The organism is Gelidibacter gilvus (assembly GCF_004115975.1).
Taxonomy (GTDB): Bacteria; Bacteroidota; Bacteroidia; order Flavobacteriales; family Flavobacteriaceae; genus Gelidibacter; species Gelidibacter gilvus.
Genome location: NZ_SDDZ01000001.1, coordinates 922,743 through 980,413, shown reverse-complemented (window position 1 = coordinate 980,413; position 57,671 = coordinate 922,743). Strand labels below are relative to the sequence as shown.

Here is a 57,671-nt window from a genome sequence, read left to right as displayed (position 1 = left end):
AGATCTTTCGGAATTTCGTCATAAATCTCCAACATGGTCGGATTCACGATTCCCATATTCATTCCATGCTGAATGGCATGATACAAAAATGCGGAGTTGATGGCTTCACGAACAACTGTATTCCCCCTGAAGGAAAACGAAACGTTGCTCACACCACCCGAAACATTAGCATACGGAAGATTCTCACGAATCCATTTGGTGGCATTGAAAAAGTCCAAAGCATTTAGTCGGTGCTCGTCCATTCCGGTAGCAACCGGAAAAATGTTCGGATCAAAAATAATATCCTGAGGAGGAAATTTGACCTTGTCCACTAAAATATCGTAAGAACGTTTACAAATTTGAATACGTCTCTCAAAAGTATCTGCCTGGCCGTCTTCATCAAAAGCCATGACAATGACTGCTGCGCCATAGCGTTTTACCAATTTGGCTTGATGAATAAACGTTTCTTCCCCTTCTTTTAAACTGATGGAATTAACGACCGATTTTCCCTGCACTACCTTTAAGCCTGCCTCAATGATTTCCCATTTGGAACTGTCAATCATGATGGGCAATCTTGAAATATCAGGTTCAGACGCAATCAGGTTTAAAAACTTGGTCATCGCATAAACGCCGTCCAACATCCCTTCATCCATGTTGACGTCTATAATTTGTGCGCCTCCTTCAACTTGATCTCGTGCCACATCTAAGGCTTCACTGTAGTTTTCGTCTTTTATCAGACGCAGAAATTTGCGCGAACCGGTAACATTTGTGCGTTCGCCTACGTTAATGAAATTGCTTTCTGGGGTGACGATTAATGGCTCGAGTCCTGCAAGTGTTAAGTATTTGCGTTTTTTGCTCATTTTCATTCTATTCATTTTAACCCTTCCGTCTTCATCCCGTTTTCTCGGGATGAATCCACCTTCCCTTGAAAAAAGGGAAGGAATCATGCTGCTATTCTTAATCAGGCTTCTATTCCTATTTGGCGGGGTTTATATTTTTTTGCGGTTTCTGCTATTTTTTTAATATGTTCTGGTGTGGAACCACAACAGCCTCCTATTATATTGACCAAACCATCTTTAAGATACTCTTCAATAAATGCGTTCATTTGCTCAGCAGTCTGTTCATATTCTCCAAAAGCATTTGGTAACCCTGCATTGGGATGTGCCGAGGTATAAAATTCAGTCTCGTTGGATAAACGCTGTAAATAAGGTTGTAATTGATCGGCGCCAAGCGCGCAATTAAATCCGACACTGAGCAAAGGAATATGGGAAATGGACAATAAAAAAGCTTCCACTGTCTGTCCAGAAAGTGTTCTTCCTGAAGCATCTGTTATGGTGCCAGAAACCATGATGGGAATATCGAGAGCTCGTTCTTCCTTGACCTCATCAATGGCGAATAAGGCGGCTTTTGCATTTAAGGTGTCAAATATCGTTTCTACCAAAAGGATATCTACGCCACCATCTATCAGAGCTTCCACTTGCTGTTTATAAGCAATACGCAATTGATCAAAGGTAATGGCACGAAATTCTGGCCGATTGACATCTGGTGATAAACTTGTGGTTTTATTGGTAGGCCCAATGCTTCCTGCTACAAATCGAGGTTTGTCAGGATTGGCTTTGGTAAACTCGTCGGCAACTCTTTTGGCTATTTTGGCAGATTCGAAATTCAGTTCGTAAACCAAATCTTCCATATTATAATCGGCCATAGCGATCGTAGTGCCTGAAAAGGTGTTCGTCTCTACGATATCTGCTCCCGCCTCAAAATATTTACGATGCACATCAGCAATAGCCTGTGGCTGCGTTAATGAAAGTAAGTCATTATTGCCTTTAAGTGAGCTTGGGTAATCTTTGAAACGTTCGCCACGAAAATCTTCTTCTGAGAAATTATAGCGTTGCAACATGGTCCCCATGGCACCATCGAGAATAAGAATACGGTCTTGTAAAATTTGATTTAAGTCTGACATTGTTTAAAAAAAATAAAGAATGTCATCAGGAAAGTGAGGAGAAAAAACACTTTGGTTATCTGTCTAAATCCTGAAACAAATTCAGAATAAAGTAGAATTTAGCACCTTCTTAAATTGAGATTCCTGACTTCGCAGGAATTCTTAAGGGTTGCTAAGGCTTCATCGGGTCTAATCCCTCTGCCTTTCGTGATAACAAATTAATAATAGTATGAACGAATAGCGAATTTAAACTATAAAAAAAGGACCACCAACTTTTTATTCAAATAAATCTGAAGATAAATACCGATCGCCAATATCACAAATGATGGCGACGATGATTCCTTTATCCAATTTTTCGGCAATTTTTAAGGCAGCAGCAACTGAACCACCGCTACTCATTCCTGCAAAGATACCTTCTTCTTTAGCCAATCTTTGAGTTGTTGTTCTTGCATCTTCCTCGCTCACCTCAATCACCTCATCTACTTTAGAACGATCAAATATTCGGGGAAGATAAGCTTCTGGCCATTTGCGAATGCCAGGGATTTTAGCACCATCTTTAGGTTGCGCCCCAACAATAGTGATATTTTTATTCTGCTCTTTTAAAAAGGTAGAAACGCCCATAATAGTTCCGGTTGTTCCCATAGCGGAAACAAAATGGGTCACTTCACCATCTGTATCACGCCAAATTTCAGGACCGGTGGTTTTGTAATGGGCTTTCCAATTATCGTCATTGCCAAATTGGTTCAACATAAAATAGCCTTTATCTTTTTCGAGTTTTTCAGCCACATCCCGGGCACCTTCAATCCCATCATCAGCTGGAGTCAGAATTAATTCTGCGCCATATGCACGCATGGTTTTGATGCGCTCTTCGGTAGAGTTCTCAGGCATAACCAAGACCATTTCCACTCCTAGTAACCGTGCTATAAAGGCTAAGGCAATACCTGTGTTTCCGCTTGTGGCTTCCACCAAAGTATCTCCCTTTTTAACATCGCCACGTCTTAAAGCTTCCGAAATCATATTAAAAGCGGCACGATCCTTCACACTGCCACCAGGATTTGTGCCTTCCAATTTCAAAAATAGTCGCACGCCATCTTTTGAAATAATATTTTTTACCTCAACGAGTGGTGTATTTCCAATGTGATCGATTATCGATTGACTTTTAATCATTTTTTACGTGTGCTAATTTTTATTTCAGTTTGATAAGTCACTAACGAATTTTCGGGAACCGATTGGGTAATCCAGACATTCGCTCCAATAGTACTGTTTGCTCCAATGACGATATCGCCTCCTAAAACAGTTGCGTTGGCATAGATGGTGACATTATCTTCAATTGTAGGATGGCGTTTTGTTTCCGATAGACTCTTTTTTATTTGAAGTCCTCCTAATGTGACACCTTGGTAGATTTTGACGTTATTTTTAATGATGGCCGTTTCACCGATAACAATTCCTGTACCGTGATCGATAAAAAAGGAATCCCCGATAGTTGCTCCCGGATGTATATCCACGCCGGTTAAACCATGGACGTGCTCACTCATCATTCTTGAAATAACAAAATAGTTTAGTTTGTAGAGGGCATGACTTAATCTATAAATAGCAATGGCATGAAAACCCGGATAGGCCAAATACACTTCAGTTAAACTCTTGGCCGCAGGATCATTTTGTTCTATGGCATGAGCATCCAAATCAAGTTTCTCACGGATAGATGCTAATTGATTTACAAATTGCACCCATGTTTCTTCACCATCTTCCAATTTCAATTTTGTCGTAATCTTAAGAAAAGTGTCTTTTACAAATTGACAGTTATGAGTTCGATATTCTTCATCAAAAAGCATATAAAACAAAGCCTTTGTGAACGTTTCCACAGGGTCCTTTAAACAAATATTATAATCCTGAAACTGATTTAAGTGATTCGAAATTTTCCTCATAAATTCAATATTACGCATTATATTTTCGTGCAATATCAAAATTAAACAATTCTTGGCGGGCTTTTTATTTTTAATTGAAATATCCCGAATTCAGTTTCGGAATAATAAAGTCACACAATTTCTAAAGCTTGTTTTAAATCCGCAATAATATCATCAACATGTTCCAAACCCACTGAAATACGTACTAAACCATCCGCAATGCCAACTCCCAAGCGTTCTATTTCATTCAATTTACTATGGGTCGTACTTGCAGGATGCGTTGCAATGGATCGTGTATCACCTAAATTAGCGGATAACGATAGCATTTTTAACTGGTTCAAAAAGTGTTTGCCAGCTTCTATCCCTCCCTTTACCTCAAAAGCAACGACGTTTCCGCCATGTTTCATTTGTTTTTTAGCCAATTCATACTGTGGATGGGATTTCAAAAACGGATATTTCACCAAAGCAACTTTGTCATGCGCTTCTAAAAATTCTGCAACCTTTAGTGCATTTTCACAATGCCTATCTACTCTAACACCCAGCGTTTCCAGACTCTTTGAAAGAATCCAAGCATTAAATGGCGACAATGCCGGCCCGGTATTTCTTGAAAACAAATAGATTTCCCGAATTAAATCGGCTCTTCCTACGGTCACCCCACCAAGCACACGACCTTGGCCATCAATCAATTTTGTAGCGGAATGGATCACCAGATCTGCACCAAATTTTATGGGATTTTGCAAATAGGGTGTTGCAAAACAATTATCAATTATATAGATCAAATTGTGCTTTTTGGCAATATGTCCCAACAATTCCAAATCCAGGATATCTACTGCCGGATTCGTGGGACTTTCCAAATACAAGATCTTGGTGTTGGGCTGAATTAGACTTTCAATCTTTTCCACCTCATCAATTTTGAAGTAACTGGTTTCTATGTTCCACTTCGGAAGAAACTTGGTGAATAAGGTATGTGTCGAACCAAAGATGCTCCGCGCTGAGACAATATGATCTCCTGCGTTTAATAACGCCGCAAAGGTTGAAAAAACCGCTGCCATTCCTGTGGCAAAGGCATATCCACTTTCGGCACCTTCCAGTTTGCACATTTTATCTATAAATTCCGACGTGTTCGGATTGGTGAATCGGCTGTAAATATTGCGTTGTTTTTCCTCAGCAAAGGATGCTCGCATATCTTCAGCATCTTCAAAAATGAAGCTCGACGTTAAATGCAATGGGGTGGAATGTTCCAAAAATTCTGAACGTTCCATTTGGGTTCTGATAGCGTCGGTTTCAAATTTGTTTTTGCTCATATTATGTTTATTTAGCCACGAATTCACGAATGTTTTGCGTAACGAGCGGAATTAAAGACCTGTCAGGTTTTGAAAACCTGTGAGGTCTGGGAATAGTTTGTTTCTAATTAATATGTTTAGATAATCGTAAAATATCGCCAAAAACACCTCTTGCCGTTACCTCTGCTCCTGCTCCCGCACCTTGAATGACAATGGGCTGCTCGCCGTAAGATTCTGTGAAAATTTCAAAAATGGCATCAGAACCTTTGATATGGCCTAAAGTACTATCCAATGGAATGGAGACCAATTTGACATCCAAATTCCCTTTGTCTTTGGATAGATCACCCGACAAATCGCCTACATAACGCAGCACATGACCTTCTTTTTGTTGGTCTTTTATGGCTTGGAATTTGTCGTCTAAAACTTCCAATTGTTTTAAAAATTCAGAGGTTGGAATCTCTCTATAAGCTTCTGGAATTAAGTTCTCAACAGAAATATCATTAAACTCATTGTGCAAATCGAGCTCTCTCGCCAAAATCAACAGTTTTCTTGCCACATCATTTCCTGAAAAATCCTCACGAGGATCTGGTTCCGTAAAACCTTTATCAATGGTTTCCTGAATAATTTCACTAAAAGGTCGATCCTGAACGGAGAAATTATTGAACAAATAACTCAAAGTTCCTGAGAACACCCCTCTAATTCTTGTGATATTTTCACCAGATTCATGCAACAATTTAATGGTATCAATCAAGGGTAAACCAGCACCAACTGTGGTTTCGTACAAATAATTCTTTTTATTGTTCTCTAAATTATCTCTGAGTTTTGTATAGAACTCATGAGAAATAGTGTTTGCTATTTTATTGGAAGACACCAGATCAAATCCTGCCTCTACCAATGGGATATAATTTTTATAAAACTCAGAGCTTGCCGTATTATCCACAGCAATTAAATTCTCCAAGTGATGGGTTTTCGCGAAGTCGATAATGTCTTGAACACCATATCTTTTTGAGATGTTTTGCAAATCATCTCTCCAATTATCAGTGGCTCCTTTCTTATTGAGCAAGACGTGTTTGGAATTGGCAATGGCAAAAATATTCAAACTGATCCCTCGTCGTTTTTCAATATCGTTCTTTGATTTTAGAATTTGATCGATCAAGGCGCCACCCACGCCACCGTGTCCAAAAATAGCTATATTGATTTTTTTCGAAATTCCAAAAACTTCACCATGAATCACATTAACCGCTTTATGCAGTTGATTTTTTCTGACCACCAAACTCACGTTCTTGCCCGTAACCGTGTTATTGAAAAGCAAAGGTGTAATCTGGTTTTTAATTAAGGCATTAAAGGGTTTATGAAACGAGCCCAATTCAATGCCGATAATTGAAATCACCGAAACATCATCAATCACTGAAATTTTACTCACATCTTGTGAATAAAAATCATTTTCGAACTCCCGCTCCAATGCGATAACCGCTTGTGTCGCCTTTTCGGCGTCAATCACTAAGCCAATGCCACGCTCTGAAGACCCTTGCGAAATGATACTCACACTGATATTATATTGGCTCAAAGCTTTAAAAATTCGGGCATCAACTCCAACTTTTCCTAACAATCCGCGGCCTTCAAAGTTGATCAAGGCCACATTGTCCAATACCGATAAAGAAGTAACTTCCTTAGAATTTGCTCTTGCTGAAATTAACGTGCCTTCATCATCTGGATTAAACGTGTTTAAAATCCGGAGTTTAATGTTTTTTTCCAATAATGGAATAATAGTTTTGGCGTGCAAAACCGTAGTACCAAAATTGGCGAGTTCATTAGCTTCTGCAAAGGACAGTTCTCGTATTTTTTGGGCATCTTCAACCAACTCAGGATTTGCCGTATAAATTCCGTTGACGTGGGTATAATTTTGAAGCTCTTCGGCATCTAAATAATTAGCTAACAAGGACGCAGAATAGTTACTACCGTTTCGACCCAATAAGGTGGTTTCGTTTTTGGAGTTGGAGCCAATAAACCCCGTCACTACATTAACGGTTGAGCTATTAAACTGTTTAAAATGCGCTAAAACATTTTCACGAGATAGTTTTTGAAGGGGTTGCGCATTAAGGAAATCGCCATCTGTTTTAATGAGTTGTGTTGCATTTGTAGCATTTGCATTGACGCCTTCTTCTTTCAACAAAGCGGTAATCAATTTGGCTGAAATGATTTCCCCAGAAGCCAAAACCTCTGCTTTTATTTTATCGCTATAATCACCTAAAAGCTTGACGCCTTGAAATATGTTTTCCAATGCGGAAAACTCTTCAGTGAAATTGACATTTGCCGAAGGTTCTGATTGATAGGTTTTGAAGGCCTCAAAATCTGCATAATATTCTTCCCGTCTCGATGCTTTGGTCAACATGTTTTCTAATTCATCGGTTGCCTTGCCTCTTGCGGAAACAACCACCGCGATTTTCTCATGGTCTTCTACTTTTTTCTTAATGATAGCAATGGTGCGTTCTAGACCTTCACCATTAGCCAATGATTTCCCACCAAATTTTAATATTTTCATTTTCTTATGTGCTGTATGGGGTCTAAAAATGGGTTCTATGATTTTTTCCAATTGTTCAAATTCTATTAAAAAGGCATCGTGGCCATGGTCTGAATTGATTTCACTGTAGGTCACATTTGGATGGATCAATGCCAATTGTTTTTGAGTTTCACGATTTTCTTCAGCCGTGAAAAACAAATCGGAATCTACACCAACAATGGTAATGTTCGAATTGATGGCATTTAGAATATCGGCATTATCACCATTGTTTTTGGTCACGTCAATTGTTTTCAACAACTGATTCATCAATTTATAAGCGGATAGTTGGAATCTTTCCTGTAATTTATTGCCATGGTGCAATAGCCAACTCTCGACATTAAAGATTTCCAAGTCGTCGTTTTTACTGCGTTGGAAACGCTCTTTAAAAGATTTAGGTGTTCGGTAGCACAACATGGCGTGCATTCTGGCATCATGCACAGGATTACTGGAATTGACCAAAAATTGTTCTTGGATCTGACAGTTTGCGATGAGCCAATCGGTGGACTTCCAATCGGTTGCCACCGGAATTAAATGCTCTGCCAATTCTGGAGCTAAAAACGCCATTTCCCAAGCAATTCCACCTCCTAAGGAACCACCAATCAAGGCAAAAAGCTTGGTGATCTTTAATGCTTTCAATCCTTCTAAAAACAATCTGGCAATATCTCTTGCCACAAAATCTTTGTAATTTTCGATTACAAAACCATCATAGCCATTTCCTGGAATATTGAAAGACAAAATAGTATAGACATTGGTGTCGATTACTTTATCAGCTCCAATCAAATCTAACCACCAACCACCTTCTCCAGCAACATTACTATTGCCAGTTAATGCGTGATTAACCAGTACAATTGGTGCGCTCCCTAAAGCTTGACCAAAAAGTTGGTAAGACAATTTTAAAGAAATTGCCTTACCGCTTTCTAAATCAAAACCCTGAATTTGAATGAATTTTAATTGTGACATTTATTGAATTTCATATTGTTTTTCCACACTCACATGTACAGGAGTGATGTTGGTTAAATTATCTTTTACTGGACATCGTTCTTGAACTAGTCTTAGCCATTCCGCTAATGTTTCAATAGAAGCATCAGTTTCGGGTACCAGTTTTAAATCTATTTTCTTAAAACCTGCTCTTTCATCACCAGGAAGTCCAAACAATTTGTTGGCGTTGATATTCCCAGTCACCTCGATGTTTAACTTGGTAATTGTAAATCCCAATTCTTTAGCCACTAAATGCCCAACCACGTTTAAACATCCGGCTAAACCAGCTAAAATATATTCCACAGGATTGGCATTTTCATCCGTTCCGCCCAAACCTTCAGGCTCGTCAACTACTAACTTAAACTGCCTCGTTTTGGCAATAAACTTTGCTGCAGAAGCACTTTCGCCCTGCACACTAAATATTAAATCGCTCATGATTATAGTCTGTATTAGTTAGATGAATTTTGTAGAATGGTCTCGCTTACAATTTTAAACGCCTGTTTTAAATCGGCTTTCAAATCATCGATATGCTCCAAACCAACGGATAAACGGATTAAATCCTTGGTTGTTCCAGTAGTTTCTTGAGCTTCATCAGATAATTGCTGATGCGTGGTGCTTGCAGGGTGGATGATCAGCGATTTAGTGTCGCCAATATTCGCTAACAACGAAAACAATTTGGTTTTATCTGCAATTGTTTTTGCCGACTCATAACCTCCAACAACCCCAAAAGTAACCAAACCACTCTTTCCTTCAGGCAGGTATTGATCGGCTAATTTTTTATAAGGACTGCTGTCCAAACCTGGATAATTAACCCAAGTGACTTCTTTTTGTTCTTGCAACCATTTAGCCAATTCCAAGGCATTTTTACTGTGTTGTTTGATTCTTAATTCCAATGTTTCCAAACCTTGAATGATTTGAAAGGCATTAAACGGACTTAAAGACGAGCCATAATCGCGAAGTCCTTCAATACGCACTTTTGCTATGAACGATGCGTTTTTTAGAACATCGGTATAAACTAAACCATGATATCCAGGAGATGGCTCGGTAAACTCAGGAAATTTCCCGTTGGCCCAGTCAAAATTTCCTGCATCAACAATGGCGCCACCAATTGCTGTTCCATTACCGTTAACATATTTTGTCAAGGAATGGATCACAATATCCGCCCCATGTTCAATAGGTTTTACCAAATATGAAGTTGCTACAGTGTTATCTACAATAAGAGGAACTTTGTTCGCTTTTGCCTGCTGCGAAATGGCTTTGATATCTAAAACATCCAATTTCGGGTTTCCTAAAGATTCAATAAAGAAAACTCGTGTATTCTCTTTTGTAGCCTTGGTAAAGTTTTCAGCATCTGATGGATCTACAAACGTGGTGGTGATGCCATGTCTTGGCAAAGTCACATTCAACAAATTATAAGTCCCACCGTACAAACTGCTTGAGGCCACAATATGGTCTCCCGCTCTTAAAAGCGTAAGCAACGATGTGGCGATAGCTGCCATGCCTGATGCCGTAACCACTGCTGCGATTCCGCCATCAAGTGCTGCTAAACGCTGTTCTAAAATGTCATTGGTTGGATTGTTGATCCGTGTGTAAATGTTTCCAGGTTCTGCCAGTGCAAATAGGTTTGCAGCATGATCAGAATCTTTAAAAACAAAAGCTGTAGATTGGTAAATTGGTACGGCTCTGGTACCTCCATTGGATTGAACGTCGTGTCCTGCGTGCAACGCTTGGGTTGCAAATTTTTGTGTACTCATTTTTCTAATTTTTTTGAGTTAATAAATGAATTAAAACAAAAGCCAATTGCGTCATCACTGACGAACCTAATAGAAAAATGTTAAAAAGAAAATTATAATTACAGATGAGTAATTATGTTTAGTTATCTATCCAATTACCTGATAAATGAATCAGCAATTAAGTAGAATTTAGCACCTTCTCCATTTCTAAAGGGTTGCTAAGGCTTCACCGGGTCTAATCCCTCTGCCTTTCTTGATAACACTTCAATAAGTTATTTGAACTTTGTGAACACAAATATTGCAACACAAATGTTACAATTCCAAATAATTAGTGGATTTTCTTTTATATAACCTAAATGTTTTGCTGAAAGAACAGACACTGATCCCATATAAACATTGATGGTTAGTACGTCTAAATAAATTCAAAAGATTTTTAAACGTTAATTTTAGATGAAAAAAAATTAAAACGATTTGCCATCCGTTTAATTTTTTTACTTTTGTCACTTAATAATTGAGAGGACAGATTTGACTGATTGCAACCTCTTCTGAATCGGAAGTTCCGAGGATGAGTCCCGCAAGAATTGCAGGATAAAAATGCTAAAGGCAGTGCAAACTACCTTCGACGCAACACGTCAAATCTTCCGTAATCCTATAATAAACAAAAGGTTATGGCGTATTTATTTACTTCAGAGAGCGTTTCTGAAGGACATCCAGATAAAGTAGCAGATCAAATCAGTGATGCTCTAATAGATAATTTTTTAGCATTTGACAAGGACTCCAAAGTAGCTTGTGAAACCTTGGTCACCACCGGACAGGTCGTCCTTGCTGGCGAGGTGAAGTCACAAACCTATTTGGACGTTCAAAAAATTGCTCGAGATACCATCAATAAAATTGGGTACACTAAAAGTGCTTATATGTTTGACGGCAATTCTTGTGGTGTATTTTCTGCAATTCATGAACAATCTGAAGACATCAATAGAGGTGTTGATAGAGCAACCAAAGAAGAGCAAGGTGCAGGAGATCAAGGGATGATGTTTGGTTATGCCACCAGCGAAACAGAAAACTTTATGCCATTGGCGCTCGATCTTTCACACCGACTGATGATTGAATTGGCAGCATTGCGCAGAGAAAACAAAGACATCACTTATTTAAGACCGGATTCAAAAAGTCAAGTTACTATTGAATATAGCGATGACAACGTTCCTCAACGTATTGATGCTATTGTGGTTTCTACCCAGCATGACGATTTTGTAAAACCAAAATCAGATTCGCAAGCCGATATTGACGCTGCCGAAACTGAAATGTTGGAGAAAATCAGAACAGATATTATCAACATCTTAATTCCGAGAGTTATTGCTGGACTTCCTGAACAAATTCAGGTGTTGTTTAATGATGACATTACCTATCATATCAATCCTACAGGTAAGTTTGTGATTGGTGGACCCCATGGCGATACCGGACTTACAGGCCGAAAAATTATTGTGGACACTTATGGTGGTAAAGGCGCACATGGCGGTGGTGCATTTAGTGGAAAAGACCCTAGTAAGGTGGATAGAAGTGCTGCATATGCCACACGTCATATTGCCAAGAATTTAGTTGCTGCAGGTATTTGTGACGAAATATTAGTGCAGGTGAGTTATGCTATTGGCGTCGTAAAACCTACTTCCATTTATGTGAACACATATGGCACTTGTCCGTTTAACTTGACCGATGGCGAGATTGCAGATAAGATTTTTGAGATTTTTGACATGCGTCCGGCAGCCATTGAGGATCGTTTAAAACTTCGTCAACCAATGTATAGTGAAACCGCAGCTTATGGCCATATGGGACGGGTTAATGAAACGGTTACCAAAACATTTGAACAATTCAACGGTAAAAAAATAACGCTTGATGTGGAGCTGTTTACTTGGGAAAAACTGGATTATGTGGATAAGGTGAAAAAGGCGTTTGAAATAAATTAGAAATAAGACCGCTTCGCTTTTAGAATCAATAATCAAAACTTTATAAAACATAAAAAACCTTCAACATTACTGCTGAAGGTTTTTTTATTTTATGAATATTGGTGAATTAATCCAAGCCGCCTTTACGTTCTGGAGAACGATGGGTTGGCCATTCCAATTGCTTACCTGTACGCTCACTTACCGGTAATATAATTTTCTCGCTTGAGGTTTTAACATCATCCTCACTTGCCATATAGGCTAAAATTGCGGTCAAGATAGCATTGCTTCTCACATCATCAAAAACAATTTTATCATAGGTATCAAGGTTAGTGTGCCATGTATAATTCCAGTATGACCAGTTTAAGGCACTCAAGTTAAACGACGGCGCGCCAACAGCAATAAAAGATGCGTTATCAGAACCTCCACCAGCTGGAGAACCAGGGAAATCAGTTTTAATATGTTTGGTAATATCTTTAGGAGCCGCTGCCAACCAACGCGTCAAATAATCATAAGCATGCAAATATCCTGCACCCGATAAGTTAACAACACGTCCGGTACCGTTATCTTGATTGAATACCGCCTGGATGTTCTTCATCATTTCTGGATGGTCTTCAACAAAGGCACGAGATCCGTTAAGACCTTGCTCTTCACTGCCCCAATGGCCTACCAAAATAGTACGCTTTGGGTTAGGATAGAATTTCTTCAATAAACGCATAGCTTCCATCATCACCAAAGTTCCAGTTCCGTTGTCCGTTGCTCCTGTACCACCATCCCAAGAATCAAAATGTGCTGAAAGGATCACATATTCGTCTGGTTTTTCGCTACCTTTTATTTGAGCAACCGTATTAAATGTTGGTGCAATACCTAAATCTTTAGACTCTGCAACAATTTTTAGTTTTGGTTTATTTCCAGATTCAACTAAACGATACAGCATGCCATAATCTTCCAATTGAATATCAACGGTTGGAATTTTTTTTGTTCTGGAAGCAAATATTTTATTGGCACCAAAACCTTTTGACCAATATGAAGAGACAATACCTGCGGCACCGGCACTTTCCAATGCCTCATGAATGTTACGCGCGGTGTATCCAGTACGTCGCATATTGGCATAAAACTCTTTTGTTAAAGAATCACGATCTTTTTTCATTTTTTCAAATGATTCTGGCGTGGCAAATTCTTCCCAGTTATAGTCTGGTCTTCCAGTAATTTGGTATTCAGAAATCATGACAAACTTGCCTTTCACATTCTTTAACCAATTTTTAAAGTCCAGAGAATCCTTCACCGTTGGAAGGTTAATCACTTCGGCAGTCACCCCTTTTGGACCTGTACTTGCGCTCCAAGATAATTGCGTGCCTGCTAAAGATTGAACACGTGGCGAAATCATGTCAATATGGGTTATGCCGCGCTCCCACGCCTTCCATTCACCATACTGCTGATTTTCTGCTGGAATCCCCCATTTTGCATAAGTATCCACCGCCCAATCATGTGCTTGTTTCATTTGTGGAGTACCCACCAATCGTGGTCCAATGACATCCATTAAATGGTGCCCCAAAATTTCCAGTTGGGAATTCTCATTGGCTTCCTTAATGATGTTTTCAATGACTGCATTTTTCTCTTGTGCAGTGGCTATTAGCATTGAGCACGATAGGAATGCTCCTAATAAAATTTTCTTCATGTTTAGTTTGTTTTAAAATATAAATTTAAGTTTATGAAAATACGACTAATAATTAAGATTCTAAATCTTAAAAGGACAACTTCTTTGTAAATTTCACTTTTAAACCGTCCTTTTATAATCACTCTAAAGTGAGTAAATAACTCTAAAGGTTACATAAAGCGGTTGGATAAAATACTCCGTAGCACTTACTGAAATATTGCTGGTATTACTCTGACTTTGCGATTTGGTGTTCAGCAAGTTGGTGGCCTTTACAGCATATTCCAATTTGGCATCCTTATCTTTTCTGTAAGATAAAGAGGCGTTCCAAAATTCGTAGTCGTTGATGGTCCCATCGGCGTTACTAAAGTTGTTATACGAAAAATCTGTTTTGAAAGTGAAGGTTTTTAAAATCAACGCATCCACTTCAATAGACGGCGTACTGGTATAGAATTTACTTCGTGTGGAGCCTTGATCGTTGTCCTGAATCCCATAACGATAATTCAACTGCACATTAGGTGCTTCCCTAAAATTTGTTCTTAATTCTGCACCATAAGAGTGCGAGTAGTTTTCGTTAACGGAACGGTTACTTTGGATAAATTGATTGAATTTTGAATAGTTGAAATTTCCGTTTACAGAAGCTTGCAACTTTCCGAAACGTCTTTGAAAGCGTCCGTTTGCACTAATGGTCTCATCAGCAAAACTCGAGTTAAATGGCGAATTGGTACGGATCACACTTTCAAAATTGGTCAAGTTTCTAATTTGATCTATTCGTTTGCTATAATTTATACTTCCAAAAACATTGGTATAATTGAACATATTAAAGCTGAAATACCGAAGATTCACATTATGTGAAAGTGCATTATCCAAGCCTTCATTTCCGGAGAAAATAGAGTTGTAATTATTGAGCACAATCCCTTTTGCCAAATTGGTCACATCTGTAAATTGTGTGTTCATATTATAGGTCAAAGAAATATTCTCACTCTTTTTTAGTTGGATGCGCATATCAAAATCGGGTAGAAGTTTGAAGAAATTCTTCTTGTATTCTTCTCCAAACTGTACGTTTTTTGAACTGTACGCATGCGCAGAAAGTCCAGGAGTAATTGTGAAAATACCAGTTTTGAATTGGTAGTGCGCTCCAACATACATATCGCTAAAATTATAATCGGTGTTATTGGTATCCAAACCGTCGTTAAATGTTGGCGTTGGATCAAAAACAGAATCATCATCCAAATATTGAAAGATTTCAGAATCGAAATTCTGTTTACTCAAAATTGTTCCTAATGTGAAATTGATATTGCTCCTTGCGGTCAGAATGTTCCAATAATCCAATTTCGCATCCAATTGATTGGACTTGACACGTTTTTCCTGAGCCACGTTATAATCCAATTGGTTTGGATCCAAGCCTAAATTATTTGCGGTAGTTTCATAATTGGCTTTTTCCTCGATGATGGCATTATAAAACGGATCTTCATCCTGCAATAAATGCTGTGCTTCAAAGGCGAAAATATTCTTTTCATCCAGCGTGTAATAATAGCTCAAATTTTGATTGACGCTAAACGGCTTCGTGTTCTCATACTGATCGATATTCCCGATGACAGAGGATAAGAATTTTTGATCTTGAGATTCTTTTGACAAGCGACCTAAAACCTCATAATCCAATTGATTACTGGCATTGGGCTTGTACTTTGAACTGAGTTTTAGCATTCCCAAATCGCTCCGCTGTCTGGTATTACTTTGTGTATCCTCGTCTGGAATTCCCAAATCGGAATTGGTATATTGTACAGAGTTGTTTTCTTGAAGCTCTATCCTGCTGCTTGATAAAATCGCAAATCCGCTCAAATCCAATTTTTTATTAGGTGAATAACTAAAATTCGCGGCACCAAACTTCGTATTGATATCTTTTGCCCTATTGTTCTGAAGCGATAAAAAGCCCAAATTGTTACTTCCTAAATTGATGGACGTTCCACTTTGACTACTTGGTGCTCTAAATCCGCCGGAAAAATTGAAATAATCACGACGTGTAAAAGCAACTTCACCAATATTATTTAAATCGCCAATAAGGTTCACACTGTATTTTGGACTATAATAAAACAATTTTGGTTGTGCCAAATACAGGGCATTATCTTCTGAAACGCCACCACCTGCAGTAATATCTCCAAACCAGAAATTTGTTTTACCCTCCTTTAGCTTAATGTTGATGGCAATATTATCCATATTGTTGGTGACACCACTCAATTGGCCCACCTCAGCATAGTTTTTCAACACTTGCACTTTGTCCACCGCACTTGCAGGAATGTTCTTTGTAGCCAATTTGGAATCGCCATCAAAAAAATCTTTTCCGTCCACCATCACTTTGCCTACTACTTTCCCTTCTATTTCAATTTGACCATCGGCATTAACCTCAACACCCGGAAGGTTTTTCAAAACATCCCCCAACTTACGCTCAGTCCCTTTGTTAAAGGAATCGGCATTATACGTCAGGGTATCTCCTTTTATGGTGACGGGCATTTCATAGATAAGTTGAATCTCATCTAATGTGTTATCCTCTTGCAAGGTGAAGTTTTTGGTAAGATCAGCTTCTTTTATGGCCAAAACTTCATCAAAAGTTTTCATTCCAATATAACTCACCTGAATTGTATAGGTTGTGTTTTTAGTAAGTGCCAACTTATAACGGCCTTGATCATTGGTAATTCCGAAAGATTCTAAAGCTTTGGTTTCTTGATTGATGGCAATAACGTTGGCCAATTCCAACGGATTTCCAATACTATCCTTAACGACGCCTTCTACTTTGATTTGAGCAAAAGAATGCCCTACTACTAAAAGTAGCATAAGTGTAATGAATTTTTTCATTGTAATGTATGTGATTGATTAGTTTAGGTTTAGATAATGTTGCTTTAGCGACGGGAGCCGCCACCGCCTCTGCCACCGTACATTTCTTGCATTTCCTTCATTTTGTCTTTTACGATGTCATCGTATTCTTTTTTGGTAACTACTTTACCTCTTGAAGGGGCTTTTATTTCGGTCTTATCTGTTGGATTGATTTCAATTTTCGAACACAGAATAGTAGTGTTTCCAGAGTTGACTTCCAAAATCAAGCCCGGAAGTCCCCAATACTCGCCTGGACCTTGATTGACTGGAATTTGTGGTGTGTACCAAGCAGTAACAAGAATTTCTTTTGGCACTTCAATTTCATCCATAAGATTGGTTGATTTTGCAGTATCCTTAGATTTTTCACTATCCTTTTGCTCGTCATCTCTATTACGTCGTCTCATATTTGCAAAATCCAAGTCGTCGCCTTTTTTAACAGCAGTAGCTTTAAAACAGAGGTATTGCCCAATCTGCTTCGATTCAGTTCCCATTTTCCATTCCAGTTTCGGTATGGAATCCTTGACCAAAAACTGCTTCCCGAAGAATTCCTGGTCTTGAACTAATTGTTGGTCTTTGACGTTTTTATATTGGGCACCAGCAGTAAAACTGCCCATCATACCCCCCATTCTACCACCGCCACCAGCACCCGGTGCAGCCAATTTCTCTTCTTCTTTATAAATAGATTCGGTTCTATTAAAGCTTAAGACAAAGGTTTTTTCCAGCATACTTTTCATACGTTCCGCCATCATTTTCCTCTGCTGTTCGCTCATTTGCTGACCAGCAAAATTGCTCATATCCATAGATGTTTTGGATTGGTAATAGGCTTTGCCTTGAAAGTCCTGTGCCATTAATGCTCCAGAAATCAAGAAGATAAAGCTGCCAATAATTTTAATTGAGAGTGATTTCATTTTATACGTTTTGTTAATATGATGTGGTTCGAGAAATACATCATTGCAGTTGGACTACATAAACTCCAAATAGTTAAATCAACAAACGTTAAATTTTTCCCAAAACTATCCGCCTGAACTAAAAATTATGGCCCTCCGCATTTACTCCTAGAATTCATTTGATCCATCATTTCTTTGTTTTATTTAGTAGGACAATGACGATTTCTTTAACACCAGAAGTATGGATGTGTTTATTTCCAAACTCAGAAAGAAGTTGAGCGCCGACGATACTATTCAAATATTAAATGTTCGAGGCTTTGGCTATAAGTTAATTTGCTAATTGTGGTTTGATTTTTGTAAATTGAACATCAGTATTTAATTCACTCATAGTTATTGATATGGCAACTTTAGAAAAAAAGAAAGAACTTGCAGATTGGCTGATGGCATTAGAAAATGAAGATATTTTAAATAAAATCGTGGATTTAAAGAACAAATCAACATTAGATTTAGAAAATAAATTCAAAAACGGACTCGAAATAGAAAATTTCAGATCTGAAATTAAAGAACGAATCAAAAATTACAGTTCAAGAAAATGATCGTTTTTCAAAGGAACGTCATTGAAGAATTTGATGACCTCGTTTTCTCATTATATACTCAAGATTATTTTTATTCTTTAATGGCAGCAGAAGTTTATGTAGATAAAATCATCGATTTTATAAAAACAAAGATTGTCACATTTCCTTCAAAAAAGTCTCCTAAAATGCTACAAACCTATGGTTCGAGATATATATTTTATAAGGCGAACAAGAGAACTACTTGGTTTATATTTTTCGAAAATTACAATCAGAATTATTTAATCACGAAAATCATAAATAACCATATTGGTGATTCTAAATATCTAAATGAAGATATATAATTTACACCACACTAACATCCATTAATGAAACGTTTTCTCTACGGCATTTTCATCACCTCCTCCCTAGTCTTCTCTCAAGAAAGAATCACCACCGAGATCAAAGGCACAATCCCCTTCAATGCGGATCAAATCTCCCATATCGATAATTTCGGTGCACTTTTTTATACCGTTGGCAACACCTTCTATAAAAAAGAACCCAACCAGAATTACAATTACAGCAATGTACAATTGGGATCCATAAGCTCAGCAAATGCATTCAATCCTCTAAAAATAATTTTATTTTATAAAAACTTCAATACGGTGATCATTTTAGACAATCGACTTTCTGAAATCTACAAAATCGATTTTAATAATATCCAACCCTATAAAAACTTGACACATATTTCTACCGGATCGGATAATACCATTTGGATCTTCAATCAGGATACGCAACAATTAGAGCTTTTCGACTATAAAACCAACAAAACTAGAGCCACAACAATGCCTGTAGAGTCCAAAGTGTTGGATCTTAAAAGCAATTACAACTACAGTTGGCTGCTCACCGAAAAATTCTTGTACACCTATAACTATTTTGGAAGTACCATATCTAAAATAAAAAATGATGGTTTTAGTCATATCGCGGAGTATAATGGCAATTTAATTATCCAAAGAGATCAGCGCCTCTATTTTTTGGCAAAAGACACCCCCCAACTCATCCCCATCCATCTCCCTGCATTGTTAATAAAACAGTTTTTAGTAACCAATGAAAGCTTGTATATTTACACCGATGAAACGCTTCATCAGTTCCAACTAAAAATCAGATAAATATGCATGTTGCAATCGCCGGAAATATTGGTGCTGGGAAAACCACGCTCACAAAATTATTAGCCAAACATTACAGATGGGAGCCTCAATTGGAGGATGTTGTTGACAATCCGTATTTGGACGACTTCTATAATCAAATGGAACGCTGGAGTTTCAACTTGCAAGTTTACTTCTTGAACAGTCGTTTCCGCCAGGTTTTGCAGATCCGCGAAAGTGGAAGGGACATTATTCAGGACAGGACCATCTATGAAGATTCCCATATTTTTGCACCCAACTTACATGCGATGGGACTGATGACCAATAGGGATTTTGAAAACTACCGAGCATTATTTGAATTGATGGAGTCTTTTGTTCAAGGACCAGACTTATTAATTTACCTACGCAGCTCTATTCCTAACTTGGTCAAGCAAATCCACAGTCGTGGAAGAGAATACGAAAACTCCATCAGTATTGATTATTTAAGCCGATTGAACGAGCGCTATGAAGCTTGGATTCACGGGTATAACAAAGGAAAACTTCTGATTATTGACGTTGATAACTTAGATTTTGTTTCAAATCCTGAAGATCTTGGAAGCATTATTACAACAATTGATGCGGAAATTCATGGATTATTTTAAGTCCTTATCATTTTTCTAACATTTTTTTGCGATTAAAAGTGTACTTTTCCACCCCTGAAATTTCTTAAAATAAATTTCGGGAGCTCCACAGAGCGGGAGATAGACTATTGATATTTATTTATGGCCTCACCACTTTACAATTCCAAATATTACCACCGTGATCTTTCATGGTTGCGCTTTAACCATCGGGTTTTGCAAGAAGTTGCAGACAAGAGGAATCCACTCTATGAACGTATTAAATTCATGGCAATTTTTTCTTCCAATTTGGATGAATTCTTCAGGGTCAGGGTTTCTGATATCAGACAAGTGAAGGATTTAGACAAAGCCCTTCGTAAGAAATTGGTTGTCAAACCCAATCGGGTGCTTGCAGAAATTAAAGTCCAGGTCGATTTACTCCAGGAAGAATTAGGACAGATTTTTCAGAACGAAATCATTCCTGATTTAAAGCAAGAGGGGATCCATCTGATAAAATATTCAGATTTTACAGCAGTCCAAAAGAAAGTCGCCGAAGATTATTTCGAGTCCACCTTAAAGTCTAAAATTGATTTTGGGAGTTCGATCTTTTCGACTAAAGACTCCGTTTTTGTAGAGAATGAAAGCTCATATATTACAGCATCCATCTCAAAGGACAAGTTTCAAGTGGTTCAAATACCGAAAGACGAACCTCGTTTTTTTGTATTTCCTAACCATTCAAAAGGCAAAACATCAAAATCATCATCAGATAACGGAAAACATTATATCACCTTTATTGATGACATCATTAAATACAACCTTTACAGAACGCAACCAGAACTCGACTTATCTTATTATGCCATAAAGATTTCCCGCGATGCCGAACTCTATATTGAAGATGAGTTTTCAGGCAACCTCATGGAAAAAATCAAGGAATCCCTTCCACAACGCGAAACAGGCCAGGCCACACGGGTCTTGATTGACAGACGCATGCCTGAAGATTTTCAAAAGGTTCTAAAAAAAGCGTTGGACATCACCAATATTGACGTGGTTTTAGGAGGTAGCTATCATAATTTTAAAGATTTTTTTAGCTTCCCAAATCCTACAGATAAAAACCTATATTTTGAAGAATTCCCACCACTTGATCACCCGGTAACTTCAAAATTTAAATCCATGTTTGAAGCCATTGACACCAAAGATCAATTGATGCATTATCCGTATCAATCTTTTGAACCGGTTATCAAACTATTGGAAGAGGCCGCCGATGATCCGAAAGTCACGACCATAAAAATGACACTTTACCGTGTTGCGGAAGAGTCCCGATTGAATGATGCCATTGCCAGAGCTGCCAAAAACGGAAAAAAAGTTATAATTTTCATTGAAGTCAAGGCACGTTTTGATGAGGAAAATAATTTGAAATGGGGTGAAATTCTTAAAGAACATGGTGCCCAAGTGCTTTACAGTTATCCTGGAATTAAAGTCCATTCCAAAATCATCTATATTGAACGCCAAGTTGGAGACGAGGTTAAGCATTACTGTTATGTTGGAACGGGGAATTTCAATGAAAACACCGCCACGCTATACACCGACTTTGGTTTAATGACCAACAATAAAAAAATTACTGAAGACCTCAATAAATTATTCTTGGTTCTTGAAGGCATTTTTATCGTCCCAAAAGCTAAAAAACTATTGATTTCTCCATTTACCATGCGTAATAAGTTTGTGAGTTTGGTAGAAAAAGAAATTCATCTGGCACAAGCGGGCAAAGAAGCCTATATGATCTTAAAGATGAATAGTCTTGAAGATAAAAAAATGATCAAATTGCTTTATGAAGCCAGCAACAAAGGTGTCAAAATTAAATTGTTGGTCAGAGGCATGTGCTGCTTGGTACCCGGAATTAAAGGCCAAAGCAAAAACATAAAAGTCACCAGTATTTTAGATCGGTTTTTAGAACATGGCCGCATCTATATTTTTGGAAATGGCGGCGATGAGAAAATGTATATTGGTTCTGCCGATTGGATGACACGAAATCTAACCCATCGTATTGAGGTAGTCACACCTGTTCTGGATCCTGATAACTTTAAGATTATTAGAGATGTTATTGATATTGAAATGGCAGATAATGTGAAAGCTCGAATTATTGATGCGGATCAAAAAAACGAATACGCCAAAGTGGGCAAAAAGCCAGAAATACGATCGCAATTTGAAATTTATGAGTATTTCAAGAGGCTCGAACGCAGGTGACGCTGATCTTAGCTGATTTAAGAGGATTTTGTTTGTCTGCTAATAGGTTTTGAAACATGCGATTATCAATTTAAGCGTCATCGAAACATAGTCCATATTGGAATCAGTGAGGATCATAAATAATCAGCGTTATCAGTGTTCTATCAAGTAATAATCTACTTTTAGGTCTTTCCAAATATCAAGATCCCGCTAAAAAGCGGGATTAGCTCAACTATCTAATTTGAATAGGATGCTTCGCATCTTTTCAAATCAGAGTTTCACTAACAAACCCATTTTCACGTGCATGTTCCATCGCTTGCTTGCTGCTATCCACCAAAAGCACTGGTGTGGTTTTATAATTTTCATATAAACCTTTTACCCGCAACATTTTCTTTTTGTGCTTGACACTTCGCAAGTAGATGGCTAAAATTCGGTCTGGATGTAGTTCTGCAATTTCTAAATAGATATCGGCATCATGTTCGCCACTATCGCCAATCAAAATGAGTTTTAACTCTGGATAGGTCTTTAAAATATTTAGGATTTCGTGTTGTTTTTGAGGCTTCTCCTGGGTTTTCTTTCGATTGAGAAATTTGCCAAACTCTCGAAGTAAAATGGGTCCCTTTGGAAAATTATTCTTTTTCAGAAAAAATTCGAGGTAACGATACATATTCCAAGGACTATGGCTCACATAGAAAATAGGATTTGCTTCTTCGCCAGTTTTTCCCCTGTGCAGAAGATGATAAAATTCAGCAGCACCTTCCAACGGCGATCGTTTTGAAGCGCGTTTGAGAAACGTGTTGTAAATAACACGCCATTTTAACGTCGATACTAAACCTGTATGAAGAATGGTGTCATCAATATCACTCGCCACACCAAAAGAAACTGCTTTGGTAGCAGAACCTTGATCTATACATGGAATCAACATTTCTCCAGGAAACCGGTTTTCCAATTGAATGATGCGTTTGTTTGTAAAATCCTTAAAAGCCACTTCAAAAGAAAGCCAACCTTCTTCGTTTGCCAAGGCGTCCAGTCCATCAACTTTTACATCCAAAAGAAAGTAGCCCTCATCATCGGTTACCGTTTCAAAGATCTGTCCGTTTGGCAATTTCAACAATAAGGTAGCATTTATCACCTCATCGGTTTCAAAGCGCTTATAAGCATTGATCAATAGTTTTATGGGATGCTTCCCTTCCAAGTCGATAGATTCATCTTCAAGCGCGCGACCTCTCACATACAAATGGGAAGCAGTACCATAACTTTGAAAAACGATGACCTGCAAAGGGTCTTTTTTGAATAATCTCATATTAAAAATGCCAAGTTTCTGGCCAGAGCCATAGTATTATTAATCCTCCAAGAATAGCGGCGCCAAAAAAAAGTGCCATCCATTTTGTCAATTGCTTTGTGCCCAATATAGCGCAAAGTACAATCTTGAACAAAAAATTTGACAGCGAAGCAACCACAATCAAACGCCAGCCAAAATTGGTGTCCAGCCCACTACCAATACTTTGCGAGAGCGACAAGGTAATGGCATCCTTATTTGCCAATCCACCAACAAAAGCAGCTACATACAAGCCTTCATCACCTAGCTCCTGTTCTGTAAAAGCAACCGCCAAAAGAATAATGGCATATATGCCCCCAAACATCAAAGCACTTTTTATCTGGGCTGGATTTTCAGGTTTTGGCATGTCGTCAGAAGTATTCTCTTTATTGGTGAGATAAAAAAGAACGATGGACAAGCCAATCATAAGTAAAAATAGAGCGACAATGGGCAATACCACTTTAGATAACAGACTAGGGATAACCGCACCTATTTCTATCATTACCCGGATCAAGGACACGGTTGCCGCTGCAAAAATGACAAATGCCGAAGCTTTATCAATGTTTTTACTTTTCTTGGTAAATCTAGCATAACTGACGGTTGTAGCAGTGCTGCTGATAATTCCTCCTAAGATGCCGTTGGATAAAATTCCATATTTCTTCCCGATGAACTTATAAATAAAATAGCCAATGACACTGATCCCCACAATCAATGTGACCATAAGCCAAATATTCCGAAGATTTAATACATCAAAAGGACCAAAAGTTTTATCCGGCAAAATTGGTAAAATGATCAAACTGATTCCCGCTAAAATCATAATAGCTGAGATGTCATTGTCTTCCAAATCGCCTATAAACTTATGAAGATGGTCTTTAACATACAGTAGAATTGCAATGGCAGCACCCATAATCACGCCCACCACCCGATCTCCAACCACCAAATAGGCGCCAATGGCAAACATTAATAGGGCAGCCATTTCCGTAGTTTGGCCCAAGGTTGGATTGTCCTGTGTTTTAAGTTTCATCAGATTGGCTGTAATGAGCATAGCAGCCATTGCCAGACCAATAAGTGGCAATATATATGGATTGTCATATAACCGTGTTAAAAAGCCAGCCACCACTCCCAATATAGAGATGAGCGTAAAAGTCCTAACCCCAGCAATTTGATCTTTATTATGTTTCTCACGTTGCATCCCGACCAATAGGCCAAGACCAAAAGCAATTCCTAAGGTGGTGAGATCTTCATAATTCATAAGGACTAAGTTAATAAAAAAAGAAAAGGCTACATCATGGAGATATAGCCTTTCTTAAGAATTTTATTACAAAATTTATTTTTTATGTTCAGCTTGCAATTTCGCAACAGCTGCTTTTACTTCTCCTAAAGTACCTTCCAACACACTCTCTTCTTTCATCACGTTACCGTTGTCCGTAAACGTCGTTGTGACGATTGCTTTAGCATTCTCAGTATCTACAGATACCATTTCTATTTCTATCGCATCTGTAACGCCATTGGTAGTTTCAATAAACTGTGTACTGGTAACAGTGGCTGCTATAGTATGACCTCCTAAAATTGGTGCAATTACCAATCCAATCAAACAGGTCAACTTAATTAAAATGTTCATAGATGGTCCTGACGTGTCTTTAAATGGATCTCCAACAGTATCTCCAGTAACGGCGGCTTTATGCGCCTCAGAGCCTTTAAAGGTCATTTCTCCGTTGATCAAGACACCAGCTTCAAATGACTTTTTAGCATTATCCCAAGCGCCACCTGCGTTGTTTTGGAATATAGCCCAAAGCACACCACTCACGGTGACACCAGCCATATATCCACCTAACATTTCAGCGATTGCTAAGTTATTCATTCCGAAAATCATCGGAACAAAAGCAATAAGCAATGGAAAACCAATAGTCAACAATCCAGGAAGGATCATTTCTCTTAAGGATGCCTCGGTTGAAATAGCCACACATTTATCATATTCTGGTTTTGCTGTCCCTTCCATAATTCCAGGAATTTCCCTAAACTGACGACGAACTTCCTCAACCATCTGCATTGCCGCTTTCCCAACAGCGTTCATCGCCAAGGCCGAAAACACTACTGGCACCATTCCACCAACAAATAACATGGCTAAAACAGGCGCTTTAAAAATATTGATTCCGTCAATTCCTGTAAAGGTGACATACGCTGCAAATAAGGCCAAAGACGTCAATGCTGCTGAAGCAATAGCAAAACCTTTTCCTGTTGCTGCTGTTGTATTTCCAACCGCGTCCAAGATATCAGTACGCTCTCTTACAATAGGATCTTGTTCACTCATTTCGGCAATACCACCTGCGTTATCAGCAATAGGTCCAAAGGCATCAATAGCCAACTGCATTCCTGTAGTAGCCATCATCGCTGAAGCCGCCAAAGCCACGCCGTAGAATCCTGCAAAAGCATAAGAAGCCCAAATAGCACCCGCAAATAATAATACTGAAGGAAATGTAGAAATCATTCCTGTTGCCAAACCTGCAATAATGTTGGTTCCTGCACCAGTACTTGATTGTTGTACAATTTTCAGGACTGGTTTTTTACCCAACCCGGTATAGAATTCTGTAATTGATGAAATCATGGCACCTACAAACAATCCAACCAGTGTAGCGTAGAAGACACGCATTGAGGAAATATCTTGAAGACCTTCACCAAAGAAACTCATTTTCATGGTTTCTGGCAACATCCAAATCACTAAAACATAACAAGAGATCGCAACTAACGCAATAGACACCCAGTTACCAAGGTTTAAAGCACCCATCACTTGAGTTTCTTTGGCATCATTATTTGTGATTTTCACTAACATGGTTCCTATTACTGAAATGATAATACCAACACCAGCAATGGACATTGGCAATAAGATTGGTCCGATACCTCCAAAAGCATCTGTAATGGCACCTCCCATATCTTTAATCACATAGTTTCCTAAAACCATAGCCGCTAAAACGGTTGCGACATAAGATCCAAATAAATCGGCACCCATACCAGCCACATCACCTACGTTATCACCAACGTTATCGGCAATAGTTGCAGGGTTACGTGGATCGTCTTCAGGAATACCAGCTTCAACTTTACCAACCAAATCAGCACCCACATCGGCTGCCTTTGTGTAAATTCCACCACCAACACGTGCAAACAACGCGATACATTCCGCACCTAGCGAAAATCCTGCTAAAGTTTCCAATACGATAATCATGTCAAAATTACCTTGACTTTCTAATTTACCATTGACCATTATCATTTCAGAAGACCATTCGGCACCCATAAAGTACCAAAAGAAGAAGATGAAAAATGACGTCAAGCCCAAAACTGCTAATCCAGCCACTCCAAGCCCCATAACAGTACCTCCACCGAAAGAAACCTTAAGTGCATTTGGCAAACTTGTACGTGCTGCTTGTGTAGTTCTTACGTTGGTTTTGGTAGCGATTTTCATCCCAATATTTCCAGCGTAAGCTGAAAACACTGCTCCAAAAATAAAAGCAACAACAATTAACCAATGGGTTGTTGGCACTACAAAAGAAACAATGGCGAGCAAAATACTCACCACGACAACGAAAATAGATAATAAACGATATTCTGCATTTAAGAACGCAAGCGACCCTTCATAGATATAATCTGAAATTTCTTTCATTCTACCATCTCCAGCGTCTTGTTTCAATACCCACGACTTCTTGATCAGCATGTAAATTAACCCTAAGGCTGCCATTGCAATTGGCATATAAATCATCAGTGATTCCATATTATAATATTAGATTGGTTTGTTTTTAACGGTTGCTAATGTAATAAAATCAAAGAGAAATAAAAAACCCCTTATAAGATATAAGAGGTTCATAATTTTTATATAAAGAGAAATGTCCTAAATAGTGAAGTTCCCATTGGTTTTATGCACACTTGATTCATAGCGATCAACACATTTGTTGACGATATCATAAGCTTTTTCTGCAGTTCCCCAACCACCAACATCAACTTTTTTCTTTTCCAAATCTTTGTAAACTTGAAAGAAATGTTCGATCTCTTTAACTTGATGCGGATTTACATCTGACAAATCGTTAAGTGTATTCCAAATTGGATCTGAAACCGGTACACAGATAATCTTTTCGTCATTCCCCATTTCATCCGCCATATGGAAAACACCAATAGGCTTTACTTCCATAACACACATTGGAAATGTTGGTTCAGTTCCTAAAACCAAAACGTCCAACGGATCGCCGTCCAATGCCAAAGTTTCTGGAATAAAACCATAGTCGGCTGGGTACATCATGGATGAAAACAATAAACGGTCAAAACGTATTTTCTTTAATTCAAAATCATATTCGAATTTGTTACGGCTTCCTTTTGGTATTTCAATCAATACATCAAATGTTTTTTTTCCTTTCGCAGTCATGGTGTTTATTTTATTTTAATAGCCTTTTTGTTAGTGGCTTATGTTAATTGTTATTCGGTTTTTTAGGCGTGCAAAGATACGGAACTCTACGTAATCTCCAACTTTATACAACGCTTAATTCTATGGGGAATTTTGAAATTTCTACAAGACATTTAAAAAGACCTGATTTATTTGTGGTTTCTAGGGAGAATAAACTTTTATCTAAAAGAAAGCAATTGGACTATTTTTTAAAATATGATAGGAAGAAAGCATTACTTTGGCGTCGGCAGAATTAATTTCGGACCTTACCGATTAAAATCAGACCCCCACAATCTATAAACCAAATAATCGAAATGAAAAGAGCCTTTTTGTTACTACTAATTTCCTTTTTAAGCCTTCATGGTTATTCTCAAATTTCCTATGAAAAAGGCTATTACATCAATAATCTCAACCAAAAGATATACTGCTTTATTAAGAATATGGATTGGAAAAACAATCCAAATAATTTTGAATTCAAACTAACTCCCGATGGCGCTTCTGAAATCGCTAACATCAATACTGTTAAAGAATTTGGTATTGATAATACCTCAAAATATGTACGACACACGGTTAAAATGGATCGATCCCCTGAAGCCGCCAATCAATTGACCCATGACAAGGCGCCCGTGTTTAATGAAGAACTACAATTTTTAAAAGTGCTCATAGAAGGCAAAGCATCGCTCTACTTGTATGAAGCGGGCAATTTGAAACGCTATTTTTACAACATAGATGACCTTGACGTTGAGCCTTTGGTTTTTAAAAGTTTCTTGACAGCTGATAATAAAGTAGGACAGAACAATGAGTTTAAACAACAATTATGGAATAATCTAAAATGCCCTTCCTTTAAAATGAATAGGATGGAGTCATTAGAATACAACAATAGGAGCTTAATCAAGCTATTTTTAGACTACAATGAATGTATCGATGCCGATTTTGTCAGTTATCAAAACCAGACAAAAGCCAATATATACCATATAACATTAAGACCTCGTTTCAACAATTCATCCTTACTGATTGAAAATCCAGTCTCTAGGGCTAAAGACACCGATTTTGGATCCAATTCAGGATTTGGGTTTGGGATAGAGTTGGAATACATTTTACCCTTCAATAAAAACAAATGGTCGATTTCGATCGAACCAACCTACCAGCGTTTTGAAGATAAAGGAAGGTCTAAATTGGATAAGGTGTTTAACGAAGAACTTTTCGTCAGTGTAGATTACAGTTCAATAGAACTGCCAATCAGTTTAAGGCACTATTTTTTCTTGAATAATGATTCGAAAATTTTCGCGAATATTTCTTATAGTTTTAATGTAAAATCAGACGTGTCAATCGAATTTGAACGTGGAGATGGTATAAAATTAACCCCGTTAAACGGGAAGAGCGGAAACAACTATGCCTTTGGAATAGGATATAAATTAAAGGACAGGTATAGCCTTGAAATTAGATATCTCACCTCAAAAGAAATATTAGAAAATTATATGGCATGGGACTCGAAACTTCAAACGACCTCGTTTATTTTAGGCTATAGGATTTTATAAAAAGTTTTAAAGGGTGCCAAATCGCTATATTGCCATTGACATCAATATTTTGTGAACTAAGTTGAAGCGTACTAAGGTTTAACATCTATTAATGGACAAGGGATCAATTCTAAGAGTAAAAAGTTAGATAAAAGATAACACGATAGGTTAATTTATTTGCTACATTAGACAGTTGACAACACGGTTTTAAATAATACAACAAACTCCAAATCTCATGACAAAAACAACAATTTTTTTAATACTACTAATGCTAACTGTTATAAGCACAAGCTGTAGCTCAAAGGATGATGACTGTACAAAAACCATAGAAATGCCTCATTACGCTCTTGAGAAAAACACACTTAACCGTTATTATGTTAATGAAGAAGTGCCATGTGACTTCGTTGCGCCTGAAGATACCGGACCTCCTGAATTAAAAAACTTCACGTATGAGGTGTTATATTTCACGTTTACTACGGATACCGAAAATAAGACGTCACGTCTGAAATTTGAGATTAAACTCAATAACCCCAATAATTATGCTGTAGAAGGCGTAGCGTATTTAACTATACGACCAGGTGGAGACAACATGGAATTTATTGGTAATTATTCTAATTTGGCTTCAGTGCCATGTCATAACATTGCGGCCAATTCCAGTTGTACTTTAACTTATGACCAAGAATATCCTTTTAATCCAGATGTTGGAGCCCCAGAGTCTATGGAGGTAGTTTCCGTTACGTATTATATAGCAAATTAACTAAGACAGATAGTTTTGGTGATGAATTAAAAATTAAACCCAAAACTTCCTGTAATCCCAAAATCACGAGCTTCAGGGGTATCGAGATAGTTGCCTCTAAAGTTAAAGTCGATTCGGAAAACCTTGAAGATATTCCCTACCCCGACGCTATATTCATAATAGATTTTGTCTGTAGGGGCCAGATAGGTTAATCCCGAGGCATTCAAATCTCTGTTGGCTTGCGAAACTTCTCCCCATACGCCTCTAATTCCTACGATTTCACGGAGATTTAACTTTCGCAAGAACGGAATTCTTGAGAAAAATCGACCGTTGAAATTATGTTCTAAATGTAAGGAAGTGTAAGTATCAGTAACAAACTCATAGTAGTCCAATTGCGAAAAGGAATTGTAAATAGAAAAATAAGATTGGTTACCAGGCACAACATTTAAAAGTCCCAAAGGCACTTCGCCAAACGTTTTACCAGCTTCAAATGTAGTCGTTAACCTTCCGTAGGCACCGATATGCCATGGTTGAATATAAGAAAACTGCAATTTGGTATAGTCAAAATCACTGTTCAAAATCGACTTATCACCTCGTGTAACCTGTGCAAACAAACTTGGAAACCCATCATTTGAGATTCGACGCTCCACACCAAACCCAGTCATTTTACGTCCTGGAAAGTAAGAGACAGAAAAAGAATTTTCATACTGATGAATCTCGGATTCTGTTGTAGTTCGCGTTTCGTCAGTGTAAAAATCCAAGCTGAATGTATCGGATGCCGACACTAAGGTTTTGTAGGTGCCGCTCAGTCTGAATTCAAGGTTTCTTACAGGCTCTAGTTCGATGGCTACAGTAGTTAGATTGACGTTGGTCAACTTATCATTGGTGCTTGTCCCAAACAATGCAGATGAGGCCAAACTCCGTCCTAAAATATCTGTGGATGAGGTTAAGTTAACACCTATTTGTTCGACATCGCGCCTGTGTCCAACGGAAATGATGAATCGGTTTCTCTTGTCCATCAGCCATTTTCCAGAAAGACCATATTTGAATTTATCATCTTTAAATCCGTAAGCCATAAAACCTTCCAGACGCCACAGATCGTTAGGACCAAAATAGGTTCTCCCGCCAGTTCTTAGGCGAATGCCCTCAACATCATTGAAGCCAAACGTGGAAAAAATGGGACCATAATCAAAATTGATATCCGTAAACTCAACATATCCTGAGCCCAGAATACTTCCTATATCGTATAACCGTTTAAACTTTTTCACGGTTTTTAGCGTGTCCAGCATTTTATAGACGCCCTTTTCATCCTGACTCAAGGCTTCCATTCGATTCTGTTCCCAAAAAGTATCATCCCGATTATAGACATCTTCGTTATAGCTATACACTTCTTTGCTGTAAAACTTCTCGTCTTTAGGAATATCAAAGGCATAATTATCGTAAAGCGTGGTCCGCTTTCCATAAATACCTCGCGATTTTTCCTTTTTATTAAAGGCAAAATCCGACATGAAGTAATCGCGCTTGATCAAGAATACAGAATCATTAAGGACTTCAAATTCTTGTTCTATATAAATTTCCTTCACCCAATTAATATTCGCGCTTTTTGAGGCCTGCATATTAATTTCCTTAATGGCGAAGGTGGTATCATTAACCCAAAAATCGCCCTTAAAAGTCAGTTCATTTTTTCGTCTTGGATAATAGATGATGTTATAACACCATTTTCCCTCAATGAACGTACTATCAGAAAGCACATAATTATAGGTGTTGATGCCCGTTTTTGACAACGGACTCACAAAGCTTTTATCAAAAAATTTGAGATAGTTATCGTAAATATCGAAATCAGAATAAAGATCATCCACAAAATCAATTATGATCTGGTTATTGCTAAATCCTGAGTTTTTATTCCCTTTTAACTCCGCTTTTTCCTTATTTTTCAAATTATCTCCATACACTTTGCTCCGTGCTTCGTTGATAAATATGGGCAGGTAGGTCTTTCCGGTCACTCTACTGGTATCCACTTGGTCAAAGACAAACTCCATCCCCCTAAACAACTTGCTTTTGATCAACGCGCTGTCAATGGTATTGATATCAAACTCTACTTTTTCGTATTTGTCATACTCATACTGCTTAAATTGGCGCAATCCGTTTTGGCGTTTGCGTTCCCAAATTTTCTTTAAGATGGCAATGGCAGGGTTTTCACTCTCTTTTTTGGATTGTCTTCCGGTAACAATAAAAACTTCATCCAATTGACCAGCATCTTCCTTTAAGATGAATTTCAAATCGTAATTGACTTTCTTTGTCAGCGGAATTTCTAAGGTTTCATACCCTATAAAGGAGATGATGAGCGTATCGTAAGTGCTGCCAGATTCTAAGTAGAAACGACCGTCTTCATTGGTAATGGTACCCTCTGTGGACCCTTTAAAAAGCACATTGGCGTAGGCAACGGAAACATTGTTCTCATCAAACACATAACCACTGACTTTGGTTTGGGAGAAGGCGGAACACATTCCGAAGAAAAAAAGTAGGATTCGAAGATTTAGGTTCATAAGACAAAAAACTTCATCAACACTAGTGTCAATGAAGTTATGATAACGCCATCCCGATAGCTATCGGGCAGCGATTTATTTATACATTACTTTTTTAACGGCTTTTACCACCTCATCACTATTAGGCAACCATTCTTTAAAAAGGTTTGGTGAATATGGTGCAGGGGTATCAGCTGTATTGATCTTTACAACAGGAGCATCCAAATAATCAAAAGCTTCTGATTGGACAATATAGGTTATTTCTGTAGAGATGTTCCCGAAAGGCCAAGCCTCTTCCAAAACCACTAATCTGTTCGTTTTCTTTACTGACTTTAAAATGGTTTCCTTATCCAAAGGACGCACCGTTCTTAAATCGATGATTTCACATGAAATCCCTTCTTTTTCCAATTCCTCAGCAGCTTTGAAAGCTTCTTTAATAATTTTTCCAAAAGAAACAATCGTTACATCGGTACCTTCACGCTTCACTTCTGCAACACCTAATGGAATGGTATATTCACCTTCTGGAACTTCCCCTTTGTCGCCATACATTTGCTCACTTTCCATAAAAATAACTGGATCGTTATCACGAATAGCCGATTTCAAAAGTCCTTTTGCATCATAAGGATTAGATGGCACGACTACTTTCAATCCTGGAGTATTTGCAAACCAGTTTTCAAAAGCCTGGGAGTGTGTTGCTCCCAACTGACCAGCAGACGCCGTTGGTCCTCTAAAAACAATAGGACATGGAAACTGTCCACCGGACATTTGTCTGATTTTGGCAGCGTTGTTTATAATTTGATCAATCCCAACCAAACAGAAGTTAAAGGTCATATATTCAACAATTGGGCGGCAACCAGTCATTGTGGAACCAATAGCTATCCCGGCAAAACCAAGTTCTGCAATTGGCGTATCAATAACACGTTTGGCACCAAACTCGTCCAACATCCCTTTTGATGCTTTATAAGCACCATTATATTCTGCAACTTCCTCACCCATCAAATAAACGGTCTCATCACGACGCATTTCTTCGCTCATGGCTTCACAGATAGCTTCTCTAAATTGAATAGTCTTCATTCACATCTTCGCTTCACTCTAGCTTGAACAGTACATTTTGCGCCGTCGCCCCAAAGGGAAGAACTTTTTTAGTTAATGTTTTAAATCGAGTAGCAAAAGTAACAATTATTGATAATAAAATAACAACATTTTTAAGTGAATAAATAGGAACCCCTTAAAGATCTTTATATTTATGAAAATCACAGATTTAACTACCGGTAAATTCACCCAGTTTCCACGGTATAGGCGTTAAAAATTTTTAATGGTTTCTTACGAACACAGCGTGTATAATGAAAACACATTATTTTAAGAGCCTGTTTTAACAGTACGTTTAATCTGAATTAGTTCCAGACCCCTTTCCTACCCAAAATAAATCGATATAAAAATCAGAGTTAATCTAAAAAGTTTAGCTTTTCAAGTGCTCATCCTTAAGTAGTCAAAAGAAATCTTCCAAAATTTTCTCGCATTTAGAAGGAAATCAATAAAAAATGTATTTTAATAAAATTTATTATGCACGCATAGTAAAAATGTCATCTAAAATAATTAACTTCGTATCCTATTCAAATTGAAAGCAGTTTTTAGTGGCAGTTTCCAGCATTCTTCCACATAACTATTAATGTATAAAATTACAAAACATGAAAATACTTGTATGTATTAGCCACGTACCTGATACGACTTCAAAGATTAATTTCACTGATGGAGACACCAAACTTGACACTAATGGTGTGCAATTTGTCATCAATCCGAATGATGAATTTGGTTTAACCCGCGCCATGTGGTTTAAGGAAAAACAAGGTGCTACTGTGGACGTTGTTAACGTTGGTGGTCCAGAAACCGAACCTACTTTACGTAAAGCATTAGCTATTGGTGCGGATACCGCCATTCGCGTTAACACCCCTGCTACCGATGGTTTTGCAGTTGCCAAGCAATTAGCGCATGTCGTCAAAGATGGGGGCTATGATTTGATCATTGCCGGCCGTGAGTCTATTGATTATAATGGGTCCATGGTTCCAGGAATGTTAGCGGAATTAATTGGTGCCAACTTTGTAACCAACTGCATCAGTCTTGAAGTAGATGGTACAAACGCCAAAGCCATGAGAGAAATTGACGGCGGAAAAGAAACTGTTTCTACAACCTTACCTCTAGTAATAGGTGGTCAAAAAGGATTGGTGGAAGAGAGTGATTTGCGAATTCCGAACATGAGAGGAATTATGCAGGCACGTCAAAAACCTTTAAACGTTTTAGAGCCGGTTGACGCTACCAAAGAAACATCAACAGTTAAGTTTGAAAAACCAGAACCAAGAGGTGCCGTAAAAATGATATCTCCTGATAATCTGGATGAATTGGTGAGTTTGCTTCATAATGAGGCGAAGGTGATATAAATCCTCCCCTAACCCCTTAGAAGCAGGGGAATGAGTACTCGAAAAAAAGTTAAACCTATAAAAGCCTATGACCTCTCGTAGGAATATGTTCTCCCCTTTCGGGGGAGCTAGAGGGGAAAAATTATGTCAGTTTTAGTATATACAGAATCAGAAGAAGGAAAATTCAAGAAAGTTGCTTTTGAAGTGGCTTCTTATGCAAAAGCCGTTGCCGACCAAATGGGTACGACGGTCACTGCCATTACAATTAACGCCGATGATATTTCAGAATTGGGAACTTATGGCGTTGATAAAGTATTAAAAGTAAAAGACTCAAAATTGGATGCTTTTAATGCGAAAACCTACGCCAACATTATCAAGCAAGCAGCTGAAAAAGAAGGCACCAAAGTAGTTGTGGTGAGTTCAAGTGCAGACAGCAAATACTTGGCGCCATTATTGGCGGTTGGATTAGATGCAGGATATGCCTCCAATGTGGTTGACGCGCCAACAAGTGCTTCACCATTTACAGTTAAACGTACCGCTTTCACCAATAAAGCATTTATCTTTTCAACGATTGACACCGATGTCAAAATTGTTGGGGTTTCGAAAAATGCCTTCGGATTAAAGGAAAATTCTTCTAGTGCAACTGCCGAAGATTTTTCACCATCCATTCCAGAAAACGGAGTTCACGTAGACTCAGTTGACAAAGCTACCAACACCGTAACGATTGCGGATGCCGAAATTGTGGTTTCTGCTGGACGCGGATTGAAAGGCCCAGAAAATTGGGGAATGATTGAAGATTTAGCTAAAGTTTTGGGCGCAGCAACAGCCTGCTCAAAACCAGTTTCCGACCTAGGTTGGAGACCTCATGGAGAGCACGTAGGTCAAACCGGAAAACCTGTAGCGGCAAACTTATATATTGCCATTGGCATTTCTGGAGCTATCCAACACTTGGCAGGCATCAACGCCTCTAAAGTAAAAGTAGTGATCAATACCGATCCTGAAGCTCCATTTTTCAAAGCTGCAGACTACGGTATCGTTGGCGATGCATTTGAAGTGGTTCCAAAACTCACAGAAAAATTAAAGGAATTTAAGGCACAAAACGCTTAAATTTCTTAACTTGTAGCAGCAAAGCGACTGTTACTTAAAATAGTTGCCATAAATACATGACTAAAAACCTGAAAAAGGGTTCATGTATTTGTGGCAAAAATTTTCATAAACTTTTTTCTCTGGGGAACTTCCCAAAAAAATATGATGACCACAGTTGGTAAAGTCCTAATTTAAGCAGTTATTTGTTTTTTATTTTATATGAGTTTAGTCCGATTGAACATAAAGGGAATATCCTATAGCCAAACGCAAAATGGTGCGTACGCCCTGATTTTGAATGAAGTAGATGGCGATCGCAAACTCCCAATTGTCATTGGAGCATTTGAGGCGCAATCTATTGCCATTGCTCTCGAAAAGGAAATTCGTCCTCCTCGTCCATTAACCCATGATCTTTTTAAAAATTTCGCTGATCGTTTTGATATTATTGTCAAACAGGTCATCATTCATAAATTGGTAGATGGTGTGTTTTATTCCAGTTTAATCTGCGAACGCGATAAAATAGAGGAAATCATAGACGCACGAACCAGTGACGCTATTGCTTTAGCACTTCGTTTTCAGGCACCAATTTTCACTTATAAAAACATTTTGGACAAAGCTGGAATCTATCTCAAAGTAAATCCTCAAAAAGATGAGGAACAACAAGATAGCATCCTTCTGGACGATTTGGTAGCTGAAGAAATAGAATCTACCATTCAAGATGATTTAAAAATCAAAACTCTTGCAGAACTTCATTCTTTATTGGAACAAGCAGTCTTAAGCGAAGATTATGAGCTGGCTGCAAAGTTAAGAGATGAAATTTCCAAACGCTAAACGATCTATCAGATGAAACATTTCTTTTTAGCTTTTACAGCTATTTTTTTTGGAGTAACAACCACATTAGCACAAAGCATAGAAAAGAAATGGCAGATTGAAGCAGTCCAGAATAATCAAGGCGTCAATCTTTACAACATCAATTCAGAGACTGATGGTCTAAGCCTTAACAATGGCGACTTTGTCTTCTATTTAAAGTCGAAAGATAGCAGTGCCACCAAAGGCAATTATATTACCCAAAATAAACTGCTGGTATTATACTATGATGATCCTTCCGAAGTCATTAAGCGCTTCAAAATTCAAACGTTAACCGATTCAACATTAGTCCTTCAAGAAAAAGAGGTGAGTTATGTTTTTTCCACCGCGCAAGACACAGCATTGGTCACGGCAGCGGCCACAAGTAGCATTACTCCCAGTCAAGGTTTTACGATGTCCAGTTTGCTCCGTGGTGCTTTAGGGATGTTTGTATTGCTAATGCTATCGTTTATTTTGAGTCAAAACAGAAAAGCCATCAACTGGAAAACTATTGGTTTCGGACTCGCAGCACAATTGTTATTGGCCATTGGAGTTTTAAAAGTTCCAATTATCCAAAAAGCATTCGAAATTGTTGGAAAGATGTTTGTTAAGGTCTTGGAATTTACCCAGGCAGGAAGTGAATTTTTACTTGGAGGAATGATGGACATCAGCAGCTTTGGATTTATCTTTTTGTTTCAGGTATTGCCAACCATCATTTTCTTTTCCGCCTTAACGTCCGTCTTGTTTTATTTAGGAGTCATTCAAAAAGTAGTGGCAGGTATGGCTTGGGTATTGACCAAGCTCTTAAAAATTTCAGGTGCTGAAAGTTTAAGTGTTGCCGGAAATATCTTTTTAGGTCAAACTGAAGCACCTTTAATGATCAAGGCCTATCTGGAAAAGATGACCAAATCTGAAATTCTTTTAGTCATGATTGGTGGAATGGCCACGGTTGCTGGCGGTGTATTGGCAGCATATATCGGATTTTTAGGTGGCGAAGACGAAGCTCTTAAATTATTTTATGCCAAGCATTTATTGACTGCTTCTGTTATGGCTGCTCCTGGTGCCATTGTGATTTCAAAAATGTTATACCCACAGCAAAAGCCGATCAATACTGAAATTGAGGTTTCACAAGAGAATATTGGTTCTAATATTTTAGATGCCATTGCCAATGGAACTACCGAGGGATTAAAATTAGCAGCTAATGTAGGCGCCATGCTGTTGGTTTTTATTGCTTTTATAGCGATGATCAACTATGGCTTTGGCAAGCTCGGAAATGTGACCGGTTTAAATACATTAATAGCCAATAACACACCCTATGTGGCATTGTCATTGGAATTTATTCTAGGGTATATTTTATCACCTCTAATGTGGCTTATAGGTGTTGCCAAAGAAGACACGGCACTTATGGGACAATTGCTGGGCATCAAATTGGTGGCGAGTGAATTTGTTGGCTATATCCAATTGGCTGAACTCAAAAATGTTGCGAGTGTAACCCATCTGAAGTTTGAAAAATCAATCATTATGGCCACTTATATGTTATGTGGATTTGCAAACTTTGCATCCATCGGCATTCAAATTGGCGGCATCGGATCTTTGGCTCCGGGACAACGCAAGACCTTATCTGAATTTGGAATGAAAGCCCTTATCGGAGGAACTATTGCATCATTATTGTCTGCTACTATTGCGGGCATGATCATTGGGTAAAATGCCGATTGTCCTTCGGACATTTCCCCAAAGGGGAAAACCATTCGACCAAGCCTATATACTTTAGGCACTTTAAACTAATACACATATCCCTTCGAGAAGTTCGTAACTTTCTTTAATTTTGGCTTTTAAGAAAAATGAACGTTTAATTAATAAGATTCCCACTTTCGTGGGAAGTTAGCATGAAACAATATCACGACCTCGTAAAGCATGTCATAGAAAACGGCACCCAAAAGGGGGACCGTACCGGAACCGGGACCAAAAGTGTATTTGGATATCAAATGCGTTTTGATCTAAGTGAAGGTTTCCCAATGATCACGACCAAAAAACTCCATTTAAAATCCATCATTTATGAGTTGCTCTGGTTTTTAAAAGGCGATACCAACATCAATTACCTCAACGATAATGGGGTTAGGATCTGGAACGAATGGGCGGATGAAAATGGGGACCTGGGACCCGTTTACGGACATCAATGGCGTAACTGGAACAATGATGAGATTGATCAGATAAAGGACGTCGTAGACACGCTTAAAAACAATCCCAATAGTCGTCGCATGTTGGTTTCTGCTTGGAATCCTTCAGTATTACCTGATACTTCGAAATCATTTTCAGAGAATGTTTCCAATGGTAAAGCGGCACTTCCTCCTTGCCATGCTTTTTTTCAATTTTATGTCGCCGATGGAAAACTTTCCTGTCAACTGTATCAGCGCAGTGCCGATATCTTTTTAGGGGTTCCTTTTAATATTGGCTCCTATGCACTTTTCACGATGATGATGGCGCAAGTATGCGGCTATGAAGCAGGAGATTTTATCCATACGTTTGGAGATGCGCACATTTACAACAACCATATGGAACAGCTGGAGCTGCAATTGTCACGCGACCTCAGACCGCTTCCAAAAATGAAACTAAACCCTGATGTCAAAGATATCTTCGACTTTAAATTTGAAGATTTCACATTGGAAGATTACAATCCTCACCCACATATTAAAGGGGTTGTGGCGGTTTAAGGTGACTATTTTAAATCCACAAGAAATCTGAATGATTGATCCATCGCGTTCAAATTCCAATAAGATAATGGCAGCAAATAAACACACTAGTGAAATTCGAAGGTCTTAGATAGTGTTTAAAATAAAAAAGGCGATTTCCAGTTGGAAAACGCCTTTTCTATTTTACTTCAAGAATCTGTTACAGTTTCAAAACTGCATTTTCTCCTCCAAATTCATTGGTTTTGTAGGCATCAGCTGCCTCCTCATTTATAAAAGTGCCATCTACAAGATATCTAAACTCATAAGAGTTGTCTTTTTCTAAATCTATAGAGCCTTTAAAAGTTCCGTTCTTTAGTTTCTTAAGCTGCAACGCTTTTTTCTCATTCCACTCATTAAAAGTTCCTAAAACACTTACTTTTTTAGCGTCTTCAGCAGGTACCGAAAAAGTCACTTTGCAAATAGGTTTACTTTTTAAGTATTGTTTTGTAATTGCCATAATTCAAATTAATTAATTTTGGCGCAAATATAAGGATATTTTAACAATTTAAATTATTTAACCACCGCACAACCAAAGATTTATCATTTTCATAAGAATATGTTTCAAATTATTTCAACTTGTTAATGAAACTTACTTTATGTTATTGTATTATCAGTGTTTTAAATTTTCTTTCGCACTGATTATCAATACATTTGCCTTTAAATCTGTTTTATTAAGGACTTATTTTAAAGATCGCGGGTTTGAATTAATCATTTCATCAAAAAAAACTAACTTTACATAAAATTTCAATATCATGTTTGGCAAGAAAAGACCTGTAAACAAAATAGACAAAGAGCAATTGGAGCTCATTGAAACTTCGCAACGCAGAATCAAGCAGAAAAAACGTTTATACTACCATTTTGTGATCTTCTTAATAGGCGCACTTTTCCTTATCTTTTTAAACACCGTTATTGGCTTAGGAGAACAAACCAAAATATGGGGATTGGATTGGTTCGTATTTGCAATTTTTGCCTGGTTATTTCTTTTTGTTTTCCATCTTTTTAATGTGTTCATCACCCATAAATTTATGGGCAAGGCATGGGAAGATGCACAACTGAATAAATTGGTGGCCAAACAAAAAGAACGCATTTCAAAACTTCAGGCAGAGGTTGAAAAGGAATATCCTTTAGAAGCCACCACGCTTATTGAAAAAAAAACGAAAGTTCATAAAAACTTAACCCTTATCGCTGCCGCTGCAGAAAATGATGTCATTGGCAAGGACAATCAATTGATTTGGCATTTGAGTGATGATTTAAAACGTTTTAAAAGCCTGACCTCAAATCACTGCATCATCATGGGTCGAAAGACCTTTCAGAGTTTCGGTAAGCCGCTTCCCAACCGAACACACATTGTCATTAGTCGCCAACAGAATTTTTCAGTTCCTTCTGGTGTAATTGTTGTTCATAATTTAGAGGACGCTTTGGATGCTGCTAAAAATGATTCGCAACCTTTTATCATTGGTGGTGGCGAAATATACAAGCAAGCAATGCCTTATGCCGATAAAATAGAATTGACCAGAGTTCATGAACGTTTTGATGGGGATACTTTTTTTCCAAAAATTGATACCTCAGTCTGGACAGAAATTCAAAACATCTTTAATGATAAAGATGAGAACCACAAGCATTCTTTTTCATTCATTACTTACCAAAGAAGATAAAAACTAAAAAGTGAAGCTTAAAAGAAGAAGAAAGTTAGTCACCTACCTTAATATTCTCGATCAGCCCATTCGGTTCAACCCGTTTTTATTCAGCCGAAAATTTATACTTTGGGCGTTTTTAGGCCTTTTTGGCGGCGTCATTGCTGGAGCATATTCGTTAGTTCTTAGCTCCCACAATTCCGTTCACTACGTCTCAAATGGAGAATAAAGAGGCATAAGTACGGATCAAAGAATAAAACTTCCTCCACCCCTATCCTAATTGCTTTTTAATTAATTTTGCGTCATGATAAAAGACATTCAGCTTCGTGTAACCCTCTTAGAGGAAAAGCACCCTAATATTTTAACACGAAAAAGTGCTAAAGTTCTTGGTATTTCAGAAGCTAAGATTTCGGGTATTAAAGTGCTTCGAAAGTCCATCGATGCCCGAAAGAAGCAGATTATTTTTAATTATAAAGTAGCGGTTTACATCAACGAACCTGTTCCTGAAACTTCTGCTTATCACTTTGATTATCGCGATGTATCCAAAGCAAAATCCATACATATTATAGGTTTTGGACCTGCCGGAATGTACGCCGCATTGCGTTGTGTAGAATTGGGATTTAGACCGATTGTTCTGGAACGTGGTAAAAATGTTCAGGACAGACGTCGCGATCTGAAAGCCATCAATCAAGATCATTTTGTAAATGAAGATTCCAACTATTGTTTTGGAGAAGGTGGTGCCGGCACCTACAGCGATGGTAAATTATACACCAGAAGCTTAAAACGAGGCGATGTCCGTCGTATTTTTGAGAATCTCGTCTTTCATGGTGCTACGGATCAAATTTTAGTTGATGCCCATCCACATATCGGCACTAACAAACTGCCTAAAGTGGTTCAGAATGTTCGTGAAACCATCATAAATCATGGTGGTGAAGTCCACTTTGACACTAAAGTCACCGACTTTGTTATAAAAGACAATACTATCAAGACCCTTGTACTTCAAAATGGTGAAGCGATGGATGTTGATAAGGTAATTTTAGCTACAGGGCATTCTGCAAGGGATATTTATTATCTGCTTTATGAAAAGAACATTGCTCTCGAAGCCAAGTCCTTTGCTATGGGCGTTCGTGTGGAACATCCACAGCACATCATTGATTCCATTCAATATAGTTGCAGTGGAGATCGTGATGACTTATTACCAGCCGCCTCTTACAGCCTTGTGGAGCAAGTGAACGGAAGAGGCGTCTATTCATTTTGCATGTGTCCTGGTGGGTTTATTGTGCCTTCAGCCACAGCAAATGGTGAGGTGGTCTTAAATGGGATGTCACCATCCAAACGAAACAACCAGTTTGCAAATTCAGGTATCGTAGTTGAAATTAATGCCCATAAAGATTTATATAAGTACGAACATTTTGGAGTTTTTAAAGCTTTGGAATATCAAAAGGATTTAGAGCAGTTGGCTTTTAACGCTGGTGGCAGAACCCAAACCGCACCAGCGCAACGTCTCACAGATTTTGTGGAAGGCAAACTTTCTGCAGACCTCAACCCGAGTTCCTATCAACCTGGATTAAAGTCGGCGCCATTACATTCTTTATTACCCAAACTTATTGGCGGCAGCCTGCGCAACGGATTTAAAATATTCGGTGAAAAAATGAAAGGCTATTATACAGAAGAAGCCAATGTGATTGGAGTGGAATCACGGACTTCATCTCCGGTGAGTATTCCAAGAAACGAACGTCTGGAACATCCACAAATTTCAAATCTCTTCCCTTGTGGTGAAGGCGGCGGTTATGCAGGTGGAATTGTTTCGGCGGCAATGGATGGTGAACGCTGTGCGGAAGCGGCATGTGGGATTGTTGATTGACGATTTCTGATTAACGATTAACGACCAGCCCGAACATGCCTTTTCCTGCCCGAATGGATTCGGCCAAGAGGGCGGTACGGGCGGGTTGATGATTTTTGATTAACAATGGACGAACGAAACTTGGAATTTGGGATTTGGAATTTCGAATTTGGATTTTGGATTTTGGATTTTGAATATCTAAGTTGGTCGGGCAAAAGACCCATTTGGTAAATATTAGAATATGACAGAAAAAGAAAAAATGATTTCGGGAGAACTGTACAATCCATCGGATGTGCAATTAGTAGAAGATCGAAGACACGCGCGAACTACTTTTGGTGAGTACAACAAATCACATCCCGATGAAAAGGAAAACAGAACGCAATTACTAGAAGAACTTCTCGAAAGCAAACCTCGAAATTTATACATCGAACCGCCGTTTTATTGTGATTATGGGTACAATATTCAATTAGGTGACCATGTTTATATGAACTACAACTGTTGCATTTTGGATGTCAGCATTGTAAAAATCGGTGACAATACGATGTTTGGTCCCAATGTTCAAATTTATACAGCAACCCATCCTTTGGAATACAAAGCACGCAACAGCGGTGTGGAATATGCAAAACCAATTACCATAGGAAATAATGTTTGGATAGGTGGCAATGCTACAATTTGTCCAGGAGTAATTATTGGCAATAATGTGGTCGTTGCAGCAGGATCTGTGGTCACTAAAAGTTTTCCAGATGATGTGGTGATAGGTGGTAATCCCGCTAAGATTATTAAATCGATTGACAACAGTTAAGGTTTTTCTACATCTCAATGTAGATATCTCTCAAAATCGTCTGTAATTATAGGGCGATTTGCCTCTCATAAGGAAGTATGGCCTCCTCTAAAAAAATAATTCCTATTTTTGCACATCTAAAAATTGACAAAAAAATGAATGCATACATATTTCCAGGTCAAGGTGCCCAATTTACAGGAATGGGATTGGACCTTTATGAAAACTCAACCTTAGCAAAAGAACTTTTCGAAAAAGCTAACGCTATTTTAGGATTTCGTATTACAGACATCATGTTTGAAGGTTCTGCGGAAGATCTTAAGGAAACTAAAGTAACCCAACCTGCTATTTTTTTACATTCGGTAATTTTAGCCAAAACTTTAGGCGATCAATTTAAACCTGATATGGTTGCAGGACACTCTTTAGGAGAATTCTCGGCATTGGTTGCCAATGGTGCATTATCCTTTGAAGACGGTCTTAAATTAGTTTCACAACGTGCCTTGGCAATGCAAAAAGCCTGCGAACTGACACCTAGTACTATGGCAGCAGTTTTAGGTTTGGAAGATGCTATTGTTGAAGACATATGCGCTAAAACAGAAGGTATTGTTGTGGCAGCAAACTATAATTGTCCTGGTCAATTGGTTATTTCTGGTGAAGTAGATGCGATCAACCGTGCTTGTGAGGCCATGAAAGAAGCCGGCGCAAGAAGAGCATTGGTATTGCCAGTTGGTGGTGCTTTCCATTCACCACTTATGGAACCAGCACGTGAAGAATTAGCGGCAGCAATTGAAAACACACCGTTCAGCAAACCCAATTGCCCAATTTATCAGAATGTTACGGCTAATGCAGTAATCGATGAAAATGAGATTAAAGCAAATTTAATATCGCAATTGACTGCACCGGTACGTTGGACCCAATCGGTTCAACAAATGATTGCCGATGGCGCGCTTCTATTCACCGAAGTAGGTCCTGGCAATGTATTGCAGGGCTTGGTCAAAAAAATCAACAGAGAAGCACAAACAGCTGCTGCAACGTTCACACCTAATTTATAATCAATGAAATTATCAAGAACCTTAAGCATCATCTTATTGATTGTTGCCAATATTGCAATAGATCAAATTTCAAAAATCATTGTTAGGGGAAAAATTGCAACCAATGAAGTTATTGAAGTCATAGGCGATACCTTTATTATGACCAAAGTTGAAAACTCTGGCGCATTTTTAGGTATGGGAAGTGAATTGAGCCCAACTTTAAAATGGATCTTATTATTGATTCTGCCCGTCATTGTATTGGGTGGGGTCATATATTATATCATCACCAACAAAACCTTGGACAGATTAAGCCTTATTGCATTTTGTTGCATCGTGGGTGGCGGAATTGCCAATGTATTTGATCGGTTTATGTACGGATCTGTGACCGATTTTTTTCATATCGATTTGGGCGGTGTGTTCAGAACCGGCATTTTTAACGTTGCCGATATGTCCGTCAGCTTTGGAATGATCCTTCTGATTATTGCCAGTTTTAAACAGAAAAAATTAGAAAAAGCAAACGCATAAAAAAAGCCTCATTTTTCATGAGGCTTATATATTTTAATATTTATCTAATTTGCAAGGTTACAATCTTCACAATCCTTGACTTCTCCATAATAGGTTTCTCTATATTTATGAAGAGTTTTGTAAGGAATACTTAAAAATTGCTTTTTAATGTAAGTTACCTTTGTTTCTAAAGCTCCCATTTTTGGTGTAAATCGTCCTTCAGCTTTTGTTTCTCTTTTAATACTAAACAGTTTCATTTGTTTTATCTTTTGTTTTTTAACGGTCAAATCCATTCGCCATACAAAGTTCTATTGGATAGAATTTATTAGGCCCATTTCATCATTTATTCAATGATCATTGACTACAAAGAAACGAATTGATAGGGAAACATCCAAATAATTCCTGTTAAAACCATGTTTATCAACCTGTTAATTATGACACCAATAATTATTAAGGGATTTTATTGCCATATTAACAGCTGAATCCGTGTATGGTTAGGACATGTTTAATGATAAAAAAGGCTATTGTTTGTATATTTTGCCTTCTTTCATCACAAATACGATAGTGTTCAGAGTATCAATATGCTCTGTTGGATCGTCATTTGTAGCGACAATATCCGCTAAATATCCGCCTTTTAATTGCCCGATTTCATTTTCCATTTTCAACAACATCGCATTCGTTACTGTGGCACTTTGGATCGCTTTAATTGCCGGCATTCCTGCTTCCACCATATACCCAAACTCCTTAGCATTTTGACCATGGGCAAATACACCTGCGTCTGTTCCAAACCCAATTCCAACACCTTTTTTATAAGCTCTGGCAAACATGTCTTGCATTCTTGGACCAATATCCAAAGCTTTTACAACAATCACTTGAGGATAATAATTAGGGATTTTGGCGTTTTCCGTCACTGTTTTTCCGGCAATAATCGTTGGCACCAAATACACATCATGCTTTTTCATGAGCTCCATGGTTTCATCACTCATAAACGTACCGTGTTCAATGGTTTTCACACCACCAAGGATAGCGCGTTGCATGCCTTCATCACCATGTGCATGGGCAGCGACATTCATACCATAGTCTTTTGCGGCATCACTAATCGCTCTTATTTCTTCTACAGTAAATTGTGGATTTTGTCCGCTTTTGGCGACACTCAAAACCCCACCAGTTGCTGTGATTTTTATCCAATCGGCACCATTTTTATAGCGTTGGCGTACTGCTTTTCTAGCATCTTCAACACTATTCACCACACCTTCCTTTGGTCCGGGATCACCCATGAGCTCCTTTTTGGCACCATTAGTTGGATCGGCATGGCCGCCTGTGGTCGCCAAAGATTTTTCAGAAGTAAAAATTCTTGGACCGTCAAGCTTTCCTGCATTGACTGCATTGCGCAAAGCCACATTTACACCTGAACCGCCCAAATCTCTAACCGTGGTAAAACCTGACATCAAAGTGACATTCGCAAAGTGCTGCGCATTAAAGGCAATATCAGCCTCATTGAGGGTGTACTTTTGAAGATAGGCTGCCGGATTGGTTTCACTCTCAATATGAACGTGCATATCAATCAGTCCAGGCATAACCGTTTTCGACTTCAAATCAATGACAACATCGTCACCCGATTTAGGCGACGAAAAACCATCTTCAATAGCTATGATCTTCTTTCCTGAAACAATAATTGTTTTATTGGTCAGAACTTTCCCTTCCTTGGTATCAATCAATTTTCCGCAATGCAAATAGGTGTTTTGGCCAATTAATAGCGTACTGATTAAAAGGCTACAGAAGAGAAGTGCTTTTTTCATGGTTGTGATTTTATATATTTCTGAGATGTTTTTCCCATTTCCAAGCAGATAACAAGGCATCGTCCAAATTGCTTTCGGCTTTCCAACCCAATTCGGCGTTGGCTTTTGTTGTATCGGCATAAGCCTGAATAACATCACCTTCACGTCTTGGAGCAAACTTGTAATTCAATTTTTGTCCTGAAACCTTTTCAAAGGATTGTATCGCTTCTAATACGGAACTGCCTTTTCCGGTTCCCAAATTAAAAATCTCATAATTTGAGGCGTTATTTTTACCAACTAATCTTTCCAATGCCACCACATGAGCCTTTGCCAAATCGACCACATGAATATAGTCTCTGATACAGGTGCCATCTGGTGTTGGATAATCATCTCCAAAAACGGAAAGTTCCTTGCGTAAACCTGCAGCGGTTTGAGTGATAAAAGGCACCAAGTTTTGTGGTACACCAATCGGCAATTCACCTATTTTGATACTGCTATGGGCGCCTATCGGATTAAAATATCGAAGGGCAATCGCATTTAAAGTGGAATTGACCTTGCACGTATCCTTGATTATTTCTTCTCCAATTTGTTTGGTATTCCCATAAGGCGACTCTGCCATTTTTATGGGAGCCGATTCGGTAATTGGCATCTGGTCTGCCTGTCCATAAACCGTACAGGAGGAACTGAAAATAAAGTTTTGGGTTGGTAAATGCAGTAATGATTTAAGAACATACACCAAGGTGTTGATGTTGTTTTCATAATATAGCAATGGTTTTTCAACACTCTCTCCTACAGCCTTACTTGCCGCAAAATGAATGACGCCAACGATATCCTGATGTTTGCCAAAAAATGCTTCCACTTTGGATTTCTCCTTTAAATCTAACTTTTCAAAAGCTGGCGCTTTCCCTGTAATCGCAGTAATTCCGGCCAAAACATCGATTGAAGAGTTAGAAAGATCGTCAATAATGACCACTTCAAAACCCTTTTGTTGCAATTCAACAACCGTATGTGAACCAATAAAACCTAGACCACCTGTTACTAAAACCTTTTTCATTTATGAATTTGAATTTACAAAATTAATAACTGTAGATGTTATGAATTCAATCTGATCCGCATCCAATTCGGTATGCATAGGCAAAGAAATGACTTCTTTCACCAACTGATTCGTGACGACAAAATCTTCCTCCTTATATCTCGAATCTTTATACGCTTTTTGGAGATGCAGTGGAATGGGGTAATAAACACCGCAAGGAATGCCGTTGTCATTTAAATGTTTGACCAAAGCATCACGATTCGTGTCTTTTACTTTCAGTGTATATTGATGGAATACATGATTATCTTCAGCACCTTCCCTGAAAGGAACTACTATATTCTCATGGCCTTCAAAAGCTTTATCGTAAGCATTCGCAGCTTTCAATCGGGCAGCATTATAACTATTTAAATGCTCCAATTTGGTGTTTAAAACAGCCGCTTGGATAGAATCCAATCGCGAATTTACGCCCACCACATCATGATGGTAGCGCTCATACATCCCATGATTCACAATTCCTCTTAATTTATGTGCCAAGTCATCATCATTGGTGAAAATGGCACCGCCATCACCGTAACATCCTAAGTTTTTAGAAGGAAAAAATGAGGTGGAAGCCACGTGGCCAATCGTACCAATTTTCGCTTTTCTACCATCGCTATAGGTATATGTTGCTCCGATTGCCTGCGCATTATCCTCAATAACATATAAATTGTGTTCTTCAGCAATTTCCATGATTGCTTCCATATTGGCGCATTGTCCAAATAAATGCACTGGAACGATCGCTTTGGTATTTGGTGTGATGGCTTTCTTTATAGCTTCAACATCAATATTAAACGTCTTTGGATCCACATCCACCAAAACTGGCGTTAACTGCAATAAAGCAATAACCTCAACCGTGGCGGCAAATGTAAAATCGGCAGTAATAACCTCGTCTCCAGGTTTTAAATCCAATCCCATCATGGCTATTTGCAAAGCGTCTGTACCGTTTGCACAAGGAATGACGTGCTTGACATCAAGATAGTTTTCTAAATTTTTCTGAAATAGATGTACTTGCGGTCCATTAATATAAGCCGTAGTGTCAAGAACCTCTGCAATAGACGCATCAACAACATCCTTAATTTTCTGATATTGACCCTTAAGATCAACCATTTGTATTTTTTTCATCTAGTTATATATAGAATTGATACTTTAAAACCCTGTGGATTTATTAGGTAACGAAATTACAAAATTGTGCCGCTTATACCAATCATTCCTAAAGGTTTAATTTCATTTTTAATGAACAAATAGGCGTGATATCTATATGAAACAGCAAAAATTCCCCGGTGGTTTTAAAGTAACCTAATAGAAAGAAATGTATTTTAGCGGAAATCATTCTTCTTGAAGCCACTCTACAACATAGCACTGTATATCGCCGAATTTTCTCTCAAAATTCTCGCTTTTTTTAATAAAAAAATTAAATCGGGTGTTGATGGCCGCTCAAAGACATTTAAAATTTTAGAAGAACACCTATCAAGTCATGATCAAACCTTTTGGTTCCATTGTGCATCGCTTGGTGAATATGAGCAAGGCCTTCCCATTTTCAAACAACTGAGAGCGGAAAACCCACAGCATAAAATCGTATTGACATTCTTCTCCCCTTCAGGTTATGAAGTCCGTAAAAACACTGACGTTGCGGATGTGGTGGTTTATCTTCCAATGGACACTAAAAAAAATGCAAAGCGTTTTGTAAAACTGGTGAATCCGGAACTGACCATCTTTGTGAAATATGAAATTTGGCCGAATTACCTCAGCGAATTGAAAAAGCGAAACTTAAGAGCCATTCTGATTTCTGCCGTTTTCAGAAAAGAACAATCTTATTTTCAGTTTTACGGTAAAATGATGCGGGATGCTTTAAGTACGTTCGAACATATTTTTGTGCAAGATGAAAACTCGATGGTTTTACTGAATTCAGCTCATTTCAATAATGTCACCCTTGCAGGAGACACACGGTATGACCGGGTTTCTGATCAACTCCAGCAGGACAATAAACTCTCATATATTGAAGATTTCAGAGATGGAAAGCTCTGTGTTGTCATAGGAAGTTCTTGGCCCGAGGATGAAGATTTATTTACTGAGTATATCAATTCTAGGACATCAAATAATGTGAAATTCATTATTGCACCCCATAATATTAAGAACAATCAAATTGATCAATTTGCGAAGCAGCTTAATAAGAAAACCGTGCTATTTTCAAAAAAAGACGATCAAAACCTTTCGGAATTTGAAGTTTTTATAGTCGATACTATTGGTGTTTTGAGCAAGATTTATAGTTATGCCGATATCGCTTATGTTGGTGGAGGGATGGGTCAAACTGGACTTCATAACATCTTGGAACCAGCGGTTTTTGGCGTGCCGATACTCATTGGAAAAAATTACGAGAAATTCCCTGAAGCCTTTGAAATGATAGCAAATGGCGGTGTCATTTCCATAAAAAACAAGGAGGAACTTCAGGATTCGCTGGATCGATTAATTAAAAATGCTGAAGAAAGAAAAGCACTTGGACATTTAAATCGCGACTTTATTAAAAACAACAAAGGCGCAGTGATCCAAATTATGAGCTATCTTCGTAGTTAGACTAGCAACATCACTCGAGAGTTGCTATAGAATTTTATAAATTCGAGTTATTAATAAACACTAAAATAATCATAATGAAAAAATTACTATTTAGTTCTGCCATGGTGCTCGCGCTAGGCTTATCATTTACTTCATGTAGAGATACAGATAAAAAAGAAGATTCAGTTATCATTATTGAAAAGGAAGTTGAAAAAGTTCCCGCAAAAACAGAAGGTGCCTTAGAAAAAGCCGGAAAAGCGATTGACAATGCCGCCAAGGAAGTTAAAGAAGCAGGCAAAGCTGTGGATAGCGCTGCAAAAGAAGTTGTTGGCGACGATAACTAATTTGGAGTTAGGTTAAAAAAAAGACCCGTCAATTTGGTGGGTCTTTTTTTTTGATTCCTATATAAAACAAAAAACCCTGATAATCTATTGATTATCAAGGCTTAGTACTCAAGGCGGGACTTGAACCCGCACGTCCTAATGGACACAGGATTTTAAGTCCGGCGTGTCTACCGATTCCACCACTTGAGCAAATGCACAAAGTATTCATTGCTTTAAAACAACGTCCCGCAGCTGCGGAATCCATACTCTTGCTTTTTTGGTATTGAGCGAAAAACGGGATTCGAACCCGCGACCTCCACCTTGGCAAGGTGGCGCTCTACCAACTGAGCTATTTTCGCGTTAGTGCAATTAAATTAAAGAACGTCGTCCGACGCCTATCGGATTGCGAGGGCAAATTTAATACATTTCTTAGAATTGCAAAGCCTTTTGAACAAAAAAAGTCGTTTTTTTTATGCGCGTTTCTTTTTCAACAACATACGCTTAATTTCATTCAGTTTCATAAGAGCTTCAACTGGGGTCAGAACGTCAATATCGATATTGACAATTTCTTCTTTAATCTGCTCTAATAAAGGATCATCTAAATTAAAAAAGCTCAATTGCATGTCGTTTTCAAGAGTACGCACCTTATTGGTCAACTCTTCACTACTATGCGATTTTTCTAATTGCTTCAAGATTTTATTCGCACGATGAATGACTTGCTGTGGCATTCCTGCCATTTTAGCCACATGGATTCCAAAACTGTGTTGGCTGCCGCCTTCAACCAACTTTCTTAAGAATAGTACATTATTTTTTAATTCTTTAACGGACACGTTGAAATTTTTGATCCGCACGAAGGTTTCAGTCATCTCATTCAACTCGTGGTAATGCGTCGCAAATAAGGTTTTGGGCTTACTTGGGTGCTCGTGCAAATACTCACTTATGGCCCATGCAATCGAAATACCGTCATAAGTACTTGTACCACGACCAATTTCATCCAACAAGACCAAACTTCTCTCAGAGATATTATTCAGAATAGAAGCCGTTTCATTCATCTCCACCATAAAAGTAGATTCCCCCATCGAGATATTATCACTCGCCCCTACCCTAGTAAATATTTTATCGGTCAATCCTATAATGGCATGCTCGGCGGGAACGAAACTTCCCATTTGTGCCAATAAAACGATTAAAGCGGTTTGTCTTAAAATAGCCGACTTACCAGACATGTTCGGTCCGGTTATCATGATGATTTGTTGCTTTTCCCTGTCTAAATAAACATCATTGGCAATATAAGGTTCCCCGAGCGGCAATTGCTTTTCAATAACGGGATGCCTTCCGTTTTTGATATCTAAAGCGAAAGTCTCGTTGATTTCTGGACGTGTGTATCTATTTTCAAAAGCCAATTGGGCAAATCCACATAAACAATCCAATTGGGCGATTAAGGCTGAGTTTTTTTGGACCGGTTTAATAAATTGACCGATCCATAACACCAATTCAGAAAATAGTTGTTGCTCAATCGCTAAAATACGCTCCTCCGCACCAAGGATTTTTGTTTCGTATTCTTTTAACTCTTCCGTGATATAACGCTCAGCATTAACCAAGGTTTGTTTTCTGATCCAATGTTCAGGCACTTTATCCCGATGACTGTGGCGCACTTCTATATAATAACCATATACGTTATTGGAGGCGATTTTAAGTGACGTGATGCCAGTGATTTCGCTTTCACGCTGCAACATCGCATCCAAATAGTCTTTCCCAGAAGTGGATAAAGATCTCAGTTCTTTCAATTCTGAAGAAAAATTAGAAGAAATGGTATCCCCCTTTAATATGTTTACGGGTGCCTCTTCATTCAATGTGGCTTTGATGCGTTGGCGCAACTCTTCACATAGCTCCAAACTATCACCAATATGTTGCAAGGCTTTATTATCGGTTTTTTGCGTGAGTGCTTTTATGGGCACAATGGCTTCTAAGGCATTTTTTAATTGTACGACTTCTCTAGGAGAAATTTTAACGGTCGCAACCTTTGAAATCAACCGCTCAATATCATTGATATATTTGATCTGATTCTGAATTTTCTTCAGAATGACGGCATCGTCCAAGAAAAACTGTACTACTTCATGACGCTGATTAATTTTATCCAGATCAATGAGCGGCAATGCCAACCATCGTTTTAACAAACGTCCACCCATGGGTGAAATGGTCCGATCAATCACATCAATCAAGGTCACTGCGTTTTGATTGTAAGATTGATACAACTCCAGATTTCTAATAGTGAACCGATCCATCCAGACGTGATCATTTTTGGTAATACGCTGAATGGTGGTAATATGCTGTAACCTATGATGTTGGGTTTCACTCAAATAGTGCAATACGGCTCCTGAAGCCACAATGCCTTCATATAACTCTTCAATTCCAAAACCTTTCAAGGATTTTGTTTGAAAATGCTTGAGCAAGGTCTCCGTGGCATAATCATCTTGAAACACCCAATCTTCCATGTAAAATGTATGGAAATCAGTGCCAAAAGTATCTTTAAACGCATTGCGCTTTGGCTTTGAAATTAGAACTTCACTCGGCCTGAAATTTTGAAGTAATTTATCTACATATTCAGCATTCCCTTGGGATATCAGAAATTCGCCCGTAGACACGTCTAAAAAAGAAACGCCAATAAGTTTATTGGTTGCTGAGCTTGTCGAAGCACCAAAACAGACGGCGGCCAAGAAGTTATTGGATTTTGAATGTAAAATATCATCATTCAAAGCCACTCCAGGCGTTACCAATTCCGTAACCCCACGTTTTACAATACCTATTGCTTGCTTAGGGTCCTCCAATTGGTCGCAAATGGCAACACGGCAACCGGCTTTGACCAATTTTGGTAAATAAGTATTTATAGAGTGGTGCGGAAATCCTGCAAGTTCCGTTTCACTGTCGCTTCCAGCACCTCGTTTGGTCAAAATAATGTCCAAAATTTTAGAAGCTTTCACCGCATCTTGTCCAAAGGTTTCATAAAAGTCGCCCACCCTAAAAAGCAATAAGGCATCAGGATACTTTGCTTTTATAGCATTGTATTGTTTCATTAACGGTGTTTCCTTTTTTACTTTTTTTGCCAATGGAGTTGTGTTTTTAAATGGTATTTTTGACCTGAATATCAGGACTGCTAAGGTACTTATTATTTGAGGGTTTGGAAAACGGAGTGCTCAGAAGTTATTTACAATTAATGGACGGCAGAGAATGTCATGAATTCTAGAATGGTTATTCCACAGAGATACGCCGAGTTTTCGCGGAGTGTTTTTGAAGATTTAAATGAATTTTCAGGATTTTGGCGAAATTTGAAAGATTTGCACCTTCAGCTGAATTGACTTGTTATTGAAACCTCTCAGATTTTGAAATCCTGAGAGGCTTATAAAACTTTAAGATTCCCGCCTTCGCGGGAATTGGAAATAGGCAAAGAGATTCCCGCCTTCGCGGGAATGAATAAAAATATTCAATGAGAAAACTGAAAAATAGCGAACTCGACCGATTGAGTGTTGACGAATTTAAGAGCACAGAAAAAACACCGATTATTATTGTTCTGGACAATATTAGAAGCTTAAACAATATAGGCTCCGTATTTAGAACTTCAGACGCTTTTTTGGTTGAAAAAATATACTTGTGTGGCATTACGGCAACACCACCGCACAAAGACATTCACAAAACAGCTTTGGGAAGTACTGAAACTGTGGCCTGGGAATATGTTGAAAACACCCTCGATGTCATCCAAAAACTTAAATCGGATCATGTTATTATCGCTTCCATTGAACAAGCTGAACAATCGGTGATGCTAAACGACTTTACGCCTCAACCAAATACGACTTATGCGCTGGTATTTGGCAATGAAGTGAAAGGCGTGGCGCAAAATGTGGTCAGTGCCAGTGATTTGATTTTGGAGATTCCGCAATTTGGGACGAAACATTCGTTGAATATCTCAGTGAGTTGCGGTCTGGTGGTGTGGGATGTGTTTTGCAAAATGAGAACATTAAAATAAGGTGAATTTAACAGCCTATCATTTTTGATATGGACTACAAAAGAAAAGCGCTTCTTGCAACTGAATATAAAATTGAAAACATAAGAACCCAAACCGGATTTTTCGTTAGAAATATCTGGAAAATCATTGGTTTCGGGATTTTTATTTCCTTTTGGGCACCAACGCATCAAACTTCGGCTGCTGGTTTTAAAAGTAAATCGGCGCTCCAAATAAACGACTATAACTATCTTGATTTAGTCCTGATGACCGCATTTGGCTATACGGTTTGTTGCTTCATAGGACATTATATATGGAGTTGGCAAGACAAAAAGCAATTGAAAAAATTAATTCAGAAGAGGAACAACTTGAAAAAGAATTATCACTTTAAATAAATTATATAATTATTTTAGGACTTCTCTTTACTTCGTGCTACAAGGTTCCCACTTCAAGCTTCTGTTTTTCTACAAATCTCATCCAAAATCCATAAATAATCGGCTCGATTCTCCACAAAATCACGATCTGAAATATCAATGATCTTAACGTTGAGTTCCGTCTGATTTTTTAAAAATTCAAGATAACCTGTATTGATCTTTTCGAGATAGTCATTTTGAATGTTCTGCTCATAATCGCGACCACGCTTTTTGATGTTCTCTTGCAGCCGCGTCGTGTTCTGGTACAAATAGACATACAAATCAGGTTTGGCGATGTCTTTATACATTAAATAAAAGAGCTTTCTGTAGAGTCGAAATTCATCCTCGGGCAAGGTTATCTTTGAAAAAATCAACGATTTATAAATATCATAATCACTCACCATAAAATCCTTGAACAAATCCAACTGCGACAAATCATCACTAATCTGCTGATAGCGATCGGCCAGAAATGACATTTCCAAAGTAAAGGCATAGCGTTGCGGTTCCTCGTAAAATTTCGGTAAAAACGGATTGTCAGCAAAACGCTCCAAGATCAACTTTCCATTAAAATCGTTGGAAATCTGATATGCCAAACTTGTTTTTCCTGCACCAATATTCCCTTCAATAGCAATATAATTAAAGTCTCCAAAGCCATATACCTTCATTGGGTTCTTTAGCCATATATTAATGGGTTCAATTGCACTTTGATCTTCACAGGTTTCTAAAAGCTGCAAAACCGATGTTCCAAGTTTGGGATGCATCATTTTTGGGGCGATATCATATAAAGGCTGCAACACAAATTTACGTTTGTGCATTTGAGGATGCGGTGTCGTAATTAGTTCCGAATTGATAATATCGTCATCAAAAAAAATCACGTCCAAATCAATCGTTCTGGATTCATAAACGCCACTCAATTGCCGTGTGCGACCGAGCTCCGTTTCAATGTCTAAAAGTTTGATCATCACTTCTTCGGCAGAATAATGCGTGTCAACAAAAACACAGGCATTATAAAAATACTCAGCTGATGCACCTTCTTCAAAACCCAAAGCTGGCGTATTGTAGACTCTTGAAATAATATTGATTTTTCCGACGCGCTTAAAAACAAGGTCAATAGCATCTTGCAGATGCTTTAATCTGTCGCCTTTATTGCTGCCAAGTGCGATGTAAACTTTATGCGGTTGATTCATATCTGATGCCAAAATAAAGAAAACAAAATCATTTTGTGTGCTATTTTAGGTGAAAAAAATTAATTTAAAAGTACTGATGGTCATTCTCGTTAAAGTATCTTTACATGTAAGTATTCCCCTATTTATGAAAAACGATCTCGCCCAAAAAATATAAAAAATTGACCTCTTAAAAATTTGCTAAAGTTTTATTAAACTTTAACATTTGCCCGACCTTTGCAATAAACTTTGCGTATATATACTTACTAAACTATTGCCTTTCACTTTGTGGGAGGAAAAACTAAATTTTTCAATGAAGAAATTTCTAAAAATCACCGGTATTACCTTATTAATAATCATTGTCCTATTGATTGCGTTACCTTTTGTTTTCCAATCGCAGATCAAGGGCATGGTCAAAAACTTTATCAATCAAAACCTCAACGCCAATGTTGAGTTTAGTGATGTGAACTTAAGTTTATTCCGAAGTTTTCCACAGGCTCATGTGGAGGTCAGCGATTTGGTCATCACCAATTTCGAACCTTTTAAGGATGAAACCTTCGTGACCGCAAAAAACATAAATTTCACCATGTCGGTAAAAGAGCTATTTAAATCTGCTGATGAAGCTATTATTGTCAACTCCATCAATGTCAATGAAGCACTATTGACCTTAAAAACCGATGCGTTTGGAAACGTCAATTACGATATTGTAAAAGAAAGCGAGAACCCTCAAGACACAACGGCATCTAATTTTTCT

47 protein-coding genes, 2 tRNA genes, 1 pseudogene and 2 riboswitches (2 of these 52 cut by a window edge) are annotated in these 57,671 nt (G+C 38.1%); of the genes and pseudogenes, 24 read left to right on the top strand and 26 right to left on the bottom strand.

What is annotated here, in order from left to right:
* From metH to ESZ48_RS04090, 8 genes are all read right to left on the bottom strand, one after another.
* Positions 1-839, bottom strand: the 5' portion of a protein-coding gene (gene metH, locus ESZ48_RS04125) for a methionine synthase (RefSeq protein ID WP_394345719.1). 1,837 nt of this gene lie to the left of the window's left edge; the window shows 839 of its 2,676 coding nt (coding positions 1-839); it begins with the start codon at positions 837-839; the stop codon falls past the left edge of the window.
* A 101-nt stretch (positions 840-940) separates the two neighbouring features.
* Positions 941-1,942, bottom strand: a complete 1,002-nt coding sequence (locus ESZ48_RS04120) for a homocysteine S-methyltransferase family protein (protein WP_129016017.1) — start codon at positions 1,940-1,942, stop codon at positions 941-943.
* A 52-nt stretch (positions 1,943-1,994) separates the two neighbouring features.
* Positions 1,995-2,138, bottom strand: a riboswitch (SAM riboswitch).
* A 59-nt stretch (positions 2,139-2,197) separates the two neighbouring features.
* Positions 2,198-3,088, bottom strand: a complete 891-nt coding sequence (gene cysM, locus ESZ48_RS04115) for a cysteine synthase CysM (RefSeq protein WP_129016016.1) — start codon at positions 3,086-3,088, stop codon at positions 2,198-2,200.
* Positions 3,085-3,846, bottom strand: a complete 762-nt coding sequence (epsC, locus tag ESZ48_RS04110; RefSeq protein ID WP_223266350.1) for a serine O-acetyltransferase EpsC — start codon at positions 3,844-3,846, stop codon at positions 3,085-3,087. Before epsC ends, cysM begins: the two co-directional genes overlap by 4 nt.
* A 110-nt stretch (positions 3,847-3,956) precedes the next feature.
* Complete coding sequence (locus tag ESZ48_RS04105; protein ID WP_129016014.1) at positions 3,957-5,129, bottom strand: trans-sulfuration enzyme family protein; 1,173 nt, start codon at positions 5,127-5,129, stop codon at positions 3,957-3,959.
* Between the two features lie 103 nt (positions 5,130-5,232).
* Positions 5,233-8,628 carry a bifunctional aspartate kinase/homoserine dehydrogenase I gene (gene thrA / locus ESZ48_RS04100; protein ID WP_129016013.1) on the bottom strand — a complete coding sequence of 1,132 codons (3,396 nt, stop codon included), beginning with the start codon at positions 8,626-8,628 and terminating at the stop codon, positions 5,233-5,235.
* Positions 8,629-9,081: an OsmC family protein gene (locus ESZ48_RS04095; protein WP_129016012.1), complete on the bottom strand. Its 453-nt coding sequence runs from the start codon at positions 9,079-9,081 to the stop codon at positions 8,629-8,631.
* Positions 9,082-9,095: 14 nt separating this feature from the next.
* Complete coding sequence (locus tag ESZ48_RS04090) at positions 9,096-10,400, bottom strand: O-acetylhomoserine aminocarboxypropyltransferase/cysteine synthase family protein (RefSeq protein WP_129016011.1); 1,305 nt, start codon at positions 10,398-10,400, stop codon at positions 9,096-9,098.
* A gap of 119 nt (positions 10,401-10,519) precedes the next feature.
* Positions 10,520-10,642: riboswitch (SAM riboswitch) on the bottom strand.
* A 405-nt stretch (positions 10,643-11,047) separates the two neighbouring features.
* Between ESZ48_RS04090 and metK the strand changes: the two genes are divergently transcribed.
* Positions 11,048-12,340, top strand: a complete 1,293-nt coding sequence (gene metK, locus ESZ48_RS04085) for a methionine adenosyltransferase (protein WP_129016010.1) — start codon at positions 11,048-11,050, stop codon at positions 12,338-12,340.
* Positions 12,341-12,446: 106 nt separating this feature from the next.
* Here the strand turns inward: metK and ESZ48_RS04080 are convergent, their stop codons facing one another.
* The 3 genes from ESZ48_RS04080 to ESZ48_RS04070 all read right to left on the bottom strand — a co-directional run bounded on the left by ESZ48_RS04080 (position 12,447) and on the right by ESZ48_RS04070 (position 17,749).
* Positions 12,447-13,994 carry a M20/M25/M40 family metallo-hydrolase gene (locus tag ESZ48_RS04080; RefSeq protein ID WP_223266349.1) on the bottom strand — a complete coding sequence of 516 codons (1,548 nt, stop codon included), beginning with the start codon at positions 13,992-13,994 and terminating at the stop codon, positions 12,447-12,449.
* Between the two features lie 123 nt (positions 13,995-14,117).
* Entirely contained in the window at positions 14,118-16,823 is a 2,706-nt protein-coding gene (locus tag ESZ48_RS04075; protein ID WP_129016009.1) for a TonB-dependent receptor, read from the bottom strand.
* Between the two features lie 44 nt (positions 16,824-16,867).
* Positions 16,868-17,749, bottom strand: a complete 882-nt coding sequence (locus ESZ48_RS04070; protein WP_129016008.1) for a GLPGLI family protein — start codon at positions 17,747-17,749, stop codon at positions 16,868-16,870.
* Between the two features lie 193 nt (positions 17,750-17,942).
* Between ESZ48_RS04070 and ESZ48_RS04065 the strand changes: the two are divergent.
* From ESZ48_RS04065 to ppk1, 6 genes and pseudogenes are all read left to right on the top strand, one after another.
* A pseudogene (locus ESZ48_RS04065) lies at positions 17,943-18,068 on the top strand (winged helix-turn-helix domain-containing protein); the annotation flags it as partial.
* Positions 18,069-18,126: 58 nt separating this feature from the next.
* Positions 18,127-18,324 (top strand): hypothetical protein, encoded by a 198-nt coding sequence (locus ESZ48_RS04060; protein ID WP_129016007.1) that lies wholly within the window; start codon positions 18,127-18,129, stop codon positions 18,322-18,324.
* Entirely contained in the window at positions 18,321-18,644 is a 324-nt protein-coding gene (locus ESZ48_RS04055) for a hypothetical protein (RefSeq protein WP_129016006.1), read from the top strand. Before ESZ48_RS04060 ends, ESZ48_RS04055 begins: the two co-directional genes overlap by 4 nt.
* 24 nt (positions 18,645-18,668) lie before the next feature.
* Entirely contained in the window at positions 18,669-19,448 is a 780-nt protein-coding gene (locus ESZ48_RS04050) for a hypothetical protein (protein WP_129016005.1), read from the top strand.
* A 2-nt stretch (positions 19,449-19,450) separates the two neighbouring features.
* Positions 19,451-20,065 carry a deoxynucleoside kinase gene (locus tag ESZ48_RS04045; protein ID WP_129016004.1) on the top strand — a complete coding sequence of 205 codons (615 nt, stop codon included), beginning with the start codon at positions 19,451-19,453 and terminating at the stop codon, positions 20,063-20,065.
* 120 nt (positions 20,066-20,185) lie between these two features.
* Entirely contained in the window at positions 20,186-22,261 is a 2,076-nt protein-coding gene (ppk1, locus tag ESZ48_RS04040; RefSeq protein WP_129016003.1) for a polyphosphate kinase 1, read from the top strand.
* A gap of 244 nt (positions 22,262-22,505) precedes the next feature.
* On the opposite strand, the gene ESZ48_RS04035 is transcribed toward ppk1, so the two are convergent.
* From ESZ48_RS04035 to ESZ48_RS04020, 4 genes are all read right to left on the bottom strand, one after another.
* The gene (locus ESZ48_RS04035) at positions 22,506-23,543 is read right to left on the bottom strand and encodes an App1 family protein (protein WP_129016002.1); all 1,038 of its coding nucleotides are present in this window, start codon (positions 23,541-23,543) and stop codon (positions 22,506-22,508) included.
* A 1-nt stretch (position 23,544) separates the two neighbouring features.
* Positions 23,545-24,810: an MgtC/SapB family protein gene (locus tag ESZ48_RS04030; RefSeq protein ID WP_129016001.1), complete on the bottom strand. Its 1,266-nt coding sequence runs from the start codon at positions 24,808-24,810 to the stop codon at positions 23,545-23,547.
* 75 nt (positions 24,811-24,885) lie between these two features.
* Complete coding sequence (locus tag ESZ48_RS04025) at positions 24,886-27,321, bottom strand: sodium-translocating pyrophosphatase (protein ID WP_129016000.1); 2,436 nt, start codon at positions 27,319-27,321, stop codon at positions 24,886-24,888.
* A 117-nt stretch (positions 27,322-27,438) separates the two neighbouring features.
* Positions 27,439-27,966, bottom strand: coding sequence for an inorganic diphosphatase (locus ESZ48_RS04020; protein ID WP_129015999.1), 528 nt, complete (start codon positions 27,964-27,966; stop codon positions 27,439-27,441).
* 332 nt (positions 27,967-28,298) lie between these two features.
* Here ESZ48_RS04020 and ESZ48_RS04015 point away from each other — a divergent pair, with 332 nt between their 5' ends.
* A complete protein-coding gene (locus ESZ48_RS04015; RefSeq protein WP_129015998.1) occupies positions 28,299-29,522 on the top strand; it encodes an outer membrane beta-barrel protein in 1,224 nt (407 codons plus the stop codon).
* Between the two features lie 247 nt (positions 29,523-29,769).
* On the top strand, positions 29,770-30,258 hold the full coding sequence (locus ESZ48_RS04010) for a hypothetical protein (protein ID WP_129015997.1): 489 nt from the start codon (positions 29,770-29,772) through the stop codon (positions 30,256-30,258).
* A gap of 26 nt (positions 30,259-30,284) precedes the next feature.
* Here ESZ48_RS04010 and ESZ48_RS04005 read toward each other — a convergent pair whose 3' ends face one another.
* Together ESZ48_RS04005 and ESZ48_RS04000 are read right to left on the bottom strand one after the other, a co-directional pair.
* On the bottom strand, positions 30,285-32,783 hold the full coding sequence (locus ESZ48_RS04005; RefSeq protein WP_129015996.1) for a DUF5686 and carboxypeptidase-like regulatory domain-containing protein: 2,499 nt from the start codon (positions 32,781-32,783) through the stop codon (positions 30,285-30,287).
* Positions 32,784-32,858: 75 nt separating this feature from the next.
* Positions 32,859-33,836, bottom strand: a complete 978-nt coding sequence (locus ESZ48_RS04000; protein ID WP_129015995.1) for a pyruvate dehydrogenase complex E1 component subunit beta — start codon at positions 33,834-33,836, stop codon at positions 32,859-32,861.
* Positions 33,837-34,450: 614 nt separating this feature from the next.
* On the opposite strand from ESZ48_RS04000, the gene ESZ48_RS03995 reads away from it, so the two are divergent.
* The 5 genes from ESZ48_RS03995 to ESZ48_RS03975 all read left to right on the top strand — a co-directional run bounded on the left by ESZ48_RS03995 (position 34,451) and on the right by ESZ48_RS03975 (position 39,816).
* On the top strand, positions 34,451-35,197 hold the full coding sequence (locus ESZ48_RS03995) for an electron transfer flavoprotein subunit beta/FixA family protein (RefSeq protein WP_129015994.1): 747 nt from the start codon (positions 34,451-34,453) through the stop codon (positions 35,195-35,197).
* A 123-nt stretch (positions 35,198-35,320) separates the two neighbouring features.
* Positions 35,321-36,283: an electron transfer flavoprotein subunit alpha/FixB family protein gene (locus ESZ48_RS03990; RefSeq protein ID WP_129015993.1), complete on the top strand. Its 963-nt coding sequence runs from the start codon at positions 35,321-35,323 to the stop codon at positions 36,281-36,283.
* 198 nt (positions 36,284-36,481) lie between these two features.
* Positions 36,482-37,090, top strand: a complete 609-nt coding sequence (locus tag ESZ48_RS03985) for a bifunctional nuclease family protein (RefSeq protein WP_129015992.1) — start codon at positions 36,482-36,484, stop codon at positions 37,088-37,090.
* Positions 37,091-37,102: 12 nt separating this feature from the next.
* Positions 37,103-38,809: a nucleoside transporter C-terminal domain-containing protein gene (locus ESZ48_RS03980; protein ID WP_129015991.1), complete on the top strand. Its 1,707-nt coding sequence runs from the start codon at positions 37,103-37,105 to the stop codon at positions 38,807-38,809.
* A 182-nt stretch (positions 38,810-38,991) separates the two neighbouring features.
* Complete coding sequence (locus ESZ48_RS03975; RefSeq protein WP_129015990.1) at positions 38,992-39,816, top strand: thymidylate synthase; 825 nt, start codon at positions 38,992-38,994, stop codon at positions 39,814-39,816.
* 178 nt (positions 39,817-39,994) lie between these two features.
* On the opposite strand, the gene ESZ48_RS03970 is transcribed toward ESZ48_RS03975, so the two are convergent.
* Entirely contained in the window at positions 39,995-40,291 is a 297-nt protein-coding gene (locus tag ESZ48_RS03970) for an isoamylase early set domain-containing protein (RefSeq protein WP_129015989.1), read from the bottom strand.
* 295 nt (positions 40,292-40,586) lie between these two features.
* On the opposite strand from ESZ48_RS03970, the gene ESZ48_RS03965 reads away from it, so the two are divergent.
* The 5 genes from ESZ48_RS03965 to lspA all read left to right on the top strand — a co-directional run bounded on the left by ESZ48_RS03965 (position 40,587) and on the right by lspA (position 45,645).
* Positions 40,587-41,489, top strand: a complete 903-nt coding sequence (locus ESZ48_RS03965) for a dihydrofolate reductase (protein ID WP_129015988.1) — start codon at positions 40,587-40,589, stop codon at positions 41,487-41,489.
* A 283-nt stretch (positions 41,490-41,772) separates the two neighbouring features.
* Positions 41,773-43,332, top strand: a complete 1,560-nt coding sequence (locus tag ESZ48_RS03955; RefSeq protein WP_129015987.1) for an NAD(P)/FAD-dependent oxidoreductase — start codon at positions 41,773-41,775, stop codon at positions 43,330-43,332.
* A 220-nt stretch (positions 43,333-43,552) separates the two neighbouring features.
* Entirely contained in the window at positions 43,553-44,113 is a 561-nt protein-coding gene (locus tag ESZ48_RS03950) for a sugar O-acetyltransferase (RefSeq protein ID WP_129015986.1), read from the top strand.
* 134 nt (positions 44,114-44,247) lie between these two features.
* On the top strand, positions 44,248-45,141 hold the full coding sequence (gene fabD, locus ESZ48_RS03945; protein ID WP_129015985.1) for an ACP S-malonyltransferase: 894 nt from the start codon (positions 44,248-44,250) through the stop codon (positions 45,139-45,141).
* 3 nt (positions 45,142-45,144) lie between these two features.
* Positions 45,145-45,645 carry a signal peptidase II gene (gene lspA, locus ESZ48_RS03940; RefSeq protein ID WP_129015984.1) on the top strand — a complete coding sequence of 167 codons (501 nt, stop codon included), beginning with the start codon at positions 45,145-45,147 and terminating at the stop codon, positions 45,643-45,645.
* Between the two features lie 44 nt (positions 45,646-45,689).
* On the opposite strand, the gene ESZ48_RS03935 is transcribed toward lspA, so the two are convergent.
* From ESZ48_RS03935 to ESZ48_RS03920, 4 genes are all read right to left on the bottom strand, one after another.
* A complete protein-coding gene (locus ESZ48_RS03935) occupies positions 45,690-45,881 on the bottom strand; it encodes a hypothetical protein (RefSeq protein WP_129016068.1) in 192 nt (63 codons plus the stop codon).
* A 264-nt stretch (positions 45,882-46,145) separates the two neighbouring features.
* Positions 46,146-47,423 (bottom strand): metal-dependent hydrolase family protein, encoded by a 1,278-nt coding sequence (locus tag ESZ48_RS03930; RefSeq protein ID WP_129015983.1) that lies wholly within the window; start codon positions 47,421-47,423, stop codon positions 46,146-46,148.
* Positions 47,424-47,433: 10 nt separating this feature from the next.
* Positions 47,434-48,456: a UDP-glucose 4-epimerase GalE gene (galE, locus tag ESZ48_RS03925; protein WP_129015982.1), complete on the bottom strand. Its 1,023-nt coding sequence runs from the start codon at positions 48,454-48,456 to the stop codon at positions 47,434-47,436.
* Positions 48,457-49,596, bottom strand: a complete 1,140-nt coding sequence (locus ESZ48_RS03920; RefSeq protein ID WP_129015981.1) for a DegT/DnrJ/EryC1/StrS family aminotransferase — start codon at positions 49,594-49,596, stop codon at positions 48,457-48,459. It lies immediately after the preceding gene.
* Positions 49,597-49,809: 213 nt separating this feature from the next.
* On the opposite strand from ESZ48_RS03920, the gene ESZ48_RS03915 reads away from it, so the two are divergent.
* Together ESZ48_RS03915 and ESZ48_RS03910 are read left to right on the top strand one after the other, a co-directional pair.
* The gene (locus tag ESZ48_RS03915; RefSeq protein WP_129015980.1) at positions 49,810-51,045 is read left to right on the top strand and encodes a 3-deoxy-D-manno-octulosonic acid transferase; all 1,236 of its coding nucleotides are present in this window, start codon (positions 49,810-49,812) and stop codon (positions 51,043-51,045) included.
* Between the two features lie 74 nt (positions 51,046-51,119).
* The gene (locus ESZ48_RS03910) at positions 51,120-51,368 is read left to right on the top strand and encodes a hypothetical protein (RefSeq protein ID WP_129015979.1); all 249 of its coding nucleotides are present in this window, start codon (positions 51,120-51,122) and stop codon (positions 51,366-51,368) included.
* 105 nt (positions 51,369-51,473) lie between these two features.
* Here the strand turns inward: ESZ48_RS03910 and ESZ48_RS03905 are convergent.
* The 3 genes from ESZ48_RS03905 to mutS all read right to left on the bottom strand — a co-directional run bounded on the left by ESZ48_RS03905 (position 51,474) and on the right by mutS (position 54,451).
* Positions 51,474-51,557 (bottom strand) — tRNA-Leu (locus ESZ48_RS03905).
* Between the two features lie 76 nt (positions 51,558-51,633).
* Positions 51,634-51,706 (bottom strand) — tRNA-Gly (locus ESZ48_RS03900).
* A 111-nt stretch (positions 51,707-51,817) separates the two neighbouring features.
* The gene (gene mutS, locus ESZ48_RS03895) at positions 51,818-54,451 is read right to left on the bottom strand and encodes a DNA mismatch repair protein MutS (RefSeq protein WP_129015978.1); all 2,634 of its coding nucleotides are present in this window, start codon (positions 54,449-54,451) and stop codon (positions 51,818-51,820) included.
* A gap of 377 nt (positions 54,452-54,828) precedes the next feature.
* Here mutS and ESZ48_RS03890 point away from each other — a divergent pair, with 377 nt between their 5' ends.
* Both ESZ48_RS03890 and ESZ48_RS03885 read left to right on the top strand, forming a co-directional pair.
* Positions 54,829-55,365 carry an RNA methyltransferase gene (locus ESZ48_RS03890; protein ID WP_129015977.1) on the top strand — a complete coding sequence of 179 codons (537 nt, stop codon included), beginning with the start codon at positions 54,829-54,831 and terminating at the stop codon, positions 55,363-55,365.
* Between the two features lie 29 nt (positions 55,366-55,394).
* Positions 55,395-55,736 carry a hypothetical protein gene (locus ESZ48_RS03885; RefSeq protein ID WP_129015976.1) on the top strand — a complete coding sequence of 114 codons (342 nt, stop codon included), beginning with the start codon at positions 55,395-55,397 and terminating at the stop codon, positions 55,734-55,736.
* A 53-nt stretch (positions 55,737-55,789) separates the two neighbouring features.
* Here the strand turns inward: ESZ48_RS03885 and folK are convergent, their stop codons facing one another.
* Positions 55,790-56,941 carry a 2-amino-4-hydroxy-6-hydroxymethyldihydropteridine diphosphokinase gene (folK, locus tag ESZ48_RS03880; RefSeq protein ID WP_129015975.1) on the bottom strand — a complete coding sequence of 384 codons (1,152 nt, stop codon included), beginning with the start codon at positions 56,939-56,941 and terminating at the stop codon, positions 55,790-55,792.
* 289 nt (positions 56,942-57,230) lie between these two features.
* Here folK and ESZ48_RS03875 point away from each other — a divergent pair, with 289 nt between their 5' ends.
* A protein-coding gene (locus tag ESZ48_RS03875) for an AsmA-like C-terminal region-containing protein (RefSeq protein ID WP_129015974.1) crosses the window boundary here: on the top strand, positions 57,231-57,671 show its beginning. It continues 2,217 nt past the right edge of the window; only the first 441 of its 2,658 coding nucleotides appear in the window; it begins with the start codon at positions 57,231-57,233; the stop codon falls past the right edge of the window.

What these genes read in the sequence shown, in the direction of transcription:
- ESZ48_RS03950 (WP_129015986.1), top strand. Translation starts at nt 43,553, where the DNA reads ATGACAGAAAAAGAAAAAATGATTTCGGGAGAACTGTACAATCCATCG.
- ESZ48_RS04025 (WP_129016000.1), bottom strand. Translation starts at nt 27,321, where the DNA reads ATGGAATCACTGATGATTTATATGCCAATTGCAATGGCAGCCTTAGGG.
- ESZ48_RS04015 (WP_129015998.1), top strand. Translation starts at nt 28,299, where the DNA reads ATGAAAAGAGCCTTTTTGTTACTACTAATTTCCTTTTTAAGCCTTCAT.
- ESZ48_RS04105 (WP_129016014.1), bottom strand. Translation starts at nt 5,129, where the DNA reads ATGAGCAAAAACAAATTTGAAACCGACGCTATCAGAACCCAAATGGAA.
- ESZ48_RS03990 (WP_129015993.1), top strand. Translation starts at nt 35,321, where the DNA reads ATGTCAGTTTTAGTATATACAGAATCAGAAGAAGGAAAATTCAAGAAA.
- ESZ48_RS03920 (WP_129015981.1), bottom strand. Translation starts at nt 49,596, where the DNA reads ATGAAAAAAATACAAATGGTTGATCTTAAGGGTCAATATCAGAAAATT.
- ESZ48_RS03885 (WP_129015976.1), top strand. Translation starts at nt 55,395, where the DNA reads ATGGACTACAAAAGAAAAGCGCTTCTTGCAACTGAATATAAAATTGAA.
- ESZ48_RS04050 (WP_129016005.1), top strand. Translation starts at nt 18,669, where the DNA reads ATGAAACGTTTTCTCTACGGCATTTTCATCACCTCCTCCCTAGTCTTC.
- ESZ48_RS03975 (WP_129015990.1), top strand. Translation starts at nt 38,992, where the DNA reads ATGAAACAATATCACGACCTCGTAAAGCATGTCATAGAAAACGGCACC.
- ESZ48_RS04090 (WP_129016011.1), bottom strand. Translation starts at nt 10,400, where the DNA reads ATGAGTACACAAAAATTTGCAACCCAAGCGTTGCACGCAGGACACGAC.
- ESZ48_RS04020 (WP_129015999.1), bottom strand. Translation starts at nt 27,966, where the DNA reads ATGACTGCGAAAGGAAAAAAAACATTTGATGTATTGATTGAAATACCA.
- ESZ48_RS03970 (WP_129015989.1), bottom strand. Translation starts at nt 40,291, where the DNA reads ATGGCAATTACAAAACAATACTTAAAAAGTAAACCTATTTGCAAAGTG.
- ESZ48_RS03890 (WP_129015977.1), top strand. Translation starts at nt 54,829, where the DNA reads ATGAGAAAACTGAAAAATAGCGAACTCGACCGATTGAGTGTTGACGAA.
- ESZ48_RS04005 (WP_129015996.1), bottom strand. Translation starts at nt 32,783, where the DNA reads ATGAACCTAAATCTTCGAATCCTACTTTTTTTCTTCGGAATGTGTTCC.
- ESZ48_RS03985 (WP_129015992.1), top strand. Translation starts at nt 36,482, where the DNA reads ATGAGTTTAGTCCGATTGAACATAAAGGGAATATCCTATAGCCAAACG.
- ESZ48_RS04000 (WP_129015995.1), bottom strand. Translation starts at nt 33,836, where the DNA reads ATGAAGACTATTCAATTTAGAGAAGCTATCTGTGAAGCCATGAGCGAA.
- ESZ48_RS03930 (WP_129015983.1), bottom strand. Translation starts at nt 47,423, where the DNA reads ATGAAAAAAGCACTTCTCTTCTGTAGCCTTTTAATCAGTACGCTATTA.
- ESZ48_RS04095 (WP_129016012.1), bottom strand. Translation starts at nt 9,081, where the DNA reads ATGAGCGATTTAATATTTAGTGTGCAGGGCGAAAGTGCTTCTGCAGCA.
- ESZ48_RS04035 (WP_129016002.1), bottom strand. Translation starts at nt 23,543, where the DNA reads ATGAGATTATTCAAAAAAGACCCTTTGCAGGTCATCGTTTTTCAAAGT.
- ESZ48_RS04045 (WP_129016004.1), top strand. Translation starts at nt 19,451, where the DNA reads ATGCATGTTGCAATCGCCGGAAATATTGGTGCTGGGAAAACCACGCTC.
- metK (WP_129016010.1), top strand. Translation starts at nt 11,048, where the DNA reads ATGGCGTATTTATTTACTTCAGAGAGCGTTTCTGAAGGACATCCAGAT.
- ESZ48_RS03935 (WP_129016068.1), bottom strand. Translation starts at nt 45,881, where the DNA reads ATGAAACTGTTTAGTATTAAAAGAGAAACAAAAGCTGAAGGACGATTT.
- ESZ48_RS03980 (WP_129015991.1), top strand. Translation starts at nt 37,103, where the DNA reads ATGAAACATTTCTTTTTAGCTTTTACAGCTATTTTTTTTGGAGTAACA.
- fabD (WP_129015985.1), top strand. Translation starts at nt 44,248, where the DNA reads ATGAATGCATACATATTTCCAGGTCAAGGTGCCCAATTTACAGGAATG.
- thrA (WP_129016013.1), bottom strand. Translation starts at nt 8,628, where the DNA reads ATGTCACAATTAAAATTCATTCAAATTCAGGGTTTTGATTTAGAAAGC.
- ESZ48_RS04120 (WP_129016017.1), bottom strand. Translation starts at nt 1,942, where the DNA reads ATGTCAGACTTAAATCAAATTTTACAAGACCGTATTCTTATTCTCGAT.
- ESZ48_RS04060 (WP_129016007.1), top strand. Translation starts at nt 18,127, where the DNA reads ATGGCAACTTTAGAAAAAAAGAAAGAACTTGCAGATTGGCTGATGGCA.
- epsC (WP_223266350.1), bottom strand. Translation starts at nt 3,846, where the DNA reads ATGAGGAAAATTTCGAATCACTTAAATCAGTTTCAGGATTATAATATT.
- ESZ48_RS04080 (WP_223266349.1), bottom strand. Translation starts at nt 13,994, where the DNA reads ATGAAGAAAATTTTATTAGGAGCATTCCTATCGTGCTCAATGCTAATA.
- lspA (WP_129015984.1), top strand. Translation starts at nt 45,145, where the DNA reads ATGAAATTATCAAGAACCTTAAGCATCATCTTATTGATTGTTGCCAAT.
- ppk1 (WP_129016003.1), top strand. Translation starts at nt 20,186, where the DNA reads ATGGCCTCACCACTTTACAATTCCAAATATTACCACCGTGATCTTTCA.
- ESZ48_RS03965 (WP_129015988.1), top strand. Translation starts at nt 40,587, where the DNA reads ATGTTTGGCAAGAAAAGACCTGTAAACAAAATAGACAAAGAGCAATTG.
- ESZ48_RS03955 (WP_129015987.1), top strand. Translation starts at nt 41,773, where the DNA reads ATGATAAAAGACATTCAGCTTCGTGTAACCCTCTTAGAGGAAAAGCAC.
- ESZ48_RS04030 (WP_129016001.1), bottom strand. Translation starts at nt 24,810, where the DNA reads ATGAATTATGAAGATCTCACCACCTTAGGAATTGCTTTTGGTCTTGGC.
- ESZ48_RS04055 (WP_129016006.1), top strand. Translation starts at nt 18,321, where the DNA reads ATGATCGTTTTTCAAAGGAACGTCATTGAAGAATTTGATGACCTCGTT.
- ESZ48_RS03910 (WP_129015979.1), top strand. Translation starts at nt 51,120, where the DNA reads ATGAAAAAATTACTATTTAGTTCTGCCATGGTGCTCGCGCTAGGCTTA.
- ESZ48_RS04075 (WP_129016009.1), bottom strand. Translation starts at nt 16,823, where the DNA reads ATGAAAAAATTCATTACACTTATGCTACTTTTAGTAGTAGGGCATTCT.
- cysM (WP_129016016.1), bottom strand. Translation starts at nt 3,088, where the DNA reads ATGATTAAAAGTCAATCGATAATCGATCACATTGGAAATACACCACTC.
- ESZ48_RS03995 (WP_129015994.1), top strand. Translation starts at nt 34,451, where the DNA reads ATGAAAATACTTGTATGTATTAGCCACGTACCTGATACGACTTCAAAG.
- ESZ48_RS04010 (WP_129015997.1), top strand. Translation starts at nt 29,770, where the DNA reads ATGCTAACTGTTATAAGCACAAGCTGTAGCTCAAAGGATGATGACTGT.
- folK (WP_129015975.1), bottom strand. Translation starts at nt 56,941, where the DNA reads ATGAATCAACCGCATAAAGTTTACATCGCACTTGGCAGCAATAAAGGC.
- ESZ48_RS04070 (WP_129016008.1), bottom strand. Translation starts at nt 17,749, where the DNA reads ATGAAATCACTCTCAATTAAAATTATTGGCAGCTTTATCTTCTTGATT.
- galE (WP_129015982.1), bottom strand. Translation starts at nt 48,456, where the DNA reads ATGAAAAAGGTTTTAGTAACAGGTGGTCTAGGTTTTATTGGTTCACAT.